Here is a 57,671-nt window from a genome sequence, read left to right as displayed (position 1 = left end):
CGTGCGATTTTGGTGGATTGATTGGCAGCAGGGTGGAGTTACGCGCGAGCCTGGTTTGGATCCGCTTTGGATGCTGAACCACATGCATTATGAGGATGCTGCGCGCGACGGCCGCTGGCCGCTTACATTCTCTCGCTATGCGGGGCCTGGTTCACATCGCTACCCAGTTGGATTCTCGGGAGATACCGTTACTACTTGGGATTCCCTTGCTTTCCAAACTTACTTCACTTCTACAGCTTCAAATATTGGCTACGGATGGTGGAGTCACGATATTGGCGGCCACATGCTTGGCGTTAGAAATAACGAGTTGGAAGCGAGATGGTATGCTTTCGGCGCGTTTAGTCCTATTAATCGTTTGCACTCGACTTGCTCACCGTTTGCTGGAAAAGAGCCGTGGAATTTTCCTCAGGAAACTCGCGAAGCAATGGTGAAAATGCTTCGCTTGCGCGCGGAACTTTTGCCATACGTTTATACGATGAATTATCGTGCAGCTTTTGAAGGCAGGCCGATTATTGAGCCAATGTACTGGCAGTCGCCGGAAGTTGGCATGGCTTACGAAATTCCTAACGAATACCGTTTTGGAAGCGAGCTTATAGTAGCGCCGATTACTTCGCCTAACGATGCTGCTACTTTGCGCGGATGCGCTGGAGTTTGGTTGCCTGAAGGTGACTGGTACGATTTGTTTGACGGGCGCAGGTACGTGTCTCGCGGCTGGAATGGTCGCAGGTTTGAAGCGTGGCGCGCGATTGACCGCGTTCCTGCTTTTGCGCGTGCTGGAGCGATTGTGCCTACGCAAGTTTTGCCGGAAGTTGCAGATTGCGAGCGTAGTGCTGAAGTTGCTGAATCTGTTAATAGCATTGAAAATCCTCGTAATTTGCGCGTGCTTGCATTCCCTGGAGCTGACGGCGAATTTGTGATGCGAGAGGACAACGGCGACTTTGCTGCAGCGTCTGCTGGTAATACTGCTAATACACGTATGAATTTTGTGTGGCGAGACGGCAATGGTTCTTCGCAATTTATTATTTCCGGTGTTGCAGGATGTGATGCTGCTGTAGAAGCTGTGCCGCAAAAACGCAACTGGAATGTTGTATTTAGAGGAGTTGCTTGCGCAGATTTTGCGCACGTGCGCGTTTTTGTAGGGAGCCGAGAGCTTAACGCAAGCGAGTTTGCAGTTTCTTATGAAGGCGAAGAGTCAACTTTGAGCTTAACTGTTTCTGTAAAAGGCGTGCCGGCTCGTTCGGAAGTTCGCGTAATTGTTGACGGTGGATTGCAAATCGCTGCCGATCCTAAAGTTGGTGACGCTTACAGATTCCTGCTTCAAGCGCAAGTGCCGTACCGCGGTAAGGAAATGGCTTTTGACGCAGTGCGTGAGGCTGGCGGAAGTGCAAGCGCTATTGCTGCAATCTCAGCTCTTGAATACGAAAACGAATCGGAAGCAGAAAAGTATCGCAACAATGTTGATATGCTTAACGCTTACGCAACTGATCAGCCTTCCGTAGTGAAGTGGGCGCAATGGCGTTGCACGCTGCCTGTTTCGGTAAAGCATGCGCTTGAGGAGATTTTGCTGCGCTCGGTTGAGTGAGTAGGTCTGTTTATTGGCAAACAGACCCTATGAAAATTGACTGCGAAATGGTACAATTCATCATTAACGGGCTGTATGGACGCAATAAAATACGCTAAAAGATTGCTTTATGCAGAAATATACATTTACGCATATTTGGATGCATTTTTAAATGCGTACGTGGCATAATTTACAGCCTAGAGAGCATAAGTGCATTTTGAAGAGGAGGAATTATGGGTTCAAAGTCTGTAAAGCGCGAGCGCAAGGTGACGCTTGATGCTTCTGTTAGTAGCGCTATTGCGAAGGCTGTGGATGCGCGTAAGGTTGCGGCGTTTACTATAGGCGCTGCCGGCGTGCTTGCAGGTGCTGCGTTGGCATTTAGCGTGACTCCTGCGAATACTGCAATGGCTGCGGAGGTGAAAGACGCACATGTTGTTCAGAGTGATGCTCAAAAAGGCGAGCAACAGAAGAATGAGCAACCAGTTAGCGATAAGCAGGATAGTGATAAGAAATCTAGCGATAAGCAGGCTAGCGATACGAAGGATAGTGATAAGCAGCCTAACGATAAGCAGACTCAGAAGAAAAATGTGACTGAAACTCCTGAAAACCAAATGGGGGGGGGTCTGCCTTCTAAGAAGGACGTTGAGCAAACTAAGGTAGAGAAGCCTGAAGTAGAAAAGGCTCAAGCAAAGCAAACTGAAGTAAAGAAAACTGAAGATAATCAGCCTGAAGAAAAGCAAGATAAAGTAAAGAAAACTGAAGATAGTCATCCTAATGCAAATAAAGCTGAGGCAGAGCAGCCTAAGCTAAAATCCGTAGCTTCGCCGTTTATGGTGTTGGCTTCTAATGCTGACGATGGGGATGGTGGAGATTACCCAATGCCGCCAATGTACCCAAATACTGATCTTAATTTTGATAAGCCAGTAATCAAAGATCCTGAGCATTTGACTGATTCTGAAAAACTTGAGATTAGGAAGCGTGTAGCTAAAGCGAATAATGTCTCCGTTGATAAAGTGACTTTTGGTGACAACAAGCAAATTGTTATTAATTTTGGGCAAATAATTCCAGGGCAGGGTGACTATACAGACACAATTAACTTGGATGATGCAATCATAAAAGAGATTGATAAATCTAAGATTACCATCCCTTCTGGCGATAATGCTGTGCCTGTGTATAATCCAATCGGTTTTTCTAACGACGAGCTTGATCGCATTAAGCAAAAGTTATTTGACGATAATAAAAGCAATACGAATCTTGGACTTACAAGCAAAGATCAAATCAAATTTGATTGGTATTCAGGTAATACTGCTCACTGGATTGATGATGGTCCTCATAGGGCAATTTCAAATGGTATGGCAGAAAATACCATCACTGTTACGATAAAAACAGATAAAGCGTATGTGCAGTTTAAGTCGGATATTAAACACGACAAGCTTACACGCGCAGTTGATATTCGTAAGGACTATAACCTTGAGTGGACTAAGCAGCAAATGGATGGCCGTGACACCGATGAAGGTTTTAGCTGGAGTAGTGACAAGAATACGCTTATTTACCGCTACGATGCCACTAAAGCGCAAAAATTCAGTACGGAAGATGTTATTAAATATTTGAAGGCAACACCAAAAGACGCTAACTCTGGTTTGCACACGATAATTGGCGGAGAGACGCTTGCTAGCGAAGGCAGAAATGGTAAAGGGCAAAGATCTAATATGCACTATTTGCTCGATGCTCAGGACAACCCAACAACTTCGCTTACGATGGGCAATATGGGCGGCCCATATTGGAATGGTAATCCTGCAATTGATAATTCGGATCATAATTTAGATGACCATAATTCAGATGTGCAGGATTATCATTTTGGCAATGATGCCCATATGCAGCTTGCTGCTAAGAGTGGCAAGGTATATCCAGCTCATTTGTATTTGGCTCCGTACGATTATTCGTATTTTAAGCTTGCAGTCTCAGTTAACTCTATTAACTTACTGTTTGTGCCGCAGCCTTCGCATGATAAAACTAAATTGAAGGCGTCGATTGATGAGTATACAACTGAGCAGGTTGGGGACAAAAAAGTGCCAACTAAGTCAAAGTATTACAATGCGTCGGATACTTTGAGGAATAATTACGATACTGCGCTTAGTGAGGCCAATAATCTTTATAAAGACGTTAAAGATACTGCTAAAGAGAATCTTACAGAGCAGCAGAAAGCCGATATTGATAACGCGGCTATTAAGCTAAATAAAGCGTATAAAGCTCTTAATGGTGATCCTACAGATAAGAAAGATCTTAATAAAGATATTACGGATCAGGGGACTGCTTCAACCGCACAGGGAGCGGCAGCTACTGGAACGCATGCAACTGATAGGTATAAGAACGTAGCTAATCCACAATTTAAGAAAGCGGATGGTTCGCCTGATACAGAGAAGAATAATAAAGCTACTCAGGCAAAAACTGCGTACGATGAAGCTCTTGCAGAAGCTCAAAAAGTAAACGCAAACCAGTATGCTACGCAAAAAGAAGTAAACGCTGCCAAAGAGAAGCTTGATAAAGCGCGCAGAGCATTGGATGAGTTTGAAACCAACAAAGATAAGTTGAGCGAAGTAATTCAAAGCTCCAAGGTTAATACTGGTGGTAATCAGGGTATTACTAATGCTGATCCTGCGTATCAGAACGCCAGTGATACTGAGCGTCAAGCTTACGATAAAGCTGTAAAGAAAGCGCAAGAGCTTTTTGCTGACCCGAATGCTTCTCAAGCTGATGTTGATCTTGCTTTAGAAAATCTTAAGAATGCGAAGAAAGCAATTGATGCTAAGGCAACGAATAAGTCGGTTCTTGATGCACAGGTTTTGCAAAGTCATGACCATGATGGTGATGGCGAAAATCAGAAGAGCGTTTTCTATAAGAACGGTACGTATGACAACTACTTCAATGACAATAATTTCCCTAGCGACGTGAACAAGGAAGAAGCTAAGCAGTACGCATCTAAGTACGATGAGGCTCTACAAAAAGCAAAGGAAGTTATTAATAATCCTAAGGCAACGCAAGCGCAGGTAGATGATGCGCTCAACAATCTTAAAACAGCCGAAGAGAATTTGCATAAGCTTAAAACAAATAGCTATGACTTAATTCAGACCCTTGCAAATAATTTCAGCGGTAATAAGCTTCCTGCATACTTTAATGCGTATGAGGAAAGCCAAAACGGAGCTGATGCTGCTAAAAAGACGCAGGCTGGTAAGGACTTTGTTGCGTATAACGATGCGTACGCGGAAGCTAAAAATATTAAGCAAAAGATTGATGCTGCTAAAGCTGGAACTTCTACGTATTCTCAGCAAGAAATAGATGCTGCAAAAGCTAAGCTCGACAAAGCGCGCGATGCTATTGTAACCTATGCAACTAAGCCGTCTGCTTTGCAAACTTCTGCAGATCAAGATGGTGTGACTCAAAACACAACTGCTTACAAGAATGCAAAAGCGTTGGCTGATAAGGCAAACGATACATCGCTTACAGGGGAAGAAAAAGCTAAAGCAGATGCAGCTAAGAAGATTGTTGATGAGTATACTAACGCGCTTGCTGCTGCAAAGAAAGTCTTAGCAAATCAAGTTGATAAAGACAAGAATGCTAGTGGAGAAGTAATCGATAATTCTGTGGACGGCACAGGTGATCCAAGCTCTGCAACATTTCTTAACGGCGTGCAAAAGCATCCTGAAAACAAGGCTTTGCAGGCAGATGTTGATGCAGCTCTTAAGCGCTTAGATGCCGCGCGCGCTGCACTTTCTGCTTACGCTACCAAGAAGGATGATTTGCGTAAGTCGGTGGATGCTGATGCAGACACCAAGCAACTGCCTCAATATAAGAACACGGATAGCCCTGTGTTTAAGAACAATAGCGGCGATGCAGATGGAACAAGGAACGGCAAGGCTTCTGCTGCAAAAACAGCGTACGACCAGGCTCTTGCCGATGCTCAGAACGTGCTTGCAAAGCAAGACGCAACTCAAGTGGAAGTAGATGCTGCGCTTAAGAAACTTGATGATGCGCGTAAGGCTTTGGATGCATACAACACTGATTTTGCTAAGTTGCAGGAAAGTGTTGGCAAGAACGGTGAACTTAATGCAGATGGTAGCGCAAAAACTGAAGGAACGCTCACATCTGACGCGTATAGAAATGCTTCTAATCCGCAATTTATGAAGGATGATGGTTCTGGAAATCTTGTTCCTGATGCAGAAAGGAATGATAAAGCCTCCGCAGCAAAGAACGCGTACGATTCTGCGCTTGCTAAAGCCAATGAATTGCTTGCAAAGAGTAAGGATGATAAGACTCCTGCGGAAGAAAAGCCAACGCAAGCGCAGGTAAATGCTGCTCTTGATGCGCTTGAAGCCGCTCGAACAGGGCTTGATAAGTACAGTACAAATTCTGCAGAACTTAAGTCTGAAACTGAAAAGTCTCAGGCAGCTGGCGCAACTGGTGAACCTGCTGCTGATAAGTTTGAGCACAATCTTCAGATTAACAATGCAAAATATCTTCTTGAAAAGCTTAAAGACAATCAAGATTCTATTGCTTACAAGGACGCAAAAGATAAGCTTGATGCTTACGATGCTGCATTAAAGAAAGCGCGCGAACTTGTAAAGAATTCTGAAGATCAAACGCTTAGTAAGCATCCAACTCAGCAAGAAGTTGACGATGCTCTTGCGGCTTTGAAGAAAGCAAAGTCCGACATTGAAAACGATGCTCAGTTCAACACTGATAAGTCTTCATTGCAGAATGAGGTTGACGGTAAAGATAAAGATGGCAAAGTAATTACTCCGAAGTTCGAAGATACTCCAGAGTTCAATAATGCTGCTGGTTCTAGTGCTGCTAATGCGTATGTAAAGGCTTTAGCAGACGCGAAGAAGGTTCTAGCCGATAAAAACTCCACGCAAAAGCAGGTTGATGAAGCTTTGAAGGCTTTGCAAGATGCTAAGAAAGCTATCAGCCAGTTTAGTACAGATAAATCTAAGCTTCGAAACGAAGTAGAAGGTAAGGATTCTGACGGCAACATAATAACTCCAAAGTTCAATGAATCTGCGGAGTATAAGAATGCTGAAGCTAAGGCTAACGCAACTCCTGCAGACGAGGATGCGAAGAAAGATCTTGAAAATTACACGAATGCTTTAAATGAAGCTAATTCCGTGCTAAATGACTCCTCTGCTAGCCAGTCAGCTGTTGACGCGGCTTTGAAGAGGCTTCAAGAGGCTAAGAAGAAGATTGCCGATTCTAACAAGACTGATAAGTCTAAGCTTCAGTCCGAGGCTGACGGCGACGCTGACTTCCGTAAGTCGCCGTACTTCATAATTGGTAGTAGGAGTGATATTTCCGAGTATGAGAAAGCTTTGGCTGAGGCTAAGAGCGTGCTTAACGATCCTAACGCAACGCAGGCTGAGGTTGATGAGGCTCTGAAGAGGCTTGCTGCAGCTAAGAATAAGATTAATAATCCATTCGGTCGTGGCGGAAATGGAAGTGGCTCTGAATCCGGCGCTGATTTTGGTTCTGATTCCGGAAATAGCTTTGGATATAGCTACGGCAATGGTTATGGTCACGTTTATGACTCTGACGGTTTAGGCGATTCTTCCAATGGGTCTGCAGATAAGTCTGCTTTGCGCGCAGAAGTTGCAGAAGCTGAAAATATTAATGCTGGTAACGCAAACTCTGCTGATGCAAATGCTTACTTTGATGCTCTTTCAAATGCTCGTCGCGTGCTTAACGATCCTAATGCTACGCAGGCTCAGGTTGATGCGGCTTTGAGGAAGCTTCAGGCGGCTAAGGCTGCGTTGCTTAATAGTTTGAGTGGCGCATCTGGTCATAAGATTGCTAAGACTGGTGCTGCAACTGGCTTGTTTGCAGGATTTGCTGTAATCTTCGCTGGTCTTGGTGCTGCAGGCGTGGCTTCTCGCCGTCGCAAGCACTCTAAAGAGTAACTTATAGCGCGCTCCAAACGTGAGGTAATTTCCCCGCGTTTGGAGCACTGTACTAAACTAATCGCTCCAAACGTGAGGTATGTTTCCCGCGTTTGGAGCGAAACTTATCCTCAAACCCTCCAAACGTGAGATAAGTTACGCGCGTAGTACGCAATCTGCGTCAGTAGCAAAATTGCTTAATTTTACCGCTTGACATGCCGTCTCAATTAACAGATTTTTTGTAAAAGTGCTAAAATGCTACACGGTAGTGTGACGAAAATCACATAATTTCGTTACGTCTATCTGTAGCGTTTGTAATATCGCTAAAGTTGGCAATATTGCAGTGCTTTACAATCGCAGTTTTGAAGGTCAAAGCTACGAAACGCGGGAGCTTGTTCTATACAGGCTGAGAGGGCGAAAGCCGACCGTAAACCTGATGCGGGTAATGCCGCCGTAGGGAAGGAGTATATATGCGAAATATTCGTATTATTGGTGCAGGTATTATTGGTTTAGCAACAGCGTGGAGACTTACGGAAGCTGGCGTAAAAGTTAGCATAATTGATCCGGATCCAGTCTCTGGCGCTTCTCACCATGCTGCCGGCATGTTAGCTCCTACCGCAGAAATGCAATATCAGCAAGAAGCGTTGTATCCACTTATGTTTGAGTCTGCAACCATGTATAAGGAATTGGTTGATTCGGTTGCAAAGTACACTGATAAGCCAACCGGCTACTTAGAGTGCGGCTCTTACGTAATCGGCGGCGACGCTGCAGATAACGAGCACGTGAATGAGTTGCTAAACTTGCAGCACCGTTACGGCCGTAGAGCTGAGCATATTTCTGTGAGTAAGCTTCGTGAAATTGAGCCTGCTCTTTCGCCAACTATTGCTGGCGCTGTAAGCGTGCCGGACGATCATCAAATCAACCCTCGTCTTTTCACTGCAGCAATGATTGATGCACTCGAAAAGCGCGGTGTTGTTATTGAGCGTCGCGCAAGCACTCCAGACGATTTGGGTCCAGACACAGTTTTGGCATCCGGCTTGGGTGCTAAGGATATGCTTCCTCAGCTTAAGCTTCGCGCTGTGTGGGGCGATATGATTCGTATGACTATTCCAGAGCCTTTGCGTCCAATTTTGAGCTCCGTGGTTCGTGGATTTGTGCATGACCGTCCAGTTTATTTGGTTCCTCGCGCTAAGGAAACAGGCGAGCTTGTGCTCGGCGCTACTTCTCGCGAAGACGACCGCGATATTCCAAAGGTCGGCGGCGTGCTCGACTTGCTTCGCGATGCCGCAAGCGTGCTTCCTGGCATTCAGGAATGCTCGATTACTGAGGTTACCGCTGGCGGCCGCCCTGGAACTCCGGACGATTTGCCATTCATTGGTATTGATCCTAAGACGCATACTACGATTTCCACCGGTTACTTCCGTCACGGCATTTTGCTCACCGCTTTGGGCTCTTCTTTGACTACAAAGCTTGTGCTTGAGCAAGAGTTGACTGAGAAGGAAAAGGGATTCTTGGAAAGCTGCGATCCTGCTCGATTCTAGTAACGCAAGTTTCTAGTAGCTCAAGTTTCTAGTTACAAACGATTCTAGTAACGCAAGTTTTAGTTGCGCACTTTTAACAGACGTTAATAAAGGTTGAATTATGCAAATCGTCGTCAATGGTGAAACTATTGAAGTTCAAGATGGGTTAACTGTTGCTGAGCTTATTGCTCAACGTTACGGTTCAGACGCTGGTCCTGGCATAGCTGTTGCAATTGGCGACGATGTGCTTAAGCGCAATCAGTGGGCATCGACTGTGATTTGTGAAGGGAATCAAATTGAGATTCTCAGCGCAGTTCAAGGCGGCTGACGCTTACAAAATATTAAATTTTCAATAAAAGGCTTAAAATGACAGAAAATAATTCTGAAAATAATGCAGAAGAAAGTGCCGATACTTGGCAACTTTGTGGCAAGACCCTACACTCAAGGCTTTTGCTTGGAACTGGCGGCATGACGAGCATTGACATTATGGAAAAGTCGCTTGTTGCTTCGGGTGCGGAAGTGGCTACGGTTGCTTTGCGCCGTCACGCAAAAACAGGCGTGGATATTTACGGAATGCTTCAGCGTCATAATATTAACGTTTTGCCAAATACTGCAGGATGCAAAACTGCACATGACGCTGTGCTTACTGCAAAAATGGCTCGCGAATCTTTAGGAACCGATTGGATTAAGCTTGAAGTTATTGCAGATGACGATACTTTGCTTCCGGATACTCGCGAAGTTTTGCTTGCTGCAGAAAAGCTCGTTGAAGAAGGCTTTAGCGTGCTTTGCTACACGAATGATGATCCGATTGTGGCTCGTCGTTTAGTTTCGCTTGGTGTGAAGGCTGTTATGCCTGGTGGTGCTCCAATTGGCACTGGTCTTGGTATTTTGAATCCTCGAAATATTGAGCTGATTGTGCGCGAATGCAAGGAAGCTGGCGTTCCTGTGATTTTGGATGCCGGCGTTGGCACTGCTTCCGACGTTGTTAAAGCTTTTGAAATCGGCTGCTCCGGCGTGCTTCTTGCAAGCGCAGTAACTCGCTGCCCAGACCCAGTGAAAATGGGTCGCGCAATGGCTGCAGCTGTAACTGCCGGCAAGCTTGCTCACGATGCTGGACGTATTCCAATGCGAAATCATGCTCTTGCTTCCTCGCCTGTTGAGGGTCGCGCTTGGGCTGATTCCGTGCTGTAAATTTCGTACTATGAATTTCGGCATAATTATTTAAGCATGACGATTAATAAAATTTACGACAACCTGCAGGAGCTTGAGGCGGAGCGCACTTGCCGCCACTTGCTCCTGCCGGGCTTTACTCTTGAGCATCAACAATTACTTCGAAATGCAAAAATCTGCATGGTTGGTGCTGGTGGACTTGGTTCTCCATGCCTGCTTTCGCTTGCTGCAGCAGGAGTTGGAGAAATCACAATTTGTGACGACGACGTTGTTGAGCTTTCTAATTTGCAAAGGCAGACTTTGTACACTGTTGATCAGTGTGGCCAATCTAAAGCGCAACTTGCAGCTAAACGTCTGCAAGCACTATCTCCCGGATTAAAAATCAACCTCATACCTAGGTTTAATGAAGATAACGCGAAGCGTCTTGTAGAAAATCATGACTTAATAATTGATGGTTGTGATAATTTCGCTACGCGCTTTTTGATTGCGGATGCCGCGTGGAGCGCAGGAACGCCGGAAGTTTATGGCTCGGTTCTTTATTATGAAGGTCAAGTAAGCGTTTTTATGCCTGGAGAGGGGCCGTGCTTGCGGGACTTGTACCCTTGCCCTCCGCCTAAAGAAACTGTGCCAAAATCGGCGGTATTGGGCGCGACTGCGGCTATTGTAGGCGCAATGATGGCAACTGAAGCAATCAAACTCATAACAGGTATTGGCACGCCGCTTATTGGCGTTTTAGCGCGCTACAACGCATTAGATAATTCTTTGCGTCGTTTTAAGTTTGGCATGTGAATTTTTTCTTATATTTTGCACATCTTACAAAACTTGAGTCTAGTTGTATAAAGTTTTTTGTAATTTTTGGGAATAAAAGTTGACTTTTATAAGTTGAGTGTAGTAGGCTCAAGTTTTGGAAAGTAAAAAAGCTGATGATTTACCTAGTTTCCAAAAAGGAACCTAAATAAAGCTCAGCTTACGTAACTACAAAACTTAAAAGAAAACGTAATTGCACAAAATGTGCAATACCTAGTTAAGGAGAAATTATGGGACGTGCAGTAGGTATTGATTTGGGTACAACTAATTCTTGCATCGCTACTCTTGAAGGCGGTAGCCCAACCGTTATTGTGAACGCTGAAGGCGCTCGCACTACACCATCTGTTGTGGCATTTAGCAAGTCAGGCGAAATTCTGGTTGGTGAAGTTGCTAAGCGTCAGGCTGTAACAAACGTTGATCGCACTATTAGCTCTGTAAAGCGCCACATGGGCACTGATTGGACTGTTGAAATTGATGGCAAGAAGTGGACTCCACAAGAGATTTCTGCTCAGGTTTTAATGAAGCTTAAGCGCGATGCAGAAGCCTACCTTGGTGAGCCTGTAACCGATGCTGTTATTACCTGCCCAGCATACTTCAACGATGCTCAGCGTCAGGCAACTAAGGACGCAGGTAAGATTGCAGGCTTGAACGTGCTTCGTATTATTAACGAACCAACTGCTGCAGCTTTGGCTTACGGTCTTGAAAAAGGCAAGGAAGACGAGCGCATTTTGGTATTCGACTTGGGCGGTGGTACTTTCGATGTGTCCTTGCTTGAAATTGGTAAGGATGACGACGGCTTCTCCACAATTCAGGTGCAAGCAACTAACGGCGATAACCACTTGGGTGGCGACGATTGGGATCAGAAGATTATCGACTGGCTCGTTGGCGAAGTTAAGAACAAGTACGGCGTTGATTTGAGCAAGGATAAGATTGCTTTGCAGCGCTTGAAGGAAGCTGCTGAGCAAGCAAAGAAGGAGCTTAGCTCTTCTACTTCCACCTCAATTTCTATGCAGTACTTGGCAATGACTCCTGACGGCACTCCAGTGCATTTGGATGAAACTTTGACTCGTGCTCACTTTGAGGAAATGACTTCCGACTTGCTTGGCCGCTGCCGTACTCCATTTAACAACGTGCTTTCTGACGCTGGAATTTCCGTAAGCCAGATTGATCACGTGGTTCTTGTTGGTGGTTCTACTCGTATGCCAGCTGTGAAGGATTTGGTAAAGGAACTTACCGGTGGTAAGGAAGCTAACCAGTCTGTGAACCCGGATGAGGTTGTTGCCGTTGGCGCAGCTGTGCAGTCGGGCGTTATTAATGGAGACCGCAAAGACGTTCTGCTTATTGACGTAACTCCACTTTCCTTGGGTATTGAAACCAAGGGCGGAATTATGACTAAGCTTATTGACCGCAATACTGCAATTCCTACGAAGCGCTCGGAAGTATTCTCCACTGCTGAAGACAATCAGCCATCCGTGTTGATTCAGGTTTACCAGGGTGAACGTGAGTTTGCTCGCGATAACAAGCCTCTCGGTACTTTTGAGTTGACTGGTATTGCTCCAGCTCCTCGTGGCGTTCCTCAGATTGAAGTCACTTTCGATATTGACGCTAACGGCATTGTGCACGTTTCCGCTAAGGATAAGGGCACTGGCAAGGAGCAGTCCATGACTATTACCGGTGGTTCTGGCCTTCCAAAGGACGAAATCGATCGCATGGTGAAGGAAGCTGAAGCTCACGAAGCTGAAGATAAGAAGCGTAAGGAAGAAGCTGAAGTTCGCAACCAGGCAGAAGCTTTTGCCTACCAAACTGAAAAGCTTGTGAACGACAATAAAGACAAGCTTTCCGACGAAATCTCCAAGGAAGTTACCGAAAAGGTGAACGCTTTGAAGGAAGCTTTGAAGGGTGATGACGTTGAGAAGATTAAGTCTGCTCAGAGTGAGTTGATGACTTCTGCTCAGAAGATTGGTCAGCAGCTTTACGCTCAGCAGGGCGCTGCTGGTGCTCAAGCTGGTCCTGCTGCTGGTGCTCAGGCTGGTGCAAATGCTGGTGCTGAATCTGCCTCTAAGGATGATGACGTGGTTGACGCCGAAGTGGTGGACGACGACAAGGACGATAAGGACAACAAGTAATGTCCGAGTTCAACACCAACGAATATTTGCAAGGAATGGAAGATTCTGACTCGCTGGATGTAAAACCTGCAGAAGATTCTGTGAAGACTTCTGCACAATCTTCAGAGCAAGCTGAAAACGTGAATCGTGCAGAAACGGAAGCTGACGAGCATTCTGATGCTAACGTTTCTGCGGATTCCGCAGATTCTGCAAATGTCGCAAATTCTTCTGAATCTTCTGAATCGAAAGATAGTAAAGATGCAGACGACAGCAGTTTAACGCCTTTAGGTAAAGCCAAAAAAGAGGCTGCTGAATACTTAGAAGCGTTGCAACGCGAGCGAGCAGAGTTTATTAACTTCCGCAATCGTTCTGCGAAAGAGCAGGATCGTTTCAGACAGCATGGAATTATCGACGTGCTAACAGCATTGCTTCCAGCTTTGGATGATATTGACCGTATTCGCGAGCACAGCGAAATGGATGATTCATTTAAGGCTGTTGCAACCAAGATCGATAAGGCTTTTGAGAAGTTTGGCGTAGAAAAGTTCGGCGAAAAAGGCGAAGACTTTGACCCGACCAAGCACGATGCTGTTTTACATCGTCCTGATCCAGACGCTACAAAAGAAACTGTGGACGCTGTGGTTGAGGCGGGGTATCGCATAGGAGATCGCGTTATTCGCGCAGCTCGTGTGGTCGTTTCTTCACCAAGTAATTCCTAACGAAACTCTTAGTTGTAACTTTATTGCGTAACTTGCTCGTGCTAGCTCATAAGAGTTGGCACGAGCAGGCTATATTTGGTCAAAAAGCGAAATAGCCAATGTGCTTGTAAAGAAAGGAGGCACAAATGGCTGAAAATGAGTGGTTAGCTAAAGATTTTTATAAAGTTTTAGGTGTCTCCAAAGACGCTGACGAAGCAACGATTGCTAAAGCGTATCGTAAGTTAGCGCGTAAGTATCATCCGGATTTGAACAAAACAAAAGAAGCTGAAGAAAAGTTTAAGGACGTTTCTGAAGCTTATGATGTTCTAAAAGATAGCCAAACGCGTCAACGCTACGATGCTATTCGTCAATTTGGTGCAGGAGGTGCTCGTTTTGCCGGTGGTGCCGGGGGAGCAGGCGGATTTGATGCGTCAAGCTTCTCGGATATTTTCTCCATGTTTAATGGAGGAGCCGGTATGGGCAACATGGGCGGAATGGGCGGAAACGGCTCGCGCATTCGTTTCGCAAGTAGTGGCGCTGGTCCAAATATGGGTGATATTTTCTCCATGTTTGCCGGTGGACGTCAAAATTCTGGTGCGTCTGGATTCCAAAGCGCGAACAGTTTTGGAGACGAGCAATACGAAAGTGCGCAAAACCAAAATGTGCCTACAAAAGGTGACGATATAACAACAGATATTAAACTCACTTTTAAGCAGGCATTTAAGGGTGCTACTGTTTCGCTGCGTGCAGCCGGATCGACTTTTAAAACGCATATTCCAGCCGGAGTAAAAAACGGTCAAAAAATTCGTTTAAAGAGTAAAGGAAAGCCAGGAAGATTTGGCGGTTCTGCAGGAGATTTGTACCTACAAGTTCATGTAGAAGAATCTAATAAATTCACTTTGCGCGCAAACGATTTGGTCGCAACTCTTCCGGTAACTTTAAGTGAAGCTGTGCATGGTGCAAAAGTTACGCTTAATGACGTAGATGGTAATCCTGTTACGTTTAAAGTTCCAGCTTGCTCATCTAGCGGAGATGAGGTTCGTGTGAAAGGCGCTGGAGTTCCGGGAGCAAATGGCGATTTCGTTGGTCTTGTGCAAATTCGCCTGCCACAACGAGCAAATATGTTGCTTAAGCGTGTAGCAAAAGAATTTGATAAGACTGCCGGCGAATCTTACGCGGAAGAAATTAATAATTTGAGACAAAAATAGTGTAAAAATAAATTAAGAAAAGTAAAAGTAAAAGTAAAGTAAAGGAAGGCGTGCTATGACACCTATAACGCGTGAAACTAAAGCACTGTATGAAATGTGCGCAGTTGCTTTAGTGCGTGGTAGTGCAACGCTTGACGGCGCGGACGAAGTAGGTTTTACAATCGATTTGCCAATATTTACCGTCAGCCATGTAGCGCGCCTTACCAATACTCATCCGCAAACCCTTCGCCAATACGATCGTTTGCGTTTAATCATGCCTCAGCGCACAGAAGGTGGCGCTCGCAGATACTCTTTGAGAGATATAAGCAGAATTGTACAAACGCAGCATTTAAGTCAAAATGAAGGTATCAATTTAGCTGGAATTATGCAAATTCTGGATCTGCAAGAAGAAAATCGACAGCTTAAAAGGCAAGTTCGTCATTTAACAGAAGCTGCAGAGTCTTCAGAGCGCAATATTTTTGCTGCAAACGCAGATGGCGACATTGTGGAAATGCAGCGTTCGCGTAATGCTCGGCGCTGGAGACGAGATATTCGCACTGAGCGCCGAGCTTTGCCGTCGTCTTATTCGTCATCAGAGTACGAAAACGCAAGTGATAATAACGCAATTAAAGACGAGAAATCTGTTGTTCTTTGGCGCGCTTGGCGCGTTTAATAACAATATTTTCAAGAGTTTTTGCGCTCACGCCTTCATATCCATTAAGCTCAGCGTGGTGCTTGCTTTCGGAAATATTTGCGCGCGAAAAACCAGTTTGCGCAACTACAGTAGCTCCAGAATTAACTGCAGCAGTAAGACCAGATAAAGAATCTTCTATGATTACGCAGTGAGCCATTTGTTCAGCGATTTCTTCCTCGCTTCCACAAATACCAACCATTTTTCCAGCAGCCAAATATGGCTCAGCGCTTGGCTTAGGCTTAAAACCATCGTCGCCACAAACGTATCCAGCAAAAGCGCCTTCTGGAGCATGCTTAACAATATTTTCTACTAGGCAACGCGGCGAATTGCTGACTAAAATAGAAGGAATACCAGCATTTGTGAGGCTTTTAAGAAGGTCTAGAACTCCTGGAATCCACGGAACGCGTTCAGCTTCGCGAGCTGCAACGTAATCTACCATTCCTTTGCCGATTTCTTCTACGGTAAGTTTAGTTCCGGAAGGAATCATTTTATTTGCAACTGTTTCCAAAGATCCGCCAGAACATTTCCAAGCTAAATCTTCATCCCAATATCCGCCGTATTTTTCTACTAAATAAAATTCAGACTCGTGCCAATACGGTTCCGAATCAATAAGCGTGCCATCCATATCCCAAAATACCGCACGCAAAATATTCTTGCTCGATTGTGTGTTTGTAATTTTTTCTGATTTTTCAGTTTTTTGTTCCACTATTTATGATTCCTTATACTTTCTGTAATTACTGCCCGCTGTGTGGCGTAGAAGCGTCGGATTGGCTTTCGCCAGTGTTTCCAGATTCCGAATTTCCGTAGCTTCCACTGTAACTATTTCCGTAGTTTCCGCTATTTGTATAGCTATCCCACGGATTATCTGAACGATTAATATGGTCAGGGTCTAAATCGTCTTTATCTTTATCCTTATCTTTATCTTTGTCCTTATTTTTATCTTCTTCATCTTCATCATGAGTGTAAGCATGTCGATCGCCTAAGCCCCACGTGCCGTCCGGCCCACCAATCTTACCAGTATCTTTTACTTCAGGGAATTTAGCAACAGGAGTTCCTGCTACAGCTTGACGCATGTACCTAGTAAACAAGTGAACAGGGTAGTCGCTTCCGCCAAGATACCCGTGGAATGGCTTAATTACTTGCGGGCTGCCATTTGCGTCTGGATTCCAAATTGCAAAAGCCGTAACAATATTAGGCGTAAATCCTACGAAGCTTCCAGCGGTTTCGTCGTTTGCTGTTCCAGATTTACCAGCTACAGGCCTTCCGATTGATCTAGCCTCGGTTGCAGTACCGTGTTGAACTACTCCAACCATTGCTTTTGTGGCTAATGCAGCATCTGTTGGCGAGAAAACTTGCTTTCCAACAGTTGGCGCACGATAAAACTCTTTGCCATCAGGATTCTTTACGCTAGCAACAATATGCAAATCTGGGCGTCTGCCTTGATTAGCAAAAGTTGCGTAAGCGCGCGCTATTTCGCTTACATGTACAGAATCATTACCGAGCACAGTAAACGGATTTTTACCATTAACTCTCTTAGGATTTAGTCCTGCAGTAACAGCTGTATGCGCAACTTTTTTAGCGCCAAGTTTACTCTGCAAATCCATATAGACCGTATTGACGGAATCTGCAGTTGCTTTATACAAGTTAATCATGCCATAGCTTGCGTTTGCAAAGTTTCCAACAGGTTTTTCAATACCGTCAAACTTGCGCGGCGAATTTCCGTTGAACATTGTGTCAAGACTCGTGCCTGCTTGAATTGCGCCAATTAAAGCAAAAGGCTTCATTGTAGATCCAGGCTCATAAAGTGCTTGAGTTGCGTTATTTAACTGTTTTGTTAAATAGTCGTCGCCTGCATAAACCGAAATAATCGAGCCGTCTTTTGCGTTTACGGAAATTCCGCCAATTTGCAATCCTTGCGGCACAATCCCACGTCCGCCTTGAGAAGGGCTTGCAACATTAAACATTAAATCTTGTTTAGACTTATCAATCGTAGTAATAATACGGTATCCGCCGCTATCGAGATCTTCCTGGCTAAAAGCGCCATTACTAGTCAACTCGTCGCGAACCATGTGCAGTAAGTAGCCTTGCGGACCTGCATACATATTTTGCGTAGTTTGTGTAATTGTTTTTGGAATCTTAGCTTTTGCTGCCTGAGAAGCCGTAATATAACCGTCTTTTTTCATAATTTTCATCACTCGCTTAAAGCGAATGCTGGCTTCTTTAGGGCCGATTGCAGGATCCCAACTACTTGGAGCAGGAATTATGCCCGCCAAAAGAGCTGCCTGAGATAATGTCAGATCTTTAGCTTCTACGCCGAAATAAGCTTTTGCTGCCGCTTGAATACCATAAGCGCCGCGTCCAAGATAAATAGTGTTCATGTAATTGCATAAAACAGTATCTTTATCTTGTGTTTGAGCGATTTTCAAAGCCAAAATAGCTTCGTGAAGTTTACCGAGATAAGTTTTAGTTTCGCCAAGATAGTAGCGTTCAGCGTACTGCTGTGTAATGGTAGAGCCGCCCCAGCGACCACGTTTAGTAACGTTATGAATAAGAGCGCGGCCAATTCCCTTAAAATCAATTCCGCCATCTTGGTAGAAGGAGCGGTTTTCTGAAGCAACTATTGCCTGTCCAACGTATTTAGGAAGAACTGAACAATTAATAATCTCACGGTTTTGTTCAGCAAAAGACCCCAACTCTGTTTTTCCATCTGCATAATAAACCTTGGTTTTATCTGCCATAGCAACTTTGTCAGGAGCAGGTATGTCAGTAGTTGCGTACATATAAGCAAAAATTGCTGCGCCAATTAAAATAGGTACAAAAATTAGTATTAGTGCCCAAAAAATAATAGGGTGTCTTCCGCGCCAAGTCTTTCTGCGCTGTTGACGAGTGTATGCGCGTGAGCGTTCTCGTCTTGATCCTCGGTTGCTATTGCCGGAACCTGAAGAATGATATGAGCCGTATGAGCCTTGTCCACTAGGTGGAAGAGAGGCTGGCATATTCGTATTTTTTTGTGATTGTGACGATACGCTTCTTGGCTCGTTTTTGCGCGAATTCGACGCTCGTCTTCCAGCTTTATTTACAACCATACATTCCACCGTAGCGCCCGGTATTGAATTTTTCACAGAAATTACATGTTTCGGCGTAGAAACGACTGAAAATCTCCCATATTGCACATAATGCTTATGGAAATAGTATTATGAAATGTGTATGAGTGCGGCATAACGTAATGCCGCTGATTTTTTGCAGGCAAGGAGTCTATATGAGCATCCGCGTTGCCATTGCCGGAGTAGGTAATTGCGCTTCGTCGCTGGTTCAGGGCGTTGAATATTACAAAAACGCTGATGACGGTGAGAAAATTCCAGGGTTGATGCACGCTGTTTTTGGACAGTATCGTGTGCGCGATATTGAGTTTGTTGCAGCGTTCGATGTTGATTCTTTAAAAGTTGGGCATGATTTAAGCGAAGCAATTGGAGCTTCGCAGAACAATACTATTCGTTTTGCTGACGTGCCAAATTTGGGTGTGGAAGTTATGCGCGGCCCTACTTACGACGGCTTAGGTGATTATTATCGTGAGATGATTGATGAGTCCGAGGCTGAGCCTGTTGACGTAGCTCAAGTTTTGAAAGATAAGCATGTTGATGTGCTTGTTTCTTATTTGCCAGTCGGCTCTGAAGAGGCGGATAAAGCTTATGCAACATTTGCAATGGAAGCTGGTTGCGCTTTCGTAAATTGCTTGCCGGTATTTATTGCATCCGATCCTGAGTGGGCGCAAAAGTTCCGCGATGCCGGAGTTCCTATTATTGGTGACGATATTAAAAGCCAGGTGGGTGCAACTATTACTCACCGCGTTATGGCTCGACTTTTTGAAGATCGCGGCGTTCGTTTAGACCGCACCTACCAGCTAAATGTTGGCGGAAACATGGACTTTATGAACATGCTTCAGCGCTCAAGGCTGGAGTCTAAAAAGATTTCTAAGACTCGCGCAGTAACTTCAATCGTTCCTCACGAAATGGATGAGCATAATGTTCATATTGGCCCATCCGACTACGTTGCTTGGTTGGATGACCGCAAGTTTGCTTTCGTGCGTCTGGAAGGAACTACTTTTGGTGATGTTCCTTTGAACTTGGAGTACAAGCTTGAAGTTTGGGATTCTCCAAACTCTGCCGGAATTGTTATCGATGCTGTTCGAGCTGCAAAAATCGCTTTGGACCGTAAGCTTTCTGGCCCGATTTTGGCTCCAAGCTCCTACTTTATGAAGTCTCCTGCAGTTCAGCATGAAGATAACGAGGCTCGTCAATTAGTTGAGCGCTATATTGCTGGCGAAGTTGAAGCGGATGAGCTGCAGCTTAATGCCGATGTTGAAGAAGCAAAAGAGCGCGGTAAAAGCGTTTGGAGAGCCTAATTTATTGCTAATAGTAGCTATTAGTTGACTTTTATTTTCTATTACTCGTTATTACTACTCGACATGTAGCGAAAATCGTGTAATATAGTTAGAGCCTCCGCGTGGCACTACGTCACCCAATCCCCCCAGGGCAGAAATGCAGCAAGGGTAAGTGGCCTCTGGTGGGTGCGTGGAGGTTTTATTTTATTCAAATTTTATTATGCGCAAAACTCGCGCTGTCATAGAGACTGTCGTAAAGTCTAAAGTATGAGCGAAGAATTTACAGGAACAAATGACGGCTTAAACGCCAATAGTTTGAAAGATATTGAAGAGCTTCCAGACTTGCCAGAAGTTAAGGCTTTTTCTGCAGTGCCTAGTAGCGATGAATCTGAAGTCGAGCTATTAGATTCAAAGAAGATTGCAGAAACTGGTGCGGAAACTGGCGTAGAAACGAACTCAAAATCAAAATCAAGTAAAAATTCTTCCTTACAAGAAGACGATGTTGACGAGTCTGATCCTCTACTTAAGCGCCCGCGCGTTTCCACAATATTATGGTGTGTTGCGCTCGCAGTCATATTTTTAGTTTCTGCAGTTGGCGTTTGGTTTGTGAGCGTGCAAACAATACTTGGTCAAAGCTACGAGGAAATGGTAATTGATGGTTTTGGTTCTAGAGGAATGCCAGCATGGTTATCTGCTTGCTTAAAACCGCTTTGCAATTCACTTGTTGTTATTATTCTTGGTGTTGTTATTGCGGCAGTTGCTTTAGTTTTAGCTTGTGTTCGAAAACGCTGGTGGCTGCTTGGGCAGTGCGCAGGAATTATTATTTTGGCCGCTGCTGCTGAACCTTTAAAAAAGATTCTTCCTCGACCAATGCTTATTAATATTGAATATTTGTCGGCAAACTCAGCACCTTCTGGTCATACTTTACTTATTTGTGCGGCTTGTGCTTTGCTTATTTGCACTGTTTCTAGAGTTTGGCGCGCATGGGTTGCTGTTGCGAGCGCTGTAATAACTATTTTGGTGCAACTTTCACTGGTTGCAGGGCATTGGCATAGGTCTTCAGACGTGCTTATTTCATTGCTAATAGTTGCTGCAGTAACTCTTATTGTGCTTGCTTTAACGCGTTGCAGCGGAATGGACATGCCTGCGTATAGAAGATCCTCAATTAGCGTGCAAATTGTAGGAAGTTCTATGATTACTTTGGGTGTTCTTGCTTGCCTTTACTCACTATATTTAATATGGCAAATTTTGCCAGGAGTAGATATTTTTGCACAGTGGGCGGCTGTTGTATCTTATACTGCAACATATTGGCTGATTATTGGTGCATCTTTGCTTGTTTATGGCGTGATTATGGTAATGCGCCATTCTACAGCTTCCCCGCTTGGCAGGCTTGGATTAGTTGGTGCGCCTCCAACACCACCGTCTGCTGCATGAAAATGTCTACTCTATCTGCTTTTATCCACCGAGGTGGAATTTAATAGACGTACAGCTTAACTTGAGATACAGTTAGTGCGAAGCATACAGTTAATGCGTGTATGTTTGATTGTGTTAGGAAAGGAGCGAATATGGCAGCTGAACATAAGCTAGTCATTGTGGAGTCTCCCACGAAAGCGCGCAAAATTGGCGGGTATTTGGGTAACGGATACACTGTTATGGCGTCAGTGGGGCATATTCGCGACCTCGCTCAACCAAGCCAAGTTCCAGCCTCACGCAAAGCTGCGTTTGGTAAGTTTGGCGTAGATGTTGATCATGGTTTTGCCCCATACTATGTTGTTGGAGCAGATAAAAAGAAAACAGTTGCCGATTTAAAGTCTGCGCTCGCCAAAGCCGACGAGCTGTATTTGGCAACTGATGAGGATCGCGAAGGTGAGGCTATTGCTTGGCATTTGGTTGAAGCTTTGAAACCAAAAGTGCCAGTAAAGCGTATGGTTTTTCACGAGATTACTAAGGATGCTATTCAAGCTTCGTTAAGTAATACTCGAAATGTTGACGGCAATATGGTTGATGCGCAAGAAACGCGTCGTGTGCTGGATCGTTTGTATGGTTACGAGCTTTCTCCTGTGCTTTGGAGGAAAGTTGGTCCAGGTCTTTCTGCTGGCCGTGTGCAGTCTGTTGCAACAAGGCTTATTGTTGAGCGCGAGCGCGAGCGCATGGCTTTTAGGAAAGCTTCATACTGGGATATTAGTGCTGTTTTGAGCTCTAAAGACTCTGATGGTAAAAGCGTTGATTTCGAAGCGCGCATGAGCGAGCTTTCTGGTCGTCGTTTGGCTGGTTCTAAAGATTTCAATTCAAAAGGCGAGCTTGTTGCTGCAAAAGGTGAGTCTCAGAAAGCTTTGCACGTTGACGCTGATTTTGCGTCCAAGCTTTCTAAAGCTCTTGAAAATTCAGATTTTGTAGTTGACTCTATGGAAACGAAGCCGTACCGCCGTCGTCCTTTGCCGCCTTTTACTACATCAACTTTGCAGCAAACTGCTGGAAACCGCCTGTCGATGAGCTCTCGTCAAACTATGCGAGCTGCGCAATCCTTATACGAAAACGGCTATATTACTTACATGCGTACGGATTCCGTAACGCTTTCTAAAGAGGCTATTGAGGCTGCGCGAAATGCTGCTAGGGTAGCGTTCGGCGCTGAGTATGTTTCTAAATCTCCTAAACAGTACGCAACTACGTCTGCAGGAGCGCAGGAAGCTCACGAATGTATTCGCCCTGCTGGAGCGCGTTTCTTAAGCCCAGACGAGCTGGCGGATAAATTGCCTGCAGATCAGCTTAAATTGTATACGCTTATTTGGCAGCGAACTCTTGCGTCTCAAATGGAAGATGCTACTGGTTTTACAGCAACAGTTAAGTTAAACGCTTCTGCTGGCGAATATGGTGAAGCTTTGTTCCAAGCTTCTGGAACAGTAATTACTTTTGCTGGTTTTATGAAAGTTTTTGCTAACGCATCTGCAGCTGAAAGTGATGGCGCAGGCGAAAAAGCGCTTCCTCAAATGCAATCTGGTGATGTTCTTGAAGCTAAAAGTGTTAGTGCGGATTCTCACGAAACTCAGCCTCCTGCAAGATACACCGAAGCTTCTTTGGTAAAAACGCTGGAAGCTAAGGAAATTGGTCGCCCTTCTACTTATGCAACGATTATTTCCACGATTATTGATCGCGGATACGTGTATGAGCGTGGACGTGCTTTAATTCCTTCATGGCTTGCGTTTGCTGTAATCAAGCTTTTGGAAGCTAACTTCCCAAAGTATGTTGATTACGCGTTTACTGCGGATATGGAAAATGGTTTGGACAGGATTGCGCACGGCGAAGAAACCGGTCGCGACTGGCTAACTAGATTCTATTTTGGTTCTGGAGATGATTCTGCGAAGTCTGCTGACGAAGCGCATATTGGTTTGCAGCAGCAGGTTGCGGAACTTGGCGAAATTGACGCGCGTGAAATCAACACTATAAATATTGGTGACGGCTTGCATGTTCGCGTTGGCCGTTACGGACCTTATTTGGAAGATACTACGCATTTGGACGCTGAGGGTAATCCTCGACACGCATCTCTTCCAGAAACTTTAGCTCCGGATGAGCTTAGCGTGGATGTTGCGCGAGAATTGTTAGATAACAATGCTGAAGGTCCGCGAGTGTTGGGCAAAGATCCTGAAACTGGTGGCACTGTTGAAGTGCGAAATGGTCGTTTTGGCCCATACGTTGCTTTAGTTGACTCTCAGGATGATGAAGATGCTAAGTCTTCTAAGTCGCGTCCAAAAATGGCATCCTTGTTTAAGACTATGGATCCTTTAACCTTAACTTTGCAAGATGCTTTGCAGCTTTTGCACTTGCCGCGTTTGGTTGGCGAGTATGAAGAAGTTGATGCTGAAGGTGTGGTTAAACTTGCTCGAATTGAGGCAAGCAACGGACGTTACGGCCCATACTTAACTAAGACTTATTCTGAAGTTGATTCTAAGCCAGAAACGCGCTCTTTAGCTAGTGAAGACGCTATTTTTACTACGACTTTAGAAGAAGCGAAGGCTTTGTTTGCGCAACCAAAGTACGGTAAGCGTACTCGCGGTGCTGCTAAGCCTCCTCTTCGCGAGCTCGGTGCGGATCCTGAGACTGGAAAGCCTGTTGTAATTAAAGATGGCTTCTATGGGGCTTATATTACTGATGGCGAAACGAATCGCACTTTGCCGAAGCAGTACACGCCTGAATCAATTGATCCTCAGGATGCGTTTGCGCTATTGGCTCAAAAGCGCGCTGCAGGGCCTGTAAAACGCAAGAAGAGCGCTGCAAAATCTTCCGCAAAGAAGACTACTGCGAAAAAATCTACAGCAAAGAAAACTTCCACAAAGAAGACTACTGCAAAGAAATCTACCGCTAAAAAAGCATAGGAATGAAATCTAAAGATTAAATAGACCTTGCATATGGAGTCACAAAATATGGAGTCACAAAATATGGCATCTAAGAATGGTGATTTTTCAGGCGGTTGCGCTTGCGGAGGAAACTGTGGTTGCAACAGTGAGAAATATGCTGAAAATAAAGGCTTATTTATTTCTTTTGAAGGAATCGACGGCGTTGGTAAAACAACGCAAGTTGAGGCGCTGAAAAAGCATTTGCAATCTTTGGGGCGAGAAGTTGTAGTGACGCGCGAGCCGGGCGGAACTGATCTTGGAAAGTCTTTGCGAGAAATATTGTTGCACGGATCTTTTGTGTCCTCTAGGGCTGAAGCTTTATTGTTTGCAGCAGATCGCGCTCAGCATGTTGCTCAAGTGATTCGCCCAGCGCTTAGCCGCGGAGCGGTAGTAATTACAGATCGTTACATTGATTCTTCGCTTGCTTACCAAGCAGGCGGCCGCGAATTGACTATGGATGATGTGCGAACTTTAAGCGAGTGGGCAACTGACTCTCTGTGGCCTAATCGCACTTACTTGCTAGACATGCAGCCGGAATCAGCTTTTGAGCGCTTGCATCGTGAGCAGGATCGAATGGAATCAGCCGGAATTGATTTCCAGCGTCGCACTCGAGAAGCTTTTTTGGATTTAGCGCAGGAATCTGCAGATAGGTATCGTGTATTAGACGCAACATGTTCTGCACAATCCTTAGCGGAGCTAATTTCTAGCGATGTGAATAATTTAATTGCGCAAATTGAATCTAAATAAAATGCTGTAAAACGAAATTTAGTGGGTGAAGCAATGAGCGTTTGGGATAACGTAGTTGGCCAAGAGCAGGTGATTAAGCGTTTGCAAAAAGTTGCTTGCGCGGACGCCAGTAAAATAGCCCAATCTTGGCTAATTTGCGGAGCTGCCGGCTTTGGTAGTGTGCAAGTCGCGCGCGCTTTTGCTGCTGCTCTCGAAAGCCCGGATTGTTTAGATGCAAATAGAAATATTAGTGGGGAAGTAGAGCTTAGTAAAACTGCTAAAGAAGTTTTAGCGGGCTCGCATCCGGATGTTCATACGCTTGCAACCGAAGGTGTGACTCTCAGCATTGACGATGTTCGCGAAGTTATTGGAATTTCCGAACAAATGCCTAGCACTGCTCCGTGGCGAATCATAATTATTGAAGATGTTGACAGAATGTTGGAGCGCAGCACAAACGTTCTTCTTAAAGAGATTGAAGAGCCTAGCAATCACACTATTTGGCTTCTTTGCGCTTCAAGCGCTAAAGATGTGCTTCCAACAATTCGTTCGCGCACGCAGCTTGTGCAATTAGCTATGCCGGATGAGAAGTCTGTAGCAGAATATCTTATTAAAAAAACGGATGCGGATAATGAGTTAGCAGGTCGTGCAGCTAGACTTTCTCAAGGAAATATAGAAACCGCGTTGATTTACGCAAGCGACGAGCGTGCTTTAAGCAGGCGAGATGAGTTAGTTGCAGGATTGCTTCGCATGCATGAGGCTGCTGACGCAATTATGCTTGCTGCAATGCTTATTGAGGACGCAAAAGCTCAAGCAGAAGACGAAGTTCAGCGAAATGTTGAAGCTCAGCAGAAAGAATTTTTAAGAATTAACGGCTTAAAAGAGGGCGATCGTATTGCGCCAAAATTGCGCACAGCTTACAACGCAATCGGTAAAAAAGATGAGGTAAAGCGCAAAGTTACTCGCGTAAGTCGCGACGTATTAGGCCGTTCTTTAGACGCAATCAGCAGCGTGTATCGAGACGTTTTAGTCATACTTAACAATGCGCAGGATTCTTCGCCAATAATAAATCAAGAATACAAGTCTGGGATTGTAGAGCTTTCTAAAAAACTAACGGTGAAGCAGGCGCTTGGTTTTGTTGACAACATTGCCACAGCTCGTAAGCGCTTGGCTAGGAACGGCAACGCAACGCTTGTTTTTGAAGCGTTATTCTGCTCTCTTCTATAAAGAAAACATAGGGGCTTTACTATATTCGCCACGGAAGTGACATATCGCTTGTGCCTATTCTCGGCGCGTTAGTTGACTCACGGCGCATAATTTCTGGCCTAAATTCCATGTGTGCTGGAAGCCAATGCTGCTCAGATTTATCTACAGTGGTTAAGCGAATAGCTTCGCGCGCAATCTGTTGGTATGGAGGTCTGATTGAAGAAAGCTTAGGCTCAGATATTTCTGCCTGCCTGCTATCTCCGTAACCTATTACGCGCACATCTTGCGGAACTTTTAAAGAAAGCTCATCTAAAGCCAAAAGCGCTCCCATTGCCACGGCGTCGTTTGCGCAAATAATAGCGTCTGGTCTGCGTGATTGCTTAGCTGCAGAAGTGGAAAAGAGCCTCATAGTATCCTTAAATCCACGCTGATAAGTAAGCTCGCCAAAAGTCGTCCAATCTGGCTCAGGAAGTAGACTTAATCGGCTTGCAGCAGTCTGGAAATTAGCGAATAAGTTTGCGCTTTGTGTGGAGTCAACATTTCCGCTTAAATAAGCAATATTGTGCGCGTCGTGGTGTGAAAGATGTATTAAAGCAGCTTCCATCATGGATTCTTGATCCATGCCAACCCAGTTAATGTGGAACGAAGTTGCAGTTCCTCCAATTTGCACAATCGGAAGATTATTTACGTAGTTTTCAAGTATTTTTGTTAAATCAATATTGTTGGACTGTATAACAATAAGACTGTCAACATTGTGCTCAATAAGCTCCTCAATGCGCTCTTCTTGCGTTTCAGCGTCTTTGCCAGTGCCAACAAGAAGTATTTTGTCTATTGTCTTAGCTGCCTCATCCAGGGCGGAAAGCATGTTTACGTTGAACGAATCGTCTACGTTGCTTGTGCTTATTACCACGCCGATTGTGTTAGTTGTGTCGCTTCTTAATGCGCTTGCTGCATAATTTACTGAATAATTAAGCTGTTCTGCAGCTTTTCTAACGCGTTTTGCAATATCGTCATCTTTGGCTCGACGGCCAGAAAGTACGCGAGATACTGTTGCGATTGAAACTTTTGCGAGCGCCGCTACATGAGTAATGGAGGCATTCTGATTTGTTTGATTTGCCATATATGCCCCCGAATGAGTGCGGTGCTGTAGCTAATAATAAGCAGCACCGCAAATCGAATACTATAAAGTGAATATTATTTATTTGCTCGTTTATTTACTTTCTTAACTCTATATTATTCGCCTTTCGTGACTACTTCTACAAGCTTAGCTGCCACATTTTCAGCATCTTCGCCGTCTACAGTAATTGTGATTGAATCTCCCTTAGTAATGCCCAAGCCCATAATCGAAAGAATGCTGTTTGCGCTTACTGGAGCTCCTTCACCTTTTGCGATTGTTACGGTGCAATTTGATGCCATTGCAGCTTGTGAAAATTCAGATGCTGGGCGAGCGTGAATTCCAACAGGGTCTTCAATAGTAACGGTGCGAGTTGCGACTGACATTTTTTCTCCTTTGAATAAAAAATTAATAATTTCTACTTTTATTTTACTTTCGTATAAAAGCAAAGTTTTTTTTTTCTTAAGTTTTTTATTGCTATTTTTAATGTTAAGTGTAACACAATTAACTGAAAAATACAGAAAACGTTTTCACTTGTTGTAACAACGTTTTTAATGGTGTATAGTTTCATTAGTAAGAAACGTTTACCTGCAAGAAATGCTTCTGCGGCGTTGCAGCTGTGGTAAAGCGTCTAAACCTAAAGGAGGGTTTAAGTATGGTAATCACTGGTGTTGGTATTGGTCGTTCAATGGCGTCCGGTGAAGTATTGTGTATGGCACCTGCTTTGCGCGAGCCAGAAGATGTGGCTCGTCCTTCGGCAATATCAATCGAAGATGCCAAGACTTCAGTACAAAACGCTTTAAATGCTGTAAATAAAGATTTGCAACAGCGTGCGGAAGCTGCTCTTAAGGCAGCGGATGAAGGAACTAAAAAAGCAGCACCAATTATGCAGGCTCTTGCACAAATGGCGTCGGATCCAGCATTAATAAGTGCGATTGAAGCTGGAATTTCTGCTGGAAAAACAGCTGAACGTGCTACTTGGGAAGGATTCGCGCAGTTTGAAGATATGTTGCGCAATCTTGGCGGCTATATGGCTGAGCGTGCGGGAGATTTGCACGATGTTGGCCAGCGCGTTATTGCGTCCTTGCTTGGTGTCGAAGCGCCTGGAGTGCCAGAAAGCGATTCTCCTTTTGTGTTGGTTGCTAGGGATCTTTCTCCTGCCGATACTGCTTCGCTCGATTTAAGCAAGGTTCAGGCAATTGTTACAATCGACGGCGGTCCTACAAGCCACACTGCTATTCTTGCGCGCGCTCGCGGAATTGTTGCTGTTGTTGGAGCGCACGATGCTTGCCAGCTAAAGAATCATCAAATGATTGTAGTTGATGCTGCCCACGGACGCGTTATAAGCGATCCTAGCGAAGAAGAAATTGCGCATGTTAAAGAGTCTCGTGAGCGCTTAAGTCGTGCTCGCGAATTGCGCGGATTGCCTGGAAGTACTAAAGATGGTCATTTGATTCCACTTTTGGCAAATGTTGGCAAGCCTTCGGATGCTCAAATTGCGCACGAATATGGTGCTGAAGGCGTTGGCTTGTTCCGTACGGAATTTCTGTTTATTGGTAACGAGCAGCCGCCTAGTGTAGAAGAGCAGACAGAAGCTTACACAAAGCTGCTATCTCAATTTGATGGCAAAAAAGTTGTTATTCGTTTGCTTGATGCTGGAGCAGATAAGCCGTTGCCATTCTTAACTCCGGAAGATGAGCCAAATCCTGCTTTAGGTCTTCGCGGTTTGCGCACTTTAAGGCAGCATATGGATGTTTTAGACGGACAGCTTGAGGCCTTGGCTCGCGCTGATGCCGCCACTAATGCAGATTTGTGGGTAATGGCTCCAATGGTTTCAGACGAGCATGAAGCAGCGTATTTTGTAAAGCTTGGTAAATCTAAAGGTCTTAAGAAGGTTGGCGTTATGGCCGAAGTTCCTTCTATTGCTTTGGTTGCCGAAGAAGTTGCTCAAGTTGCTGATTTTGTTTCTATTGGAACGAATGATTTAACTCAGTACACTCTTGCGGCTGATCGAACTCTTGGATCTGTTTCTAATTACCAAACTGCTTGGCATCCTGCCGTGTTGCGTGCAATCAAAATGATTGCAGACGCTGGCAACGCTCATGGTATGCCAGTTGGAGTTTGTGGTGAAGCTGCGGCTGATCCAGACTTAGCGGTTGTTCTTACCGGTCTTGGTATTAACTCGCTTTCTATGACGCCGGTTGCTTTGGACGATGTTCGTGCTGAACTTGCTCAGACTACATTTGATGAAGCAAAAGCTAAAGCTCAAGAGGCTTTAGCTGGAAAGTTCTACCACTCGATTATGCAGGAATAATCAAAATTTAAATATAACCAAAATTTAATAATCACAAAATTTAAAAAATAGTAAAAAATTAAAAATAATCAGAAAAGAGAAAATATGAGCGCTGATATTGACGAGCTTCTTCCGGACGCTGCAGTTAATCTTGACGTTGCGGCTAAGGATTGGCGCGATGCGATTCGTCTTGCTGGCGATGCTTTGCGAGAAGCTGGCTTTACCACTGACGAATACACGGATCAAATGATTGAAACCGTTGAGAAAATGGGGCCATATATTGTTATTGCTCCAGGCTTGGCTTTGGCTCATTCAAGGCCATCGGCAGCGGTTCTTAAAAGCGGTTTAAGCTGGGTTCGTTTAAGTACGCCTGTTGAATTTGGAAATGCTGCTAACGATCCAGTTTCTTTAGTTATTGGTCTTGCAGGTCACGACGAAAGCGAGCATATTGGGGTTATGTCCGCAGTTGCTGCAGCTTTGTCTAATCCTGTAAAAACTAAGGAACTTGCGCAAGCAAAAAATGCTGAAGAAATTCGCGCGATTCTTAAAAGTTAGATGTTAAATCATAAATTAATTTTGTAAAATTAAAAATGATAACTCAACGAAAGAGGCTATTATGAATATTCTGTGCGTATGCGGAAACGGCATTGGCACGTCTGTACTGCTCAAAATCAATGTTGAGGCTGCAGCAGCAGACCTTGGTCTTGATGTTACGGTTACTACTTCCGACGCTGGAAGTGCAAAAGGTACCGCTAATATGAACGACCTTGTACTCACATCTCCTCAGCTCGCTCCAGAGCTTGAGGGTACTACCACTCCTGTGGAAACAATTGAAAATTTCATGGATGTTGAAGAGGTGAAAAGCGTACTTGAGCGTTACGTATAGTAATTACTCATAGTATTTGCCTTCCCCTAGGGAATAAAAAAGAAGGAAATAAAAATGAACATTGTAGTTCAGGTTTTAAATTTCATAAGTCAGCAGATTTTGAATGTGCCGGCTTATTTGATTGGTATTATTGCAGCAATCGGTCTTATTGCGCTCAAGCGTAGTACAGGACAAGTTATTGCAGGCGGCTTAAAGGCTGCTATGGGTTACCTTATTTTGGGCGCAGGTGCTGGCGTTGTTGTTGGCGCTCTTGCTCCATTTGGTGACTTAGTTTTGAAGTCTACTGGTGCACACGGCGTTGTGCCTACAAACGAGGTTATTACAGCTCAGGCTGCAGGACAGTATGGTGCTACCTCTGCATACATTATTGTTCTTAGCTTCGTTCTTATGCTTCTTGCTGCTCGCTTTACTCCACTAAAGTACATCTTCTTGACTGGTCACCACATGGTGTTCATGTCTATGCTTTTGGCTTTGGTGCTTTCTGTAGGCTTTGGTGCAGGCAACCAGCTTCTTATTGTTATTGTTGGCTCCATTATTATGGCTACTGTTATGGTTGTTTTGCCAGCTTTTGCTCAGCCATTCATGAACCGCATTACCGGAAGCGATAAGCTTTCAATCGGCCACTTCAACTCCTTAAGCTACATTGTTTCTGGTGCTGTTGGCGCTGCTGTTGGTAAGAAGTCAAAGTCTACTGAAGACATCAACTTCCCTAAGGGCTTGAGCTTCTTGCGCGATTCCATGGTTTCCACCACTTTGTTGATGGTTGTGCTTTATCTTGTGTTTGCAGTATGGGCTTCTATTGTGTTGCCAGCAAAGGAACTCTTCAAGATTTTCGCATCTCATCCTGCTGATTACAGCGCATTCTACATGGCTGCTTTTGCTCAGGCTTTGCAGTTCGGCATTGGCGTTAGCGTAATCCTCTACGGCGTTCGTATTATCTTGGGCGAATTGGTTCCTGCATTCCAGGGCATTGCTAACAAGGTTGTTCCAGGCGCACGCCCAGCATTGGATATTCCAATCGTGTTCCCATACGGTGCTAACGCTTCTCTCATTGGCTTCTTGGCTTCCTTCGTTGGTGGCCTTGTAGCTCTTGGTATTATTGCAGTGTGGATGGGGCCGGCCTGGGGCTTGGCTTTGATTCTTCCTGGCATGGTTCCTCACTTCTTCGACGGTGGCGGTGCTGGCGTATTCGGCAACGCAACCGGCGGTCGTCGCGGTGCTATTCTCGGTGGCTTCATCAACGGTTTGATTATTACATTCCTACCAGCAGTATTGCTCACGGTTATGGGTTCCTTCGGTTTGGCAAACTCCACCTTCGGCGATGCTGACTTTGGTTGGGTTGGCACTGTTGTTGGTAACTTCGCACACCTTGGTGCAGGCGTTGGTGCTGTAAGCTTGATTGTTTTTGCAGTTATAATCTTTGCTTTGGCTTGGGTATGGCAGGTTAAGGTTGTTAACACCGGCTGGCTTCCTGCAGTAAAGCATGCTGAGTTCATTGAAAGCATTAAGGAACAAGAGCGTGCTGCCAAGAAGGCTGCTATGGCTGCTAATAAGGAGGATGCAGCAAAGTAAAAATCGAGTATAAAATCTCCATTTTCTAAATCAGTGCGCCCAGTTCTTTATGGCTGAGCGCACATTTTTATTAATCTTATTAGTCTTTAAAGTTATAGATAAAGCTTCAACATCGTTATTTTCTCAGTTTGCTGACTGCGTTAGTAACGAATATTGGCGGTTTATCGTTACTAGTGCAGTTTGCGCGCTGCGTTAATAACGAATAAGTAATTTATTAGCGCAGTTGATTAGTGCTGTGTAATAGTAGATACTTGAATTATGAATATTTCTACAGATTTCACTATTATTCCGGACGATTATTCTAAAGCTGCACCGTCGCAGAATAAAATTAACGGAGTTCCAGTAGTTTCATTCCCGTTTTATATTGACAATATGCCATCTTTTGTGCACTACTTGCATTGGCGACTTGTTGACGATGACGCAATACCGGTATGCGGTTTTGAATGGATTCATTGGACGGCTGCAAACGTGCCAGTAGATGCGTTAATGTTTGATTTTAACGATTCTCATGCTTTGCAAATTCCGGAAGATTTTTCGCGCAAAATGCCGTCGATGATTCCGGAAGCAGTTCAAGGACGCAATTCGCAAGCAAGCAGATTCGTTGGTTGTGAAGACTCAGCAATTACTATGCGTTACAACGGTCCTCAGCCTCCGGATAAAGATCACGAATACATGCTTGAAGTTTTTGGCACGGAACAACCTTTGTCAAATCTTAAACAAGGCTTCTACATGAATGAATTGTTGCGCGAAATTCGTAACTGCACTAGCGGCGTAGATGCGGGCGGAATGTTCTTTACTGGGCGCGCCTAATTTAAGTAACTAGCGATAGAATCAATCAGGAATAAAAAATTAGTAAAATATTGAAACTCACAATGGGGGCTGCAAATGGCATGCACAACAATTCTCGTCGGACGCGGCGCAAGCTACGACGGATCTACGCTTATTGCTCGTAACGAAGACTCAGCAAATGGCGAATTTAATCCAAAGCGCTTAGTAGTAGTAAAGCCAGAAGATCAGCCTCGCGTTTATAAGTCTGTTCTTAGCCACGTTACGGTTGAACTTCCAGACAATCCAATGCAATACACAAGCGTGCCAAACGCTGATTTGCGCGAAGGAATTTGGGGAGAGGCCGGCCTAAACGAAGCAAACGTTGCAATGAGCGCAACCGAAACGCTTACATCCAACGAGCGCGTGCTCGGAGCAGATCCAATGGTTGAGCTTCAAAAAGCACAGGGCAAAGTTGGAGATGCTGATTATAAGCCGGAAGTGCCTGGTGGAATTGGCGAAGAAGACTTCCTGACGATTGTTTTGCCTTATATTCGTAGCGCTCGCGAAGGTGTTGAGCGTTTGGGTGCGTTGCTTGAAAAGTACGGCACTTATGAGATGAACGGCGTTGCTTTTTCGGACGTGAATGAGATTTGGTGGCTTGAAACTGTTGGCGGCCATCATTGGATTGCTAAGCGCGTGCCGGATGAAGCTTACGTTGTTATGCCAAACCAGCTTGGTATTGACGAGTTTGATTTGGATGACGCTTTTGGTGAGCAAGAAGAGCACATGTGCTCGGCTGATTTGCTTGAGTTTATTAAAGAAAATCACTTGGATTTGTCGGTTGAAAACGCTTCTCCTTTCAATCCTCGCGATGCTTTTGGCTCTCATTCGGATTCTGATCATGTTTACAATACTCCTCGCGCATGGTTCATGGAGCGCTTCTTGAATCCGTATGACGAAGTGTGGGATGGTAAAGACGCTGATCATCGTCCGGACAGCAACGACATTCCTTGGGCTCGCCAGCCAGAACGCAAGGTAACCATTGAAGATGTTAAGTACGTTTTAAGCTCGCACTATCAGGGCACTGAATATGATCCTTACGGAAAGCTTGGAGACGAGCATACTCGCCACATGTTGCGCCCAATCGGTATTAACCGTCAAAGCGAGCTTGCTGTAATGCAAATACGTCCTTACATGCCGGAAGAAATACGTGCAATTCAGTGGATTACTTACGGTTCTAATCCTTTCAACGCTTTGGTGCCGTTCTATCCGAACGTAAATCGCACTCCAAAATATTTGGAAGATACAACTACTCGCGTAACAAGCGAAAACTTCTATTGGGAAAATCGCATTATTGCAGCTCTTGCCGATGCTGCGTTTAACGATACAGCTAATACGATTGAGCGTTACCAGGAAACTGTTGGCTCTCTTGGGCATGCAATGGTTAAGCGCACAGATAAAGAAATTGCTGATTTGCTCGGCGTTTCTTTAAGAGATTACGAGCCAGAGCGTGAATGCGATGAAGACGGTTATTGCGGCGATGTTGTGCGCAATCCGGAAGAAATTATTGCCGCTCTTCGCGACGCAAAAGTTCGTGAGGCTTTGGCTAACGCGAATGACAGCATGGCAGAAAGGTTGAAGAAGGAAACAGACGCGTTGCTTGATAATGTTCTTTACATTACAAGTATGCGTATGAAGAATGGCTTTAACCGTTCTGATCATTAAATTATATAAAATATGCATTTATGCATTATGCCTATGAAAGTGGGGAACATGAGCATTATTGATAAATACACAACAACATTCGGCTTGGTTAAAAAGATTGATGCCTTCGGGTATTTGGACTATTTAAAGCAGAATCCTGATCAGCCTCGCAAGCATGGAAAAGTGCTTCTTGTTACTGCAGACACTCCGCTAAAAGCATCTCGTGGTGAAGGTAAAACAACTACTACGATTGCTTTGGTTGATGCCTTGCGTGAGCGCGGTGTTGATGCTGCTGCAGTTCTTCGTCAGCCAAGCATGGGCATTACGGCCGCTGGTTCTAAAGGCGGCGCAAGCGGCGGCGGTAAGTCTTCGCTTTCTCATCCTGAGCTTATTGATTGGGGCTTGTGTGGTGAGATGGCTGCTATTGCTTGCGCGCAGAATTTGCTTGTGTCGTTTGCAGAAAAAGCAGTTGATGAAGGCGTGCTTGATACGATTTTGGTTCCTCGCGTAAGTGAAGTTCCATCTCGTTCGCTTCGCAGCATTGCTGTTGATTATGGCAAGGGAACTGTTCCTGAGCGAGTCGTTTTGACTCCAACATGCGAGCTTATGCAAATTGTTGTTCTTTCGCGCAGCATGGATGAGATTTCCGAGCGCGTTGCTTCAATGATTGCTGGCACAAAGGATGGTGTTCCTCGTAAGTTTGGTGATTTCGTTGATTTGTGGCGAATTACAAATATTCTTTCCGACGCTGTAAAGCCTGCAAAAACAGAAACTATTAACGGTTCGCCGATTTATGTGCATTGCGGTCCATTTGCAAACGTTTCGCTCGGTATTCCAAGCCTTGTAAGCGTTGAAATGGCTTGCGCTGAGCATGATGTTGTTGTTGTGGAAGCAGGTTATGGTACGGATGCTGGTGCTCAAAAGTGGCTTGATATTGCTTCTCGCGAGTTTGGTGCAAAGTGGCCTGCCGCTGCAGTTGTAGTTACTCGCGCAACTACTTGGCGAGATGACGAAACTTTGGCTTGGCGCTACCCATTCCATGTTTCTCGTTTGGAATCTCTTAATATTCCTACATTCCCGTTGATTAATTTGTGGGAAGGTGAGGATGATCAGGTTCCTGAATTATTAGCGCAGGCGAAATCTTTGGGATTTAGGAAGCCGATTGTTGGCAATCTTTTCCGCGACGGTGGCGATGGTTTGGCAGATCAGCTTGACGATTTTGTGTCTGTAATTAGTGAAGATACTAAAGCGTATGCTCCTGAATCCAGGCGCGGAAATACTCTTATGAATCGAATTAAGCTTCTGTGTGAAGAAGCTTACGGCGTTCCAGCTGATCGTGTCATTGAAAAAGATGGCTTTGCTGATTCTCTGTCTGCAGCGCAAGATTTGTGCGCAAATGCAGGTGTTGATTTCAACAGCCTTGCGTTAGTGGCAGTCAAGTCTCCTGCAACCATGACGGACGACGATCACAAGCCTGCTGGGGAGCGCACAGTTACCTTAAAGAAGGTGGAAGTTCACGCTGGTGCTGGAGTTGTGCAAGTAAACCTTACTGCATCTCTTACAACGCCAATGCCAAAAATTGTGTGAATTGGCAAGGAGTAAAAATGAGCGAGACCGAATCTGAAGAAATTAAAAATAATACTTCAGGAAATCGTAATTTACGTAGCAAAGTCGTTCTCGCAGAATCGCCTATTGGTAGTAAATGCGGCAAGGTTTTTCTTGCCGCAACGCCAATTGGTAATATTGGTGACGCTTCTTCTAGGCTAATAAATCTCCTGGAAACTGCAGATATTGTGGCAGCTGAAGATACGCGTAGGCTTTACGATTTGGCGAATCGACTTGGGGTTCATGTTTCTGGGCGCGTTGTTGCGTATCACGATCACAATGAGCGAAATAAGGCCGACGGTTTGCTCGACGAAGTAGAGCAGGGTGCTAAGGTTCTTGTGGTTTCAGATGCCGGAATGCCAACTATTAACGATCCGGGTTTAGCAATTGTTCGCCGGGCTATTGAACGTGGTCTTCCTGTTACATGCGCTCCAGGCCCTAGTGCGGTTCTTGATGCTCTTGCGCTTTCTGGATTGCCAACTGATCGCTTCTGCTACGAAGGTTTTTTGCCAAGAAAGTCTGGTGAACGACAGCAACATTTGCGTTCTCTTAAAGCAGAGCGCAGAACAATCGTGTTTTATGAGGCTCCGCACCGAATTGCAGAAGCTATGGAAGATCTATTAGCCGTGCTTGGCCCTAATAGACCAATGGCATTATGCCGAGAGCTTACTAAAGATTTTGAGGAAATTCGCCGCGGGAATGTGCAAAGTATTTACGACGGCGTGCTGGCTGATCCTCCTCGTGGCGAAATTGTGCTGGTTATTGGGGGAGCTAACGATGATGAAGTTAGAGCAGAAAGTCAAGATTTAAGCGTAGATGCTCTTGCTGAGCTTGCGGCTGATTGCGCAGAAAAGGAAGGTTTGCGCATTAAAGAAGCAATTACGAAAGTAGTAAAAGAGCATCCGCTTTTAGATGGTTCTTTTGCAAATCGTAAGCAAGTTTACGCAGCATGCCTTAAACAAAAAGGTGAGGCTGAGTAGGGAATTTTCTTATAAATTTCCAATAATCCTAAAACTATTGCCTTAAGTCTGCCGTAAGAATACCGTAAGTAAGCCGTGAGACTGCCTTAAGTCTGCCGTAATAGATGTCATATATCGCTATCATAAGACGCAAATAACACTTCAAAACTGTGACGAACATCCGGTCCGCCTTGTTGAGAAATGTATTCTAAAAGATGAGCGTCTGCAGAAGGATTTGCAATAACCCATTTACGCAATTCTGGTATATGTTTTGCAATATGCCACAAGATTTCCGGATTTGTTGAGGGGTCGCTTGCAACAACAGGCGTAAGGAGTATTGGCGGCTTGGGAGGAGAGCTTGCATGCTCCTTCGCGAATGAGTTGAATTTCATTTCCATGGTTTCCTTATTTCATTCGCAATATCATTCAGCCAAGTTCTTGCGCGCACAGAGCCTGGAAAATAAGGATTGCTGTCAATAATACGTCTGCACTCGTGCAAATCTACGCGATAGTGAGATATTAGTAAGTTTGCAATGCTTTTTCTGTATAACTCGTAATTTTCACTATCGCCTTGCGTATATGCTAAATCGCATATTGTTCGCTCCGGAGTTGTTATGCGAGTTTTTCCAAGAGTAACATAGTCTTTTTCGTTTAATTTCCTACGAAATGATCGAATTGTGTGACCGTGTGGTTTCCTTCTATAATGACCGTAATCAATAACATCTATATTTTCAGGAAAATTTCCACCAAGCCACACCCACGCAGCTGTAAATAAGCAAGCAACGCTTTCCGAAGGTATTAAATCGTTTACTATATTGCTTCTTCCGCACATAGAAATAGCCGTTTTGTGCGAGTAGCCGGTATTAGATGTTAAGCGGTTAAATATTCCAAATTTAGAAAGCTTTTTCATGCACATTGGCCCAGGTAAATGGTTGTTATCAAGAAGAGGCGGGAATTCTTCGTTGTCTATTTTGCCGATTTTCCAAATCGTATATGCCATTTGTTGATCAATCATATTCTTCCTCTCTTTCTATTGATTTAAGAATTGAGATTATGAAAATTTTTAGAGGTAAATAAGATTAAATAAATAAATTGTGGATATGTGAATTGCTATTTGAATAGATACTTAATCAATATTGAATCGCTATTGTTTTTAAGTGCATATAATTCGTATTAGCTAAAAGTTTTGCACATATTCACAATTAGAATATTCGTAAGAATCTGCTATTTTTACGCCATTTTTGCGCTATTTTCTGCGCTTTTCTCTAAATTTTTCTTTGATATTCGTCTAGAACTGTCCGCGCTGAACAAGATAATATTTGCCTATGAGTCATATTTTGGTGAATGTTGCATGGCCTTACGCTAATGGCCCTCGTCATATTGGTCACGTTGCTGGATTTGGTGTTCCTTCAGACGTGTACGCGCGTTACGAGCGCATGAAGGGTAATGACGTGTTGATGGTTTCTGGAACTGATGAACACGGCACGCCTATTTTGGTTGAGGCAGATAAAGAAGGCGTTTCTGCGCAAGAGCTTGCAAACCGTTACAATCGCGTAATTACTAAGGATTTATGCGATTTAGGTTTAAGCTACGATTTGTTTACGCGCACAACAACCGCAAACCATGAGCATGTGGTTCAGGAAATGTTCCGCCAGTGCTTAAAGAACGGTTATATTTATAAAGGTACGCAGAAGGTTGCAATTTCGCCTTCTACCGGCCGTACTTTGCCTGATCGTTATATTGAGGGAACTTGTCCATTGTGTGGTGCGGATGGCGCTCGCGGCGACCAGTGTGATGCTTGTGGAAATGAGCTTGATCCGGATGAGCTTATCAATCCTGTTTCTAAGATTAACGGAGAAACTCCTCGCTTTGAAGAAACTGAACACTACTTCTTGGATTTGCCGTCTTTGGCTGAGGCGAATGTTAATTGGCTTCATTCGCGTGAAGGTTGGCGTACTAACGTTATTAACTTCTCGCTTGGCTTATTTAAGGAAGTAAAGCCTAGAGCTATTACGCGCGATATTGATTGGGGTATTCCTGTTCCTGTTGAAGGTTGGATTGATAACCCGAATAAGCGCTTGTATGTGTGGTTTGACGCTGTTATTGGCTACTTGTCTGCCTCTATTGAGTGGGCGCGCAGGCAGGGTAAGCCGGATGCTTGGCGCGACTGGTGGTGTGATCCTAAGTCTCCTGGCTACTACTTCATGGGCAAGGATAATATTACTTTCCATTCTCAAATCTGGCCTTCGGAAATGCTCGCATATAACGGAGCTGGATCAAAGGGCGGCGAGTCTGGTGTTTACGGACCGCTTAATATGCCTGAGCAGGTTGTTGCTTCTGAGTTTATGACTATGGAAGGCAAGAAGTTCAGTTCTTCGCGAGGAATTGTTATTTACGTGAAGGATATTTTGGCTCGTTATCCTGTGGATGCTGTGCGATACTACATTTCTATTGCAGGCCCTGAAAATTCTGATGCTGATTTTACTTGGGCTGAGTTTGCTCGTCATAATAACGAAGAGCTTGCTGCAAGTTGGGGCAATCTTGTTAACCGTGTGGCAAATCTTATCAATAAGAATTTTGGCGAGATTCCTCCTTTGGATGAAGATTCTATGACTTCAATGGATCGCGCTTTGCTTGATCAAACTTCTGATGCGTTTGCTTTGGTTGGTAGCTTGATTGAGCGCCATCGTCAGAAGAATGCTCTTACGGAAGCAATGCGAATAGTTGCGGATATTAATAAATATATTTCCGCAACTGAGCCGTGGAAGATTAAGGATGACGAAGCTCGTCTCGGAACCGTATTGCACGTGGCTGCGCAGGCTGTTTCGGATGCTAATCATCTTCTTGCTCCGTTCTTGCCTCATGCAGCGCAAAAGGTTTGGGAAGCTCTTGGTGGCACTGGCGTGTTCTCACCGTTGCCTCATATTGAGGAAGTAGAGGATTTGGATAATCCGGACTTTAAGTATCCGATTATTACGGGTGATTATCGTTTGGGTGAAACTGTACATCCTTGGGAGAGTGAGGAATTGGTTGCTGGAACGCCTGTTCCTAAGCCAACTCCTATTTTTGCTAAGATTCCGAAGGAAGCGGTTGATGAGGAGCTTGAACGTTTTGCTTCTGCATTGGCCGAGCGTCAGCGTGTTGAAGCCGAAAGACTTGCTGCTGCAAAAAAATCTTTGGAAAATAGCGGCGAATAGGTTGAAAATTTTAGGTAAATCGTTATAAAATAACAAAAAATATAGCAAGTTTTCTTAATAAAAAATATTTTAAGGAAATTTTAAGGAAAAACTCTTTTCTTTGGACGAAAGTTTAGCTATACTAACATATGTTAATGGTTCGCCATTAGCGAGGTTCGTTCGCGAACCCCATAATTGAAACCTTCTTCTCTCTTTCTCTCTGCCCCGGCGGGTTTCCTCCCGCCGGGCTTCTTTTTAATTAAAAAGCGCAGACTGCAAAAAGCAATCTGCGCCTATAAGTTTAAGCACTTAAACTAGCGGCAGCGCTTTGAAAGCGGCTCCCACGGCTCAAGCATTACTGGCTCTTGCTTTAAGATGGCAAGAGTTGCTTCGTCAAGATACTTCTTATTGATGATTACTTCAGTAACGTAGCGGTCGAACCAGTCGGCAGAGCCAACGTAGTAGCCATCTTCGCCTGCATCTTTGCCCCAGCTGTTCTCAATCTTCCAGCGATCCGGGTTGCCATTTTCGTCTAAGTTTACGCCTGTAAATGTCATAGCGTGATTGCCTGGAATATCCATGTATTCCAAACCCTTCGCCTTATCAAATGTAAATTCAATATCGAAGAGTTGGTCAACGCGAACTACTGCAGGATCAAAGAATCCGCTATCTCTCAAGGAGAACTGTGTGCAATCGCAAGCAAACCAAATTGGGTGGCCGTCGCTGAGTTGATCTACAGCTGCCTTTCGGAACACTTCAATAGGAACGTTCACAAATTCCAGCTCATCTGTTTCAGCAACATTGGTGCTGTACTTGAGTTGATAGCGCTTGTTAAAAGGAGTTCGTTTCATAGGTGAGTTGCACAATGTTACGAAGTCGTTTACGTCAACAGGAACATATTTCTTAGCGAATTCAAGTGGAGTAATTCCGTATTCGCGAATCATTGGGCGTTCGTCCTTGCCAGTCTTTGGCTTGTCGTCCTTCTTTTCTTCGCCATCCTTGTTTTCGTTCTTTTTCTCGTCCTTCTTGTCATCGTCATCTTTAGTGCGCGCGAAGAAGTCGAACTTTACTGGTGGTTCGCCGAGTGCAATAGTGGTCATGCGGTAAACGGTTTCCAAATCGCGGACTTTCATTTCGCGCAATTCTTCCAAAGAAGAGCCGTTCTTATAAGCCTCGCGCAATTCGCAAGCAAACTCGCGCAACTTTGTATTGATGTACTGCACAAAGGAGTCGGAGTCAGTTGCATTCTGTGAATCTGGATACGCGCTCTTCGGCACAAGACCGTACTTGTTTACCAGGTTGACGAACATTTGCCACCAACCACCGTCGTCAATCGGACCGTAGTTAATGCTTTCAAAAACTCGACTATCAAGTTCTTCATCCAAAGTGGCCAACACGTTTTCCAAATACGCGTTTGCTTTTTCAATCTTGTCCCAGAAGAACAGGTAGCTTTCTGAAAACTCAAAGTCATCTAAATTCCACTTATGCATTAACTCATATCGCAAAGTGTTAAGGGATGCAAACATCCAGCATCGCCCGGAACGTTTTTGATTTGTAATGCTTCCTTGCTTTAATTCCACAGAGAATTCGCGTGGCAGCGCGCGCTTTCCTTGATAGCTTGTTGCAGCTTTAAGCACGCCATTTGTTACTGCTGCATTTGCCGCTAAAAGATTTGCACGCTGCTCGTTGAAGTGCTTGGAATAATTTTTTACATGTTCCAGAGTTACGGCTTTAACGTTTTCAGCCATGAGTTTACTCAGTCTCCTTTTAGAGTTGATAATACGAATAACAGATATTGTATACTGCACAATGTCTTGCGTGTGTTTCTTGTTTATAGCGATTTCCGGTCTTTGTGCGAATAACCTTAATTATTTTTGTAAAACTAAACTTTTTCCGTTAAATATTCAGTTTTTGTAATTAATTTTTGAATTTATTATATTTGTTGATAATGCGTATTTTGTATGTATAAAAATAATTTTTTGACTCTGTAATACATATTATTTCGTAATTATATATCAAAGAAACGTTGAAATTCTGCGCTTTTGTGTAGGTTGTAATCTGTATAATATAACTTATATATTCTAAATTTTGCTTTTATATACTTAAAAAAGCATTGTGCAAAAATATTTTCTGTTAAGCTCTTTGTACATAGCTTGGCTAAAAATATACTAATTATGTGTCCCGGATTGACGAGGGTCAGTTCAAGCGCGCCCTTTTGAAGGCGAAACGCTAAAGCGGTTATGATGTAGATTTAACGATTTGCAGCATGCCAAATGGAGGTAAACAATGGCTAGGCGTAGAAAAGAGTCACAATGATACGATACATCGTTAAGCGATGCCTGAATTATGTGGTGATGTTGTTTGTTGCCGTATCCATGACGTATTTCTTGGCGAGTGCTTTTATGAGACCGCGTTCGAACTATATGTCTAGGCATCCGCATCCACCTATTGCATCAATCAACCGTTCTTTGGATTTGGCAAATATTAACGACCAGACTCCAGTGTTTACTCGTTATTGCCGTTGGATTTACAACATTTTTACTAAGTGGGATTGGGGATTGAGCCCAGATCAGGCTCCAGTTGGCCCGGCAATTATGTCTCGTATTGGCGCATCTGTTCAGCTTGTTACTGGTGCCACAATTCTTGGTATTGTTTTAGGTGTTAGCGTTGGTGTTTACACTGCTATCCGTCAGTACAGGTGGCAAGATCGAGTTCTTAATTCCACAGCAACCTTCCTGTTGGTTGTTCCTGCAGCAGTTTTGGGTTTGATGGTTGTGCTTGCTGCTATTAGCATTAACCACGCAACAGGCGTGCGACTTTTCTACGTTACTGGTTTGCACTCTTACCAGGGTTCTGACCCGTTCATGTTCCTTCTTGACTTCCTTCAGCATTTGATTTTGCCGACGATTGTTATGACAATTCCTGGCATGGTTGGGTATCATTTAACGCAGCGCACGTATCTTCTCGATACTATGAATGCTGATTACGTTCGTACGGCTCGCGCTAAGGGCTTACCTTTGAATTTGGCTATTCGCCGCCACGCTTTGCGTACTTCTTTGATTCCAACAGCTGTTGACGTCGCCTTCTCTATTGCAGGCGTGTTTACGGGTGCTGTGATTACTGAAACCGTGTTTGCTATTAACGGCCTTGGTAGCTACTTCGTTCAGACCATTATGCAGAACGATATTAACGGTTCTGTTGCTATTGCAGCGTTTGGTGCTGTATGTACATTAGTTGGTGCTCTTCTTGCAGATGTCTTCTCTGCTTGGCTTGACCCACGTATTCGTTTGAACTAGCAGAACAGTGTAGGTGAATTTGATATGAATAAAAAAGATGTATCTTCAGCGCCTCTTGAGTCTGCTGCAGATAAAAAAGCTACTGCTGGTGCCTGGGGCAACTTTAAGCGCACTGGTAAGATGACGCTTTATACGCGTCGATTCTTCCGTCGCCCGTCTGCAGTTGTGGGCTTGGTTATGCTTGTAATTTTGATTCTTTTTGCTTTGTTTGGCTCAAAGATTTCAAAGTGGAGCTACGACGAACCAGACTTTTCTTCTCTTGCAACTCCTCCTTCTGCAGAGCATTGGCTTGGCACTACGCCAGGCGGTTCAGACATGTACGCAATGGTTGTGCGCGGACTTGGCCGTTCACTTTCCATTGGTATTGTCAGCTCTATTACCATTACAGTTATTGCTGCTTTGGTTGGTACTGCTATTTCTTACTTCGAAGGATGGTTCGAGCAGGTTGGTATGTGGCTTTTGGACATGCTGCTGATTGTTCCTTCCTTCCTGCTGATTGCTTTAATCATTAGTGCTTCTAGTGGTGGTAGCGATTGGTTGTGGTTGGCATTTGGCTTAACTGCTTTTGGTTGGATTGGTTACGCTCGTACGCTTCGTACGTTGACTTTGAGCTTGCGCGAACGTGAGTATGTTCGTGCAGCTAAGTTCGAGGGCGTTTCTTCATTCCGCATTATTGTGCGTCACTTGGTTCCAAACTTGGGTTCTGTGTTGATTATTAACACGGTTCTTGGTGTTATTGGTGCGATTAACGGCGAAACTGCTTTGAGCTTCTTGGGTCTTGGTATTAAGGCTCCGGATACTTCTCTTGGTACTTTGCTTAATGCTGGCCAAAGCGTTGTGCAGACTTCTCCGTGGGTGCTTTTGGTGCCGTCTGCAGTGCTTGTTTTGCTAACCTTCTCCGTGCAGCTTATTGGTGACGGTTTGCGTGATGCCATTGATCCATATTCTAGGTCTGTTGGTAAGGCCGACTAACGAGCGTTTGGAGTGATAAACATGACTGATATTGCAAATAACGCTATTAAGGAAGAAACCACGATGGAAGATCAAAACAACGAACCGTTGCTTTCAGTACGCGACTTGCAAGTTAGCTTCGCTTCTGAAGCTGGTACTGTGCATGCTGTGCGCGGAATGAATTTTGATTTGTACCGCGGAAAGACTATTGGTATCGTTGGCGAATCTGGTTCTGGTAAGTCGGTTACGTCCTTGGCTGTTATGGGCTTGCTGGATAAAAACGCAAGCGTTAAGGGCTCTGTGAAGTATAAGGGCGAAGAGCTTTTAACTAAGTCCGATTTAGAGATGAGTAAGATTCGTGGCAAGAATATTGCCATGGTTTTCCAGGATCCTCTTTCTGCTTTAACTCCAGTTTTCTCTATTGGTGATCAGCTTAAGGAAGCTTTGGTTATTCATAATCCGGGCATGAGCGAAGAGCAGATTCGCGAGCGTTCTATTGAATTGCTTGATTTGGTTGGTATTACTAAGCCGGCTGAGCGTTTGAAGGCTTTCCCTCACGAGTTTTCCGGCGGTATGCGTCAGCGCGTGATGATTGCTATGGCAATTGCTAACGATCCGGATATTATTATTGCAGACGAGCCTACTACCGCTTTGGATGTTACAATCCAAGCTCAGGTTTTGGAAGTTTTGAAGAAGGCCCAAAAAGAAACTGGCGCTGCAATGATCTTCATTACCCACGATTTGGGCGTTATTGCTGGCGTTGCAGACGAAGTTATTGTTATGTATGCGGGCCATTTGGTTGAGCATAATAGCGTTGAGGAGATTTTTGCTCACCCAACTCAGCCGTACACTATTGGCTTGTTGGGCGCTGTTCCTCGCGTTGACCAAAAGCGCACTCGCCGCTTAACCCCAATTTCTAAGCCGACTATGGATATGCTTATGGCTGAAGAAAAAGGTGGGGACGACGGCACAATGATGGGCCTTGAAGCCGAAAGTGAAACCGTTCGCGCCTTGCTCCACGCTGAAACTGAAAGGCCAATCAAGCCTATGTTTGATGGCATTCCTCGTGAGCAACGAAAAGTTGTTTTGGATGTTAAGAACTTGGTTAAGACCTTCCCAATTACTAGCGGCGGCTTCTTGCGCCGTAAGATTGGTGAGGTTCGTGCTGTTGACGGCATTGATCTTGAAGTTCGTGAAGGCGAAACTGTGGCTTTGGTTGGCGAGTCTGGTTCGGGTAAGTCAACTACTTTGATGGAAATTATGAGCTTGAAGAAGCCTGAGTCTGGTTCTATTACAGTTTTTGGTACTGAGTTGAACGATAAGTTGACTCGTGATCAGCGTCGCGAACTTCGTTCTAAGATTCAGTACGTATTCCAGGATCCAATGAGCTCGCTTGATCCTCGTATGCTTGTTTACGATATTCTGGCAGAGCCTTTGCTCGTGCAAAAGAAGTCGAAGGAAGAAATTCGCCAGCGTATTGCTGAGCTTATGCAGCTTGTTGAGTTGAATCCTGATCAGGTAGATCGCTTCCCAACTCAGTTCTCTGGCGGCCAGCGTCAGCGTATTGCTATTGCTCGCGCGTTGGCTGTGAATCCTAAGCTTTTGCTTCTTGACGAGCCTGTTTCTGCTCTGGATGTTTCTATTCAGGCTGGAATTATTAACTTGCTTGAAGATTTGCAGGATAAGCTTGGCGTTGCTTACTTGTTCGTGGCTCATAACATGGCTGTTGTTCGACATATTTCTAGCCGAATTGCTGTTATGTATCACGGTCGAATTGTTGAATCTGGCGAAACGGATGAGGTGTTTGATAATCCAAAGCACCCTTACACTCAGGCTTTGATTAGCGCTGTGCCAATTCCGGATCCTACAATTGAGAAGAACCGTAAGCGTATTATTCTTTCTGAAGAAGATAATTTTGACGATGTTAGGTAATTCATGACTTGTCGATTTTAGTTAATCTTCATCAATCTGAATAAATTACTTAGTCGCGCATGTTTATTACAACATGCGCGATTTTTTATTGTGTAACATAAATTTAAAAAACGTAATATATTTTGTTTTTTAGCAAAAATAAACTAAAAAATTTTCTGTTTTGCCTATTATAGATAATAAATTATTCTTTTTTGCCTATTTTTCATAAAGTTGAAAAGAAAAAAATCAATATTTTGTGAAAACGATTTGTCGAATGTCATAGAGTTGTATATACTCATACAACATACCGGAAGACGGACATCATCCGGGGAATGAGAGGAATCATGAAAAATACAAAAGCAGGTAAACTGACTGTATTTGCCGCAGCTGCACTTTCTGTTGCAATGCTGCTCGGCGCTTGCGGCGGTGCTACTAACAATGCTGGTAAAGCAGGTATGACTGAAGAGCCAGCTGCTGGTGTTGACACTTCTTACACTGGCGAACTTCCAATGCCAGATGTCAACAAGCGTTACGATAATCCACAGTCACGTGACAACGTTAAGGACGGCGGCACTTACACCGTTGCTCTTCCTGTTCTCGGTCCAAACTGGAATTACGCTTCTAACGATGGTAACTCTGGCTACATGGCTACTTTGTGGAGCTTCTACCAGCCAAATCTTATGGCTTATGACACCGTTAAGGGTGAAAAGCTTAAGTACAACCCTGACTACATCACTTCCGTCAAGAAGGTTAGCGATAAGCCACTCGTTGTTCAGTACAACTTGAACCCAAAGGCCAAGTGGAATGATGGCACTGATATTGACTACACTGCATTCAAAGCAACTTGGCAGGCTTTGAACGGCAAGAACAAGGATTACTCCGTGCCTAGCACCGAAGGTTACGACTGCATTCAGTCTGTTGAGCAAGGCTCCAGCCCGAAGCAAGTAATCGTTAAGTACGATAAGCCATGCGCAACATGGGAAATGCTTTTTGCTCCATTGGTTAATCCAAAGGCCGGTGACGTTAAGACCTTCAACCAGGGTTGGGTAAACAATCCTCACAACGAGTGGGGTGCAGGTCCATTCCAGATTGAATCCGCAACCGAAAATCAGGTTGTCTTCACCCGCAATCCAAAGTGGTGGGGCAAGAAGGCAAAGCTCGATAAGGTTGTTGTAAAGCGTATGGAAGATACTGCAGCTTTGAACGCCTTCCAGAATGGCGAAATCGATGCTGTAACCGATAGCATTTCTGCTAAGGACGCAATCAAGTCTGCTCGTAGCGTTAAGGGCGCTCAGCTCCGTTATGGCTACAGCACCAAGGTTCGCGTGCTTAACTTCAACGCTAAGTCCAAGCCACTTAACGAACTTGCAGTCCGTAAGGCTGTTGTTCAGGCATTCGATGTTGCTACCTACAACAAGGTTCAGTTCCAGGGCATGAACTGGAAGAGCGAGCAGCCAGGTTCTGAGCTTCTCTCCATGTTCCAGGCTGGCTACAAGAACAATCTTCCTGCTGACGGAAAGTACAACACCGAAAACGCTAAGAAGACCCTTGAAGCTGCTGGCTACAAGATGGGCAAAGATGGCTACTACGCCAAGAATGGCAAGACTCTTGAGATTTCCTTCACCTTCTTCGGCGACGATTCTACTCAGGCAGCTCTTGCTAACGCATTCCAGGCCATGATGAAGAAGGCTGGAATTAAGTGCAAGACTGTGAACCAGGCTGTTGCTAAGTTCTCCGAGGTTGTTGCTTCTCACAAGTACCAGGTGCTTCCATTGGCATGGCAGTCCAATTCTCCATTGAGCTTCTTGTCTTCAGCAAGCCAGGTTTACAAGTCTGACAGCGATTCCAACCTCGGTCTCGTTGGCAACAAGAAGATTGATGCTATGCTCAACAAGGTCGGCAAGACCTACGACTACAAGGAACAGACTGAGTATGCAAACAAGGCAGAATCTGCAGCTCTTGCTTTGTACGGCACTCTTCCAGTTTCCGCTCCTCCTATCTACCAGGTGTTCAAGAAGGGCTTTGCTAACAACGGCCCTGCTGGTTACGCAACCACCTACCCAGAGGATATGGGCTGGCAGAAGTAAGTAAATTTGTAGCGATAATTCGCGCAAGTTTACTAAGCTGATTGCTTAACTTATAGCATGTGGCGTGTAGTCTTTGGGCTGCACGCCACATGCTTTTGTGTGTAATTGCGTAAAAAATAATTGCGCAGAAAATAATCACGCAGAAAATAATGTAAACTTAATAAAACTTAATAAAAAATAAATCGCAAAATCAAACAAAGGAGAATCCGGCGCATGTACGTCAACCCAAATAAACGCAAAGACGCGAACAACGTGCGCTGGGTATTGCAATACTGCAAGCCAGACATGTGGAGAGTAGGCGTATCGCTTATACTTTTTACAATTAACGACACAATGGCAATGACAATGCCATTGCTTTCGGGTTTTATAGTCGACAAAATCATTATTGGCAAACAGCATAATCTGCTTTTAGGAGTGTGCTTGCTGATGGTTGCAATGATGATTATTCGCGTAGGCTCAAGATATATTTACCAGCTTCAAATGGAAAGATTCGGCCAGAATGCCGTGTATCGCCTTGTGAGCGACGAGTACGAGAAGCTTCATTCTCTTGATTTTACATACTTTAATCACACTCGTACGGGCGACATTATGAGCCGTATGACTTCGGATACGGATGCGATTCGCCATATTCTAAGCTGGGTTTCGTATATGGCGCTAGATTGCGTAGTAATGTTTGTGTTGGCGCTAGTTATAATGTTTTCAATCCAATGGCAGCTTGCTTTAGCTCTTATGGCAATTACGCCATTTTTGTTCATGCTTGCAAGAGTTATGGGCAAAAAAGCTAGGCCGAAATTCCTTGCAATTCGCGAATCTTTTGCGCGCATGAATTCAATGGTTGAAGAAAATATTGAAGGTAACCGTGTTGTAAAAGCTTTTGTGCGCGAAGCTTATGAAACCAAAAAATTCGACGAATGTAACGAAGACTACTTTAATCGAAATATTACGCTTGCAAAAAACACGCAAAAATACATGCCGTGGCTTGACGGCATGGGTTTTGTGCTAGAGCTTATAACAGTTGGTTTTGGCGGATGGCTTGTTCTAAATGGCAGTATGACTTTAGGAACATTCGTTACTTTTAATAGCTTCCTTTGGATGCTTCATATGCCGGTTAGAATGACAGGATGGCTTATTAACGACTGGCAGCGTTTTAACGCGGGTTGCGTTAATATTCGTAAGCTTCTTACGCAAGAATCTCATATTAATCTTCTAAAAGAAGCGGACGCAAGCGTTAAAGTAAAAGGCGAAATCACTTTTGAACATGTTGATTTTGCATTCCCGGACGATCAAGACTCTCCAATCTTAAAGAATATTGATTTAAGCGTTCCTGCCGGAAGTAAGCTTGGTATTCTTGGTGAAACTGGGTCTGGCAAATCAACTCTTGTAAGTCTTATTGCAAGATTCTACGACCCGACGCAAGGCCGCGTTTTAATTGACGGAAAAGACGTGCGCGAATGGCCTCTGGAAACTGTGCGAAATGAAGTTAGCATAGTAGCTCAGGAAACTTTCCTGTTTTCGGACACGATTGCAGGAAATATTGGCTTCGGTTTGCCTCAAGATAAAGAAAATTGCAAAGAACTAGACGATACGATTCGCAGAATGGCTAGAATTGCAGCGGCTGACGATTTTATTATGAGCATGCCAGAAGGTTACGAAACTGTAGTAGGAGAGCGCGGAGTTGGTCTTTCTGGCGGCCAAAAGCAACGCCTAAGCTTAGCTCGCGCTTTAGCAAACGATCCGGCAATCCTAATTATGGATGACACAACTTCAGCTGTAGATATGGAAACAGAAGAGCATATTCAGCAAGAGCTAAAGAAACTCGACGGCACGCGCACCGTAATCACTATTGCGCACAGAATTTCATCCGTTAAAGATGCAGACATGATTGTTGTGTTAGATCACGGAAAAATCGTAGAGCGCGGCACTCACGCAGAACTTGTGGCTCAGCATGGAAGATACTGGGAGATTTACAGGAAGCAGCTTGGATTGCAAAGCGGCAAGTCTGCAGGATTTGAAACGAAGGGGGAGTAGAAATGGCGCAACGAAACACTTATCGCGAAGACGAAGAACAAGAAGAGCATGTGAACGTGCATGAGCTTATGCGCGTTAAAAAATACATGAAGCCGTACGCAACTAAACTTCTACTCGTAATTATGGTAGTTATAAGCGGAAGCATAATTATGACAGCAATGCCAATGATTACAAAAATGCTAATCGACGTGGTATTGCCGCAGAAAAGCTACACGTACTTATACGCAATTATTGCGGTTTTTATTGTGCTTATTGTGCTGTACGAGCTGGGCTTAGCGTACAGAACGCTTGCAATTACGCGCATCGGCCAGATGATAATTAGAGACATGCGCCGAGATATTTTTACGCATGTGCAATCGTTATCTTTTGATTATTTTGATTCGCGCCCGCACGGAAAGATTCTGATTCGCATAGTAAACTACATTAATACTCTTTCTGATACGCTTTCTTCGGGATTTATTAACGTATTTTCAGACGTTTTTGTGCTGATTATTACATTAATAACAATGTTCGTTATAGATTGGCGAATGGCGTTGTGGAGCTTAGCGCTATTTCCAATATTTATAATCTGGACGCGCGTTTTGCAAATTCTGCAACGAAAGGCGTCTAAAAAACTATCAAACAAGCAAAGTAATTTAAACGCGTATTTGCACGAGTCAATTGCAGGCGTAAAAACAACGCAAACTTTTGCAAGAGAGTCTGCAGCATACGAAACTTTTCAGAATCAGCAAGCAGAAGTAAGAAGCGCATGGATGCGAAACGTTAGGTTTCAAATGCTGCTTTGGCCTGGAGCTTCAGTTATTGAAACTGCTGCAATAGCGCTTTTGTACTACGTTGGAGTGTCGAATTTAGGCGGAATGAACGTGAGTACGGGAACGCTTATAGCATTCGTATGGTACTCGACTACCTTTTGGGATCCAGTAGTAAATATTGGAAACTTTTACACGCAGCTTGTAACATGCTCAGTTTATTTGGAGCGAATTTTTGAAACTCTAAGAATTAAGCCGAATATTGTAGATAAGCCTGATGCTAAAGAATTGCCGCAAATTAGTGGCAAGGTTGACGTAAACGACGTTGTGTTCCGTTACGAAGAAGGCGGAAGGCCGATTTTGAACCTGGTTGACTTGCACGTTTCGCCTGGGCAGACCGTTGCTTTAGTAGGCCCAACAGGAGCTGGAAAAACTACTCTCGTAAGTCTCCTTTCTAGATTCTACGATGTTTCAGAAGGCTCGATTACCATAGACGGCCACGATGTGCGCTCAGTAACATTAGCGTCGCTTAGAAAACAAATGGGCGTAATGCTGCAAGATAGCTTTATTTTTAGCGGAACTGTGCGCGAAAACATTCGATACGGAAAACTAGACGCAACTGACGAAGAAATTGAGGCGGCGGCTCGAGCTGTTCACGCGCACGAATTTATTAGCGAAATGGACAAAGGCTACGACACTGAAATTGAGGAGCGAGGAGCTACACTTTCGGCAGGCCAAAGGCAGCTTATTTCTTTTGCGCGCGTACTTTTGGCAGATCCTCGCATTTTAATTCTCGACGAAGCAACCAGCAATATTGACACTCGTACGGAAGAAGCGCTACAAGCAGGATTGGCTCAGTTGCTTAAAAATCGCACGTCTTTCGTAATCGCGCACAGGCTTTCTACTATTGAAAATGCTGATTTAATTTGCGTAATAGATCATGGCGAAATTGTTGAGCGTGGAACGCATGAAGAACTTATGGAAGAAAAGGGATCTTACTATCGCCTTGTTAAATCTCAATACGACGCAATTCGCAAAACAATTTTGTAAGCATCTAAATTATTTGTGGAAAATCGCTGGTAGAAGATTGCTGGTAAAAGATTGCTGGTAGAAGATTGCCGGTAAAAAATCGCTGGCAAAATACTGTTTTATTTGCGAGTAGACTTAAAAACATGAGTAAACATCACCGCGAGCATAATTGGGCGCCTGAATTAACCGAAGAATCTCAAGTATGGGAAAATCTAATAAAAAACGGCGTAACAATTGCGGACGACCACACGCATATGCTTAGCGTCGTCGATTTTGCGCATAATCTTAACCAAGAATTAGCAGAAAAAGGCCGCGAACCTATTAACGAGCCGACTGCAGACGACTTAGTTACTCAAGCAAAATCCGCTGGAGTTTCCAACATGCTAGAAGTAGGTTGTGAATACCCAGACTGGGAACCGACAATTTCCTTCGCTGAATCACACGCGGATTGCGTTCGCGCAGCAATTGCAATACACCCAAACGAAGCCGTTTTGCACGGACACAGGGGAGCGCAAGGCCCAGACGGATTGCCAATAGTTTATAAGCCATATCACGATATTCCATTCGACGAAGCTATGCAACATTTGCGTTCGCTTGTAATTGCGCATCCAAAAGAAGTTGTTGCAATAGGTGAAACCGGTTTGGATTATTTTCGTACGGGAGAGTCTGCGAGACTTGCCCAAAGAGAAGCTTTTCGCGATCATATTGCGCTCGCAAAAGAGCTGAATCTTCCATTGCAAATTCACGATCGTGACGCGCACGAAGACGTAGTAAAAGTTTTATTACAAGACGGAGCGCCTGAACGAACAGTGTTTCATAGCTACGCAGGTGGCGAAGATTTAGCCCAAATACTAAGAGAACACGGCTGGTACGCAAGTTTTTCCGGAACTTTGAGTTACAAAGGAAACGAAGATTTGCGTAAGTCTGCCAAGATTATTGGCGAAAGTCACATAACTGTAGAAACAGATGCGCCGTATTTAACGCCAATGCCTTACAGAGGGCGGCCAAACGCGCCTTATATGGTTCCGTATACTTTGCAAGCGCTCGCTAATGTACTCGATATTTCGCTTGAGAAGGCGGCTAAAGTAACTAGAGAAAATACGAAGAAAATTTACGGATTTTAAGCAAAAAGCCAATCTTAATAATCCTTATTTTTCAACGATTTTTAAAGATTTTTTGCACTATATAGCTATTGTTGTATACAATATCCAAGTACGGAAATAAAACTGTGAAGGGCAAGGTGACTGCATCTTCTTGTGGCATCAAGAAGAGCCTTACCCAGGAGGAACAATTAAGCATGACGAAGTCACGCACTACTGTGCCGTCAGCAGATGGCGCAAAGGATCCTCGCAACGGCGCGAAAGATTCCGAGAAGAGTCCGAAGACTACTAAGAGTTCGAAGGACGCTATATTACGAGCTGCGTCTTTTACAAAGGCACCGAAGGTGTCTCAAAAAACAACAACTCGTGAAGAGCGAAAAGTAATAGCGCAACAGCAGGCTCAGGAAGTTAAGGAAGCAGAAAAACTTGTTGCCAGCGCTGTTAGAGGTCCTTTAGGCAGATGGTGGGCAAAGCTGCAAACAAGCTCTGACCGCTTTACCTTGGGCATGGCTATTGTGGCTCTTGGTGTTGTTTATGGCGATATTGGTACATCGCCTTTGTATACTGCTCAAACTTTTTTGGCCGGTCAAGGCGGATTACAAAATATTAATCGCGAAACCGTATTCGGCATGCTTTCGCTCTTGTTTTGGTCAATTACGTTGATCACAACCGTCAAATACGTATTCGTTGCAATGCGAACCGACAACAAAGGCGAAGGCGGTATTTTTGCCCTGTACTCACTTTTGCGCAAAAAAGGTGCGTGGCTTGCAATACCGGCAATGATTGGTGGAGCTGCATTTTTGGCAGATTCTGTGCTAACTCCTGCAGTTTCTATTTCTTCCGCAGTAGAAGGTTTGCGCACTATTGCAGTGTTTAAACCAATATTCTTAGAAAACGAGAATTTGTCGATGATGATTACGGTTGTTATCATCGTCATACTGTTTTCTGTTCAGCAGCGCGGAACTGAGCGTATTGGTAAAGTCTTCGGCATAGTAGTTATGCTTTGGTTTGCTTTCCTCGCGTTGGTTGGCGTTATGAATATTGGTCAAGACTGGACTATTTTTGAAGCGCTTAACCCAATTTATGGTGTGGAATTCCTGTTCAGTTCGCACAATGTGCAGGGTCTGGCAGTTATGGGTGTAATCTTCCTTTCTACTACTGGTGCGGAAGCGTTGTATTCAGATATGGGTCATGTTGGTCGAGGAAACGTATACGCAACGTGGCCGTTTATTAAAGTTGCTCTGCTGCTTAATTACTTTGGGCAGGGCGCGTGGATGCTGCAACATCAGAACGATAAATCATTGTGGTCTGTGGAAGGATTAAATCCATTCTTCCAAATGCTCGAACCTAATGTGCGATATATTGCAGTTATTCTTTCTGTGACGGCTGGCATTATTGCTTCTCAAGCTTTGATTACTGGTGCATACACTATGGTTTCTGAAGCTACTAGCCTTAATTGGATGCCGCATTTGCAGGTTCGTTATCCTGCGCGCACTCGTGGACAGCTTTATATTCCTGTAGTGAATGTTGTGCTTTGCGTTGCGACTATTACAGTGCTTGCTGTTTTCCGCGACTCTGAACATATTTCTGGCGCATACGGCTTGGCATTAACGCTTACAATGCTAGCAACCACCATTTTGCTTACAGCTCATATGTGGTATCAGAAGAAGCGTTTTGCAGCTATTGGTTTTGCTGTAATCTTCCTAATGATTGAGCTTATGTTCTTCATTGCTTCCATGGCAAAGTTTATGCACGGCGGCTGGTTCACTATGCTTCTTGGAGCTTCGATTTTAACAATCATGGTTACTTGGAAAGACGGTACCAAGATAGAGCGATCGCAGCGTTTGCATATGAAGCCTAAAGACTTCCTGCCTGTGCTCGATAAGTTGCATGGTGATTTTAGAATCCCGTATTTTGCCGACAATATTGTTTACTTGACTTCTGATCGCGAAATGAAGCGACTTGATACTGGAATTTTCTTCTCCATTTTTGCTGACCATCCTAAGCGAGCTAGAGCTTGGTGGGCTGTATCTGTGGAAACCGACGACGCTCCGTTTACGCGCGAGTATTGCGTTGAAAATTTTGGTACGGATTATTTGTTCCGCGTAAAAATAAAGTTAGGCTTTAAAGTTTCGCCATCTATACCTGCATATTTGCACCAAATTATGCACGATTTGTCGCATACTGGCGAGCTTCCTCGTCAAAAATCTGTGTATCCAAAGGTTGATGCGGATCCAGATATTGGTCCAATCCGTTACGTTCTGCTGCACAAGGCTTTAATGCCGGAGTCTAATATTTCTGTGCGTGGCGCATTGTCGCTAAAAATGAAGTATGCGATTCGTCATATTGCTGGAACTCCAGTTAAGTGGTTTGGCTTGGCGCCTTATAATCCTGTGGTTGAGGTGCAGCCGCTATTTGTTTCTACACGCAGACCTCCGCGCTTGAGTCGTGAAGATTATTCTCAGCGTGCAGTGCAATCGTTGCAAGGCGCTTCAGCTGTTGAAACTGCCACGCAGGCTGATTCTGATATTCGGCCTACTGATGCGGAGCAGACTGCAGTTATGAACGCTCGTGATATTGCTGCAGCTAATGTTCTGTTTGCAGATGAAAAACTTGCAAACACTGGGAACATTAGTCCTGTGCCGCTTAAGGCGCAAGCAAAGGCATCTAACGCGAATTTTAGTGGCGATAAAACTAATCTTGACGCTGCCAACGTAACTCATGCCGTTGTACAGGCTGTAGAAGATGCTGCGCGTGCGGAAAATAAAGAATCTTGAATAAAATGCGTAACAATTCAGAAGAAACGCTACAGTGCGATGCAGTAAAAAATGCCGATTTGCCTGATTTTAGCCAGGTAGAGCAATTGCATCGCACTACTGCGCCTTCTGAATCTGCTTACAACCTTATTCACGGCCATTGTGTGGTAATTGCCACAATCTCTTGGCAAATTGCGCATCATTGCAATATGTTGCTTGAGTCTAAAACAAAGTGTTCGTCTTCTATTTTGGAGCGTTCTAAACTCGCACAATCTTGTATTAAAAAACTTATTGGGGATAATTATTCTGATCTTCCGCCTATTAAAGGTGGACGTGCGCCAAAGCAACCTATTGATGAGTACGCTGCTTTTATTGGTGGAATGTTGCACGATATTGGCACGTATTTTGTGCTGAAGAAAGATGGATCCGCAAATTTTGATGGCGAATTGAGTTTTGACGGTCCGAATTATATTTTGCACGGATTGCGTGGGTACAACTATTTGCTTAAATGTGGTTTTAGCGAGGAAGCTGCCCAGTTTGCGCGCAATCATACTGGAGTTGGGTTGACTCGCGAGCAGGTTGCCCTGCAAAACCTGCCGCTTCCTGTGGACGACTATAAGCCGCAAACTGTTGAACAAGAAATTGTTATGGTTGCGGATAAATACAATAGTAAGTCTATTCCGCCTCGTTTTTTGACTGTTGAAGAGTATCGTCGCAAAGCTGCGCGATTTGGGGAAGAAAATGCCTGCCGTTGGTTGCAGTTGGTTGATCAGTATGGTGAGCCGAATATTGCTGCTTTGGCGGATTTCTTTAACGCACGTATTTTTAGTTACTTTTTCTAGTTTTTCGACACTCCGGGGGATGCTAGTATTTCCAACGTTTTTGTGGCTGATTTGTGGGGTGGGTTTGCGTTTTGGCTGGGTTTGGTGTAAGTTTATCTCTTGCTGCTCAGCGCGGCTGGTTCTCCTCTTCGGGGTTGATTGAGCCGGCTGGTGTGGTGGTGGTTTGAGAACTCAAGAGCGTGTCTGTACTACTTATTAGTTAATTATTGCCAGTTCATTGCCTGCCTTGCATGTTGCAGGGTGCCTGAGAGATGGTTAAATGGTGGTGAGGTTTTGTGGGATGTTCTTTCCTTAAAGAATGTCTCGTCTTTTTCTTATTTTTTGGAGCCTTTTGTTGGCTCTTCATTGAATTTTTTCGTGGAGGGTTCGATTCTGGCTCAGGATGAACGCTGGCGGCGTGCTTAACACATGCAAGTCGAACGGGATCTAGTCAGCTTGCTGACTGGTGAGAGTGGCGAACGGGTGAGTAATGCGTGAC

The 57,671-nt window shown here is 44.4% G+C and carries 40 protein-coding genes, 1 rRNA gene, 1 other RNA gene and 1 riboswitch (1 of these 43 running past the window's edge); of the genes, 35 read left to right on the top strand and 7 right to left on the bottom strand.

The genetic code is table 11. The annotated features are described in order from the left end of the window. From ACLD6A_RS06205 to ACLD6A_RS06160, 10 genes are all read left to right on the top strand, one after another. Positions 1-1,582 carry the 3' portion of a TIM-barrel domain-containing protein gene (locus tag ACLD6A_RS06205; RefSeq protein ID WP_410313873.1) on the top strand. It extends 1,109 nt beyond the left edge of the window, so 1,582 of the gene's 2,691 nt are visible here — the last part of the coding sequence; the start codon falls outside the window, past its left edge; the stop codon is at positions 1,580-1,582. 212 nt (positions 1,583-1,794) lie between these two features. Continuing rightward, on the top strand, positions 1,795-7,509 hold the full coding sequence (locus ACLD6A_RS06200; protein ID WP_410313860.1) for a hypothetical protein: 5,715 nt from the start codon (positions 1,795-1,797) through the stop codon (positions 7,507-7,509). 353 nt (positions 7,510-7,862) lie between these two features. Further along, positions 7,863-7,966, top strand: a riboswitch (TPP riboswitch). After that, complete coding sequence (gene thiO, locus ACLD6A_RS06195; protein WP_004129299.1) at positions 7,959-9,029, top strand: glycine oxidase ThiO; 1,071 nt, start codon at positions 7,959-7,961, stop codon at positions 9,027-9,029. Its footprint overlaps the riboswitch before it by 8 nt. Positions 9,030-9,129: 100 nt before the next feature. Further along, complete coding sequence (thiS, locus tag ACLD6A_RS06190; RefSeq protein WP_116794455.1) at positions 9,130-9,336, top strand: sulfur carrier protein ThiS; 207 nt, start codon at positions 9,130-9,132, stop codon at positions 9,334-9,336. Positions 9,337-9,374: 38 nt separating this feature from the next. Further along, positions 9,375-10,199, top strand: coding sequence for a thiazole synthase (locus tag ACLD6A_RS06185; RefSeq protein WP_165844151.1), 825 nt, complete (start codon positions 9,375-9,377; stop codon positions 10,197-10,199). A gap of 36 nt (positions 10,200-10,235) precedes the next feature. Further along, positions 10,236-10,967, top strand: coding sequence for a HesA/MoeB/ThiF family protein (locus tag ACLD6A_RS06180; RefSeq protein ID WP_410313859.1), 732 nt, complete (start codon positions 10,236-10,238; stop codon positions 10,965-10,967). 248 nt (positions 10,968-11,215) lie between these two features. Then, a complete protein-coding gene (gene dnaK, locus ACLD6A_RS06175) occupies positions 11,216-13,111 on the top strand; it encodes a molecular chaperone DnaK (RefSeq protein WP_410313858.1) in 1,896 nt (631 codons plus the stop codon). After that, entirely contained in the window at positions 13,111-13,806 is a 696-nt protein-coding gene (gene grpE, locus ACLD6A_RS06170; RefSeq protein ID WP_410313857.1) for a nucleotide exchange factor GrpE, read from the top strand. Before dnaK ends, grpE begins: the two co-directional genes overlap by 1 nt. A 125-nt stretch (positions 13,807-13,931) precedes the next feature. Next, the gene (locus ACLD6A_RS06165; RefSeq protein WP_410313856.1) at positions 13,932-14,993 is read left to right on the top strand and encodes a DnaJ C-terminal domain-containing protein; all 1,062 of its coding nucleotides are present in this window, start codon (positions 13,932-13,934) and stop codon (positions 14,991-14,993) included. Between the two features lie 55 nt (positions 14,994-15,048). Next, a complete protein-coding gene (locus tag ACLD6A_RS06160) occupies positions 15,049-15,645 on the top strand; it encodes a heat shock protein transcriptional repressor HspR (protein ID WP_410313855.1) in 597 nt (198 codons plus the stop codon). On the opposite strand, the gene ACLD6A_RS06155 is transcribed toward ACLD6A_RS06160, so the two are convergent. Beyond that, positions 15,599-16,372: an HAD family hydrolase gene (locus ACLD6A_RS06155; RefSeq protein ID WP_410313854.1), complete on the bottom strand. Its 774-nt coding sequence runs from the start codon at positions 16,370-16,372 to the stop codon at positions 15,599-15,601. The two genes, ACLD6A_RS06160 and ACLD6A_RS06155, sit on opposite strands and share 47 nt — an antisense overlap. 28 nt (positions 16,373-16,400) lie before the next feature. Next, on the bottom strand, positions 16,401-18,752 hold the full coding sequence (locus ACLD6A_RS06150) for a transglycosylase domain-containing protein (protein ID WP_410313853.1): 2,352 nt from the start codon (positions 18,750-18,752) through the stop codon (positions 16,401-16,403). A 173-nt stretch (positions 18,753-18,925) separates the two neighbouring features. Here ACLD6A_RS06150 and ACLD6A_RS06145 point away from each other — a divergent pair, with 173 nt between their 5' ends. From ACLD6A_RS06145 to ACLD6A_RS06120, 6 genes are all read left to right on the top strand, one after another. Beyond that, positions 18,926-20,068 carry an inositol-3-phosphate synthase gene (locus ACLD6A_RS06145; RefSeq protein WP_410313852.1) on the top strand — a complete coding sequence of 381 codons (1,143 nt, stop codon included), beginning with the start codon at positions 18,926-18,928 and terminating at the stop codon, positions 20,066-20,068. A gap of 88 nt (positions 20,069-20,156) precedes the next feature. Beyond that, positions 20,157-20,253, top strand: an RNA gene (gene ffs, locus ACLD6A_RS06140) — signal recognition particle sRNA small type. Positions 20,254-20,314: 61 nt separating this feature from the next. Further along, positions 20,315-21,481 (top strand): phosphoesterase, encoded by a 1,167-nt coding sequence (locus tag ACLD6A_RS06135; protein ID WP_102695230.1) that lies wholly within the window; start codon positions 20,315-20,317, stop codon positions 21,479-21,481. A 131-nt stretch (positions 21,482-21,612) separates the two neighbouring features. Then, positions 21,613-24,417, top strand: coding sequence for a type I DNA topoisomerase (gene topA / locus ACLD6A_RS06130; RefSeq protein ID WP_410313851.1), 2,805 nt, complete (start codon positions 21,613-21,615; stop codon positions 24,415-24,417). A 63-nt stretch (positions 24,418-24,480) separates the two neighbouring features. Continuing rightward, on the top strand, positions 24,481-25,185 hold the full coding sequence (tmk, locus tag ACLD6A_RS06125; protein WP_410313850.1) for a dTMP kinase: 705 nt from the start codon (positions 24,481-24,483) through the stop codon (positions 25,183-25,185). Positions 25,186-25,218: 33 nt separating this feature from the next. Further along, positions 25,219-26,388 (top strand): DNA polymerase III subunit delta', encoded by a 1,170-nt coding sequence (locus tag ACLD6A_RS06120; RefSeq protein ID WP_410313849.1) that lies wholly within the window; start codon positions 25,219-25,221, stop codon positions 26,386-26,388. Positions 26,389-26,407: 19 nt separating this feature from the next. On the opposite strand, the gene ACLD6A_RS06115 is transcribed toward ACLD6A_RS06120, so the two are convergent. Then, entirely contained in the window at positions 26,408-27,487 is a 1,080-nt protein-coding gene (locus ACLD6A_RS06115) for a LacI family DNA-binding transcriptional regulator (protein ID WP_410313848.1), read from the bottom strand. A gap of 113 nt (positions 27,488-27,600) precedes the next feature. Next, a complete protein-coding gene (locus ACLD6A_RS06110) occupies positions 27,601-27,867 on the bottom strand; it encodes an HPr family phosphocarrier protein (protein WP_019260531.1) in 267 nt (88 codons plus the stop codon). A 269-nt stretch (positions 27,868-28,136) separates the two neighbouring features. Here ACLD6A_RS06110 and ptsP point away from each other — a divergent pair, with 269 nt between their 5' ends. The 8 genes from ptsP to rsmI all read left to right on the top strand — a co-directional run bounded on the left by ptsP (position 28,137) and on the right by rsmI (position 37,289). Beyond that, on the top strand, positions 28,137-29,795 hold the full coding sequence (gene ptsP / locus ACLD6A_RS06105; protein WP_410313847.1) for a phosphoenolpyruvate--protein phosphotransferase: 1,659 nt from the start codon (positions 28,137-28,139) through the stop codon (positions 29,793-29,795). Between the two features lie 84 nt (positions 29,796-29,879). Further along, positions 29,880-30,329, top strand: coding sequence for a PTS sugar transporter subunit IIA (locus tag ACLD6A_RS06100; protein ID WP_116794440.1), 450 nt, complete (start codon positions 29,880-29,882; stop codon positions 30,327-30,329). 61 nt (positions 30,330-30,390) lie between these two features. Further along, a complete protein-coding gene (locus ACLD6A_RS06095) occupies positions 30,391-30,660 on the top strand; it encodes a PTS sugar transporter subunit IIB (protein ID WP_019260534.1) in 270 nt (89 codons plus the stop codon). 54 nt (positions 30,661-30,714) lie between these two features. Further along, complete coding sequence (locus ACLD6A_RS06090; protein ID WP_410313846.1) at positions 30,715-32,232, top strand: PTS ascorbate transporter subunit IIC; 1,518 nt, start codon at positions 30,715-30,717, stop codon at positions 32,230-32,232. 258 nt (positions 32,233-32,490) lie between these two features. Then, positions 32,491-33,042 carry a YbhB/YbcL family Raf kinase inhibitor-like protein gene (locus tag ACLD6A_RS06085; protein ID WP_410313845.1) on the top strand — a complete coding sequence of 184 codons (552 nt, stop codon included), beginning with the start codon at positions 32,491-32,493 and terminating at the stop codon, positions 33,040-33,042. A gap of 75 nt (positions 33,043-33,117) precedes the next feature. Beyond that, positions 33,118-34,725 carry a C69 family dipeptidase gene (locus ACLD6A_RS06080; RefSeq protein WP_410313844.1) on the top strand — a complete coding sequence of 536 codons (1,608 nt, stop codon included), beginning with the start codon at positions 33,118-33,120 and terminating at the stop codon, positions 34,723-34,725. A 48-nt stretch (positions 34,726-34,773) separates the two neighbouring features. Beyond that, complete coding sequence (locus tag ACLD6A_RS06075; RefSeq protein ID WP_180964367.1) at positions 34,774-36,291, top strand: formate--tetrahydrofolate ligase; 1,518 nt, start codon at positions 34,774-34,776, stop codon at positions 36,289-36,291. Positions 36,292-36,308: 17 nt separating this feature from the next. Beyond that, on the top strand, positions 36,309-37,289 hold the full coding sequence (gene rsmI / locus ACLD6A_RS06070; protein WP_004129247.1) for a 16S rRNA (cytidine(1402)-2'-O)-methyltransferase: 981 nt from the start codon (positions 36,309-36,311) through the stop codon (positions 37,287-37,289). A 107-nt stretch (positions 37,290-37,396) separates the two neighbouring features. Here rsmI and ACLD6A_RS06065 read toward each other — a convergent pair whose 3' ends face one another. Together ACLD6A_RS06065 and ACLD6A_RS06060 are read right to left on the bottom strand one after the other, a co-directional pair. Continuing rightward, positions 37,397-37,666: a hypothetical protein gene (locus ACLD6A_RS06065; protein ID WP_116794435.1), complete on the bottom strand. Its 270-nt coding sequence runs from the start codon at positions 37,664-37,666 to the stop codon at positions 37,397-37,399. After that, positions 37,657-38,283 carry a hypothetical protein gene (locus tag ACLD6A_RS06060; protein WP_004129241.1) on the bottom strand — a complete coding sequence of 209 codons (627 nt, stop codon included), beginning with the start codon at positions 38,281-38,283 and terminating at the stop codon, positions 37,657-37,659. Before ACLD6A_RS06060 ends, ACLD6A_RS06065 begins: the two co-directional genes overlap by 10 nt. A 310-nt stretch (positions 38,284-38,593) precedes the next feature. On the opposite strand from ACLD6A_RS06060, the gene metG reads away from it, so the two are divergent. Further along, complete coding sequence (metG, locus tag ACLD6A_RS06055) at positions 38,594-40,465, top strand: methionine--tRNA ligase (RefSeq protein ID WP_410313843.1); 1,872 nt, start codon at positions 38,594-38,596, stop codon at positions 40,463-40,465. A 293-nt stretch (positions 40,466-40,758) separates the two neighbouring features. On the opposite strand, the gene ACLD6A_RS06050 is transcribed toward metG, so the two are convergent. Then, positions 40,759-42,192: an aminopeptidase C gene (locus ACLD6A_RS06050; protein WP_375169258.1), complete on the bottom strand. Its 1,434-nt coding sequence runs from the start codon at positions 42,190-42,192 to the stop codon at positions 40,759-40,761. A 564-nt stretch (positions 42,193-42,756) separates the two neighbouring features. Here ACLD6A_RS06050 and ACLD6A_RS06045 point away from each other — a divergent pair. From ACLD6A_RS06045 to ACLD6A_RS06000, 10 genes are all read left to right on the top strand, one after another. After that, positions 42,757-43,740 (top strand): ABC transporter permease, encoded by a 984-nt coding sequence (locus tag ACLD6A_RS06045; RefSeq protein ID WP_032841750.1) that lies wholly within the window; start codon positions 42,757-42,759, stop codon positions 43,738-43,740. Positions 43,741-43,764: 24 nt separating this feature from the next. After that, positions 43,765-44,712, top strand: coding sequence for an ABC transporter permease (locus ACLD6A_RS06040; RefSeq protein ID WP_004137165.1), 948 nt, complete (start codon positions 43,765-43,767; stop codon positions 44,710-44,712). Positions 44,713-44,733: 21 nt separating this feature from the next. Next, positions 44,734-46,623: a dipeptide ABC transporter ATP-binding protein gene (locus ACLD6A_RS06035; RefSeq protein WP_410313842.1), complete on the top strand. Its 1,890-nt coding sequence runs from the start codon at positions 44,734-44,736 to the stop codon at positions 46,621-46,623. A 323-nt stretch (positions 46,624-46,946) separates the two neighbouring features. After that, entirely contained in the window at positions 46,947-48,689 is a 1,743-nt protein-coding gene (locus ACLD6A_RS06030; protein WP_410313841.1) for an ABC transporter family substrate-binding protein, read from the top strand. Between the two features lie 213 nt (positions 48,690-48,902). Next, positions 48,903-50,717 carry an ABC transporter ATP-binding protein gene (locus ACLD6A_RS06025; protein WP_410313840.1) on the top strand — a complete coding sequence of 605 codons (1,815 nt, stop codon included), beginning with the start codon at positions 48,903-48,905 and terminating at the stop codon, positions 50,715-50,717. Between the two features lie 2 nt (positions 50,718-50,719). Then, positions 50,720-52,516 carry an ABC transporter ATP-binding protein gene (locus ACLD6A_RS06020; protein ID WP_004574736.1) on the top strand — a complete coding sequence of 599 codons (1,797 nt, stop codon included), beginning with the start codon at positions 50,720-50,722 and terminating at the stop codon, positions 52,514-52,516. 122 nt (positions 52,517-52,638) lie between these two features. After that, a complete protein-coding gene (locus ACLD6A_RS06015; RefSeq protein WP_004134330.1) occupies positions 52,639-53,619 on the top strand; it encodes a TatD family hydrolase in 981 nt (326 codons plus the stop codon). A gap of 173 nt (positions 53,620-53,792) precedes the next feature. Continuing rightward, positions 53,793-56,372, top strand: a complete 2,580-nt coding sequence (locus tag ACLD6A_RS06010; protein ID WP_410313839.1) for a KUP/HAK/KT family potassium transporter — start codon at positions 53,793-53,795, stop codon at positions 56,370-56,372. 5 nt (positions 56,373-56,377) lie between these two features. Then, positions 56,378-57,193 carry an HD domain-containing protein gene (locus tag ACLD6A_RS06005; RefSeq protein WP_004137172.1) on the top strand — a complete coding sequence of 272 codons (816 nt, stop codon included), beginning with the start codon at positions 56,378-56,380 and terminating at the stop codon, positions 57,191-57,193. Positions 57,194-57,547: 354 nt separating this feature from the next. Further along, positions 57,548-57,671 (top strand): 16S ribosomal RNA (locus ACLD6A_RS06000); the annotation flags it as partial.

This window comes from Gardnerella sp. Marseille-Q9691 (genome assembly GCF_046507715.1).
Lineage (GTDB): Bacteria > Actinomycetota > Actinomycetes > Actinomycetales > Bifidobacteriaceae > Bifidobacterium > Bifidobacterium greenwoodii.
Note: the sequence above shows the minus strand (reverse complement) of the source record. Positions and strands in the feature narration are given on the sequence as shown.

Coding starts and splice junctions, on each gene's coding strand:
- ACLD6A_RS06200 (WP_410313860.1), top strand. CDS start 1,795: ATGGGTTCAAAGTCTGTAAAGCGCGAGCGCAAGGTGACGCTTGATGCT.
- thiO (WP_004129299.1), top strand. CDS start 7,959: ATGCGAAATATTCGTATTATTGGTGCAGGTATTATTGGTTTAGCAACA.
- thiS (WP_116794455.1), top strand. CDS start 9,130: ATGCAAATCGTCGTCAATGGTGAAACTATTGAAGTTCAAGATGGGTTA.
- ACLD6A_RS06185 (WP_165844151.1), top strand. CDS start 9,375: ATGACAGAAAATAATTCTGAAAATAATGCAGAAGAAAGTGCCGATACT.
- ACLD6A_RS06180 (WP_410313859.1), top strand. CDS start 10,236: ATGACGATTAATAAAATTTACGACAACCTGCAGGAGCTTGAGGCGGAG.
- dnaK (WP_410313858.1), top strand. CDS start 11,216: ATGGGACGTGCAGTAGGTATTGATTTGGGTACAACTAATTCTTGCATC.
- grpE (WP_410313857.1), top strand. CDS start 13,111: ATGTCCGAGTTCAACACCAACGAATATTTGCAAGGAATGGAAGATTCT.
- ACLD6A_RS06165 (WP_410313856.1), top strand. CDS start 13,932: ATGGCTGAAAATGAGTGGTTAGCTAAAGATTTTTATAAAGTTTTAGGT.
- ACLD6A_RS06160 (WP_410313855.1), top strand. CDS start 15,049: ATGACACCTATAACGCGTGAAACTAAAGCACTGTATGAAATGTGCGCA.
- ACLD6A_RS06150 (WP_410313853.1), bottom strand. CDS start 18,752: ATGGTTGTAAATAAAGCTGGAAGACGAGCGTCGAATTCGCGCAAAAAC.
- ACLD6A_RS06145 (WP_410313852.1), top strand. CDS start 18,926: ATGAGCATCCGCGTTGCCATTGCCGGAGTAGGTAATTGCGCTTCGTCG.
- ACLD6A_RS06135 (WP_102695230.1), top strand. CDS start 20,315: ATGAGCGAAGAATTTACAGGAACAAATGACGGCTTAAACGCCAATAGT.
- topA (WP_410313851.1), top strand. CDS start 21,613: ATGGCAGCTGAACATAAGCTAGTCATTGTGGAGTCTCCCACGAAAGCG.
- tmk (WP_410313850.1), top strand. CDS start 24,481: ATGGCATCTAAGAATGGTGATTTTTCAGGCGGTTGCGCTTGCGGAGGA.
- ACLD6A_RS06120 (WP_410313849.1), top strand. CDS start 25,219: ATGAGCGTTTGGGATAACGTAGTTGGCCAAGAGCAGGTGATTAAGCGT.
- ACLD6A_RS06115 (WP_410313848.1), bottom strand. CDS start 27,487: ATGGCAAATCAAACAAATCAGAATGCCTCCATTACTCATGTAGCGGCG.
- ACLD6A_RS06110 (WP_019260531.1), bottom strand. CDS start 27,867: ATGTCAGTCGCAACTCGCACCGTTACTATTGAAGACCCTGTTGGAATT.
- ptsP (WP_410313847.1), top strand. CDS start 28,137: ATGGTAATCACTGGTGTTGGTATTGGTCGTTCAATGGCGTCCGGTGAA.
- ACLD6A_RS06100 (WP_116794440.1), top strand. CDS start 29,880: ATGAGCGCTGATATTGACGAGCTTCTTCCGGACGCTGCAGTTAATCTT.
- ACLD6A_RS06095 (WP_019260534.1), top strand. CDS start 30,391: ATGAATATTCTGTGCGTATGCGGAAACGGCATTGGCACGTCTGTACTG.
- ACLD6A_RS06090 (WP_410313846.1), top strand. CDS start 30,715: ATGAACATTGTAGTTCAGGTTTTAAATTTCATAAGTCAGCAGATTTTG.
- ACLD6A_RS06085 (WP_410313845.1), top strand. CDS start 32,491: ATGAATATTTCTACAGATTTCACTATTATTCCGGACGATTATTCTAAA.
- ACLD6A_RS06080 (WP_410313844.1), top strand. CDS start 33,118: ATGGCATGCACAACAATTCTCGTCGGACGCGGCGCAAGCTACGACGGA.
- ACLD6A_RS06075 (WP_180964367.1), top strand. CDS start 34,774: ATGAGCATTATTGATAAATACACAACAACATTCGGCTTGGTTAAAAAG.
- rsmI (WP_004129247.1), top strand. CDS start 36,309: ATGAGCGAGACCGAATCTGAAGAAATTAAAAATAATACTTCAGGAAAT.
- ACLD6A_RS06065 (WP_116794435.1), bottom strand. CDS start 37,666: ATGGAAATGAAATTCAACTCATTCGCGAAGGAGCATGCAAGCTCTCCT.
- ACLD6A_RS06060 (WP_004129241.1), bottom strand. CDS start 38,283: ATGATTGATCAACAAATGGCATATACGATTTGGAAAATCGGCAAAATA.
- metG (WP_410313843.1), top strand. CDS start 38,594: ATGAGTCATATTTTGGTGAATGTTGCATGGCCTTACGCTAATGGCCCT.
- ACLD6A_RS06050 (WP_375169258.1), bottom strand. CDS start 42,192: ATGGCTGAAAACGTTAAAGCCGTAACTCTGGAACATGTAAAAAATTAT.
- ACLD6A_RS06045 (WP_032841750.1), top strand. CDS start 42,757: ATGATACGATACATCGTTAAGCGATGCCTGAATTATGTGGTGATGTTG.
- ACLD6A_RS06040 (WP_004137165.1), top strand. CDS start 43,765: ATGAATAAAAAAGATGTATCTTCAGCGCCTCTTGAGTCTGCTGCAGAT.
- ACLD6A_RS06035 (WP_410313842.1), top strand. CDS start 44,734: ATGACTGATATTGCAAATAACGCTATTAAGGAAGAAACCACGATGGAA.
- ACLD6A_RS06030 (WP_410313841.1), top strand. CDS start 46,947: ATGAAAAATACAAAAGCAGGTAAACTGACTGTATTTGCCGCAGCTGCA.
- ACLD6A_RS06025 (WP_410313840.1), top strand. CDS start 48,903: ATGTACGTCAACCCAAATAAACGCAAAGACGCGAACAACGTGCGCTGG.
- ACLD6A_RS06020 (WP_004574736.1), top strand. CDS start 50,720: ATGGCGCAACGAAACACTTATCGCGAAGACGAAGAACAAGAAGAGCAT.
- ACLD6A_RS06015 (WP_004134330.1), top strand. CDS start 52,639: ATGAGTAAACATCACCGCGAGCATAATTGGGCGCCTGAATTAACCGAA.
- ACLD6A_RS06010 (WP_410313839.1), top strand. CDS start 53,793: ATGACGAAGTCACGCACTACTGTGCCGTCAGCAGATGGCGCAAAGGAT.
- ACLD6A_RS06005 (WP_004137172.1), top strand. CDS start 56,378: ATGCGTAACAATTCAGAAGAAACGCTACAGTGCGATGCAGTAAAAAAT.